The 56,802-nt window shown below is 50.0% G+C and carries 60 protein-coding genes, 7 tRNA genes and 1 rRNA gene (1 of these 68 only partly in view); 64 read left to right on the forward strand and 4 right to left on the reverse strand.

The window, feature by feature from the left end; genetic code table 11:
- Positions 1-161: 161 nt before the first annotated feature.
- The 44 genes from EFBL_RS11485 to EFBL_RS11705 all read left to right on the forward strand — a co-directional run bounded on the left by EFBL_RS11485 (position 162) and on the right by EFBL_RS11705 (position 42,925).
- On the forward strand, positions 162-641 hold the full coding sequence (locus EFBL_RS11485; protein ID WP_231705779.1) for a chemotaxis protein CheD: 480 nt from the start codon (positions 162-164) through the stop codon (positions 639-641).
- The gene (locus EFBL_RS11490; RefSeq protein WP_096182272.1) at positions 638-1,033 is read left to right on the forward strand and encodes a hypothetical protein; all 396 of its coding nucleotides are present in this window, start codon (positions 638-640) and stop codon (positions 1,031-1,033) included. The genes EFBL_RS11485 and EFBL_RS11490 overlap by 4 nt, the downstream gene beginning before the upstream one ends.
- A 15-nt stretch (positions 1,034-1,048) precedes the next feature.
- A complete protein-coding gene (locus EFBL_RS11495; RefSeq protein ID WP_096182273.1) occupies positions 1,049-1,753 on the forward strand; it encodes a FliA/WhiG family RNA polymerase sigma factor in 705 nt (234 codons plus the stop codon).
- 22 nt (positions 1,754-1,775) lie between these two features.
- Positions 1,776-3,194, forward strand: coding sequence for a flagellar assembly protein A (locus EFBL_RS11500; protein ID WP_096182274.1), 1,419 nt, complete (start codon positions 1,776-1,778; stop codon positions 3,192-3,194).
- 49 nt (positions 3,195-3,243) lie between these two features.
- Positions 3,244-3,549: a hypothetical protein gene (locus tag EFBL_RS11505; RefSeq protein ID WP_096182275.1), complete on the forward strand. Its 306-nt coding sequence runs from the start codon at positions 3,244-3,246 to the stop codon at positions 3,547-3,549.
- Between the two features lie 107 nt (positions 3,550-3,656).
- On the forward strand, positions 3,657-4,115 hold the full coding sequence (locus EFBL_RS11510) for a DUF6115 domain-containing protein (RefSeq protein WP_096182276.1): 459 nt from the start codon (positions 3,657-3,659) through the stop codon (positions 4,113-4,115).
- A 357-nt stretch (positions 4,116-4,472) separates the two neighbouring features.
- The gene (gene rpsB, locus EFBL_RS11520) at positions 4,473-5,183 is read left to right on the forward strand and encodes a 30S ribosomal protein S2 (RefSeq protein ID WP_096182278.1); all 711 of its coding nucleotides are present in this window, start codon (positions 4,473-4,475) and stop codon (positions 5,181-5,183) included.
- A gap of 100 nt (positions 5,184-5,283) precedes the next feature.
- Complete coding sequence (gene tsf / locus EFBL_RS11525; protein ID WP_096182279.1) at positions 5,284-5,934, forward strand: translation elongation factor Ts; 651 nt, start codon at positions 5,284-5,286, stop codon at positions 5,932-5,934.
- Positions 5,935-6,081: 147 nt separating this feature from the next.
- On the forward strand, positions 6,082-6,810 hold the full coding sequence (gene pyrH, locus EFBL_RS11530) for a UMP kinase (RefSeq protein ID WP_096182280.1): 729 nt from the start codon (positions 6,082-6,084) through the stop codon (positions 6,808-6,810).
- Positions 6,807-7,364 (forward strand): ribosome recycling factor, encoded by a 558-nt coding sequence (frr, locus tag EFBL_RS11535; protein ID WP_096182281.1) that lies wholly within the window; start codon positions 6,807-6,809, stop codon positions 7,362-7,364. The genes pyrH and frr overlap by 4 nt, the downstream gene beginning before the upstream one ends.
- A gap of 75 nt (positions 7,365-7,439) precedes the next feature.
- On the forward strand, positions 7,440-8,201 hold the full coding sequence (gene uppS / locus EFBL_RS11540; RefSeq protein ID WP_096182282.1) for an undecaprenyl pyrophosphate synthase: 762 nt from the start codon (positions 7,440-7,442) through the stop codon (positions 8,199-8,201).
- A complete protein-coding gene (locus EFBL_RS11545; RefSeq protein ID WP_096182283.1) occupies positions 8,202-8,999 on the forward strand; it encodes a phosphatidate cytidylyltransferase in 798 nt (265 codons plus the stop codon).
- An 8-nt stretch (positions 9,000-9,007) separates the two neighbouring features.
- Positions 9,008-10,162, forward strand: a complete 1,155-nt coding sequence (locus EFBL_RS11550; RefSeq protein WP_096182284.1) for a 1-deoxy-D-xylulose-5-phosphate reductoisomerase — start codon at positions 9,008-9,010, stop codon at positions 10,160-10,162.
- A gap of 35 nt (positions 10,163-10,197) precedes the next feature.
- Positions 10,198-11,907 carry a proline--tRNA ligase gene (locus tag EFBL_RS11555; RefSeq protein ID WP_096182285.1) on the forward strand — a complete coding sequence of 570 codons (1,710 nt, stop codon included), beginning with the start codon at positions 10,198-10,200 and terminating at the stop codon, positions 11,905-11,907.
- An 85-nt stretch (positions 11,908-11,992) separates the two neighbouring features.
- A complete protein-coding gene (locus tag EFBL_RS11560) occupies positions 11,993-12,616 on the forward strand; it encodes a glycosyltransferase family 2 protein (RefSeq protein WP_096182336.1) in 624 nt (207 codons plus the stop codon).
- A 14-nt stretch (positions 12,617-12,630) separates the two neighbouring features.
- The gene (locus tag EFBL_RS11565; RefSeq protein ID WP_096182286.1) at positions 12,631-16,953 is read left to right on the forward strand and encodes a PolC-type DNA polymerase III; all 4,323 of its coding nucleotides are present in this window, start codon (positions 12,631-12,633) and stop codon (positions 16,951-16,953) included.
- A 136-nt stretch (positions 16,954-17,089) separates the two neighbouring features.
- Positions 17,090-17,560 carry a ribosome maturation factor RimP gene (gene rimP / locus EFBL_RS11570; protein ID WP_096182287.1) on the forward strand — a complete coding sequence of 157 codons (471 nt, stop codon included), beginning with the start codon at positions 17,090-17,092 and terminating at the stop codon, positions 17,558-17,560.
- A gap of 21 nt (positions 17,561-17,581) precedes the next feature.
- The gene (nusA, locus tag EFBL_RS11575; RefSeq protein WP_096182288.1) at positions 17,582-18,664 is read left to right on the forward strand and encodes a transcription termination factor NusA; all 1,083 of its coding nucleotides are present in this window, start codon (positions 17,582-17,584) and stop codon (positions 18,662-18,664) included.
- Between the two features lie 14 nt (positions 18,665-18,678).
- Positions 18,679-18,957: an RNase P modulator RnpM gene (gene rnpM / locus EFBL_RS11580; RefSeq protein ID WP_096182289.1), complete on the forward strand. Its 279-nt coding sequence runs from the start codon at positions 18,679-18,681 to the stop codon at positions 18,955-18,957.
- Complete coding sequence (locus EFBL_RS11585) at positions 18,950-19,276, forward strand: L7Ae/L30e/S12e/Gadd45 family ribosomal protein (RefSeq protein ID WP_096182290.1); 327 nt, start codon at positions 18,950-18,952, stop codon at positions 19,274-19,276. Before rnpM ends, EFBL_RS11585 begins: the two co-directional genes overlap by 8 nt.
- Before the next feature lie 28 nt (positions 19,277-19,304).
- On the forward strand, positions 19,305-21,752 hold the full coding sequence (infB, locus tag EFBL_RS11590) for a translation initiation factor IF-2 (RefSeq protein WP_231705782.1): 2,448 nt from the start codon (positions 19,305-19,307) through the stop codon (positions 21,750-21,752).
- A gap of 96 nt (positions 21,753-21,848) precedes the next feature.
- Positions 21,849-22,202: a 30S ribosome-binding factor RbfA gene (gene rbfA, locus EFBL_RS11595; protein ID WP_096182292.1), complete on the forward strand. Its 354-nt coding sequence runs from the start codon at positions 21,849-21,851 to the stop codon at positions 22,200-22,202.
- Positions 22,203-22,204: 2 nt separating this feature from the next.
- Positions 22,205-23,179, forward strand: a complete 975-nt coding sequence (locus tag EFBL_RS11600; protein ID WP_096182293.1) for a DHH family phosphoesterase — start codon at positions 22,205-22,207, stop codon at positions 23,177-23,179.
- A 32-nt stretch (positions 23,180-23,211) separates the two neighbouring features.
- Entirely contained in the window at positions 23,212-24,108 is an 897-nt protein-coding gene (truB, locus tag EFBL_RS11605) for a tRNA pseudouridine(55) synthase TruB (RefSeq protein ID WP_165912627.1), read from the forward strand.
- Positions 24,105-25,043, forward strand: a complete 939-nt coding sequence (gene ribF, locus EFBL_RS11610) for a riboflavin biosynthesis protein RibF (protein WP_096182294.1) — start codon at positions 24,105-24,107, stop codon at positions 25,041-25,043. The genes truB and ribF overlap by 4 nt, the downstream gene beginning before the upstream one ends.
- A 204-nt stretch (positions 25,044-25,247) precedes the next feature.
- On the forward strand, positions 25,248-25,478 hold the full coding sequence (locus EFBL_RS11615; protein WP_096182295.1) for a hypothetical protein: 231 nt from the start codon (positions 25,248-25,250) through the stop codon (positions 25,476-25,478).
- 2 nt (positions 25,479-25,480) lie between these two features.
- Positions 25,481-25,702, forward strand: coding sequence for a hypothetical protein (locus EFBL_RS11620; RefSeq protein ID WP_096182296.1), 222 nt, complete (start codon positions 25,481-25,483; stop codon positions 25,700-25,702).
- 76 nt (positions 25,703-25,778) lie between these two features.
- Positions 25,779-26,048: a 30S ribosomal protein S15 gene (gene rpsO / locus EFBL_RS11625; RefSeq protein ID WP_096182297.1), complete on the forward strand. Its 270-nt coding sequence runs from the start codon at positions 25,779-25,781 to the stop codon at positions 26,046-26,048.
- Between the two features lie 142 nt (positions 26,049-26,190).
- Positions 26,191-28,410 carry a polyribonucleotide nucleotidyltransferase gene (gene pnp, locus EFBL_RS11630; protein WP_096182298.1) on the forward strand — a complete coding sequence of 740 codons (2,220 nt, stop codon included), beginning with the start codon at positions 26,191-26,193 and terminating at the stop codon, positions 28,408-28,410.
- A gap of 82 nt (positions 28,411-28,492) precedes the next feature.
- Positions 28,493-29,425 (forward strand): polysaccharide deacetylase family protein, encoded by a 933-nt coding sequence (locus EFBL_RS11635; RefSeq protein WP_096182299.1) that lies wholly within the window; start codon positions 28,493-28,495, stop codon positions 29,423-29,425.
- Between the two features lie 61 nt (positions 29,426-29,486).
- Positions 29,487-30,734: a M16 family metallopeptidase gene (locus EFBL_RS11640; RefSeq protein WP_231705780.1), complete on the forward strand. Its 1,248-nt coding sequence runs from the start codon at positions 29,487-29,489 to the stop codon at positions 30,732-30,734.
- Positions 30,735-30,758: 24 nt separating this feature from the next.
- The gene (gene dut, locus EFBL_RS11645) at positions 30,759-31,220 is read left to right on the forward strand and encodes a dUTP diphosphatase (protein ID WP_096182300.1); all 462 of its coding nucleotides are present in this window, start codon (positions 30,759-30,761) and stop codon (positions 31,218-31,220) included.
- 130 nt (positions 31,221-31,350) lie between these two features.
- The gene (locus EFBL_RS11650; protein WP_096182301.1) at positions 31,351-31,599 is read left to right on the forward strand and encodes a YlmC/YmxH family sporulation protein; all 249 of its coding nucleotides are present in this window, start codon (positions 31,351-31,353) and stop codon (positions 31,597-31,599) included.
- 160 nt (positions 31,600-31,759) lie between these two features.
- Positions 31,760-32,638, forward strand: a complete 879-nt coding sequence (dpsA, locus tag EFBL_RS11655) for a dipicolinate synthase subunit DpsA (RefSeq protein WP_096182302.1) — start codon at positions 31,760-31,762, stop codon at positions 32,636-32,638.
- A 15-nt stretch (positions 32,639-32,653) separates the two neighbouring features.
- Complete coding sequence (locus EFBL_RS11660) at positions 32,654-33,247, forward strand: dipicolinate synthase subunit B (protein ID WP_096182303.1); 594 nt, start codon at positions 32,654-32,656, stop codon at positions 33,245-33,247.
- Between the two features lie 74 nt (positions 33,248-33,321).
- A complete protein-coding gene (locus EFBL_RS11665) occupies positions 33,322-34,359 on the forward strand; it encodes an aspartate-semialdehyde dehydrogenase (RefSeq protein WP_096182304.1) in 1,038 nt (345 codons plus the stop codon).
- Between the two features lie 13 nt (positions 34,360-34,372).
- Positions 34,373-35,587 carry an aspartate kinase gene (dapG, locus tag EFBL_RS11670; protein WP_096182305.1) on the forward strand — a complete coding sequence of 405 codons (1,215 nt, stop codon included), beginning with the start codon at positions 34,373-34,375 and terminating at the stop codon, positions 35,585-35,587.
- 35 nt (positions 35,588-35,622) lie between these two features.
- Positions 35,623-36,504 (forward strand): 4-hydroxy-tetrahydrodipicolinate synthase, encoded by an 882-nt coding sequence (gene dapA, locus EFBL_RS11675; RefSeq protein WP_096182306.1) that lies wholly within the window; start codon positions 35,623-35,625, stop codon positions 36,502-36,504.
- Between the two features lie 185 nt (positions 36,505-36,689).
- Positions 36,690-38,357 carry a ribonuclease J gene (locus EFBL_RS11680; RefSeq protein ID WP_096182307.1) on the forward strand — a complete coding sequence of 556 codons (1,668 nt, stop codon included), beginning with the start codon at positions 36,690-36,692 and terminating at the stop codon, positions 38,355-38,357.
- A 132-nt stretch (positions 38,358-38,489) separates the two neighbouring features.
- Positions 38,490-39,266 (forward strand): ClpP family protease, encoded by a 777-nt coding sequence (locus tag EFBL_RS11685; protein ID WP_131927731.1) that lies wholly within the window; start codon positions 38,490-38,492, stop codon positions 39,264-39,266.
- On the forward strand, positions 39,266-39,502 hold the full coding sequence (locus tag EFBL_RS11690) for a YlzJ-like family protein (RefSeq protein ID WP_096182309.1): 237 nt from the start codon (positions 39,266-39,268) through the stop codon (positions 39,500-39,502). Before EFBL_RS11685 ends, EFBL_RS11690 begins: the two co-directional genes overlap by 1 nt.
- A 171-nt stretch (positions 39,503-39,673) precedes the next feature.
- Positions 39,674-42,046: an FtsK/SpoIIIE family DNA translocase gene (locus EFBL_RS11695; RefSeq protein ID WP_096182310.1), complete on the forward strand. Its 2,373-nt coding sequence runs from the start codon at positions 39,674-39,676 to the stop codon at positions 42,044-42,046.
- A 32-nt stretch (positions 42,047-42,078) separates the two neighbouring features.
- A complete protein-coding gene (locus EFBL_RS11700) occupies positions 42,079-42,678 on the forward strand; it encodes an MgtC/SapB family protein (RefSeq protein ID WP_096182311.1) in 600 nt (199 codons plus the stop codon).
- A gap of 49 nt (positions 42,679-42,727) precedes the next feature.
- Positions 42,728-42,925, forward strand: a complete 198-nt coding sequence (locus EFBL_RS11705; protein WP_096182312.1) for a hypothetical protein — start codon at positions 42,728-42,730, stop codon at positions 42,923-42,925.
- A 252-nt stretch (positions 42,926-43,177) separates the two neighbouring features.
- Here the strand turns inward: EFBL_RS11705 and EFBL_RS11710 are convergent, their stop codons facing one another.
- Positions 43,178-43,516 carry a hypothetical protein gene (locus EFBL_RS11710; RefSeq protein ID WP_096182313.1) on the reverse strand — a complete coding sequence of 113 codons (339 nt, stop codon included), beginning with the start codon at positions 43,514-43,516 and terminating at the stop codon, positions 43,178-43,180.
- A gap of 138 nt (positions 43,517-43,654) precedes the next feature.
- Here EFBL_RS11710 and EFBL_RS11715 point away from each other — a divergent pair, with 138 nt between their 5' ends.
- Both EFBL_RS11715 and nth read left to right on the forward strand, forming a co-directional pair.
- Positions 43,655-44,107 (forward strand): DUF441 domain-containing protein, encoded by a 453-nt coding sequence (locus EFBL_RS11715; protein WP_096182314.1) that lies wholly within the window; start codon positions 43,655-43,657, stop codon positions 44,105-44,107.
- Between the two features lie 66 nt (positions 44,108-44,173).
- The gene (gene nth / locus EFBL_RS11720) at positions 44,174-44,809 is read left to right on the forward strand and encodes an endonuclease III (protein WP_096182339.1); all 636 of its coding nucleotides are present in this window, start codon (positions 44,174-44,176) and stop codon (positions 44,807-44,809) included.
- On the opposite strand, the gene EFBL_RS11725 is transcribed toward nth, so the two are convergent.
- Positions 44,790-45,362 carry a TRM11 family methyltransferase gene (locus EFBL_RS11725; protein WP_096182315.1) on the reverse strand — a complete coding sequence of 191 codons (573 nt, stop codon included), beginning with the start codon at positions 45,360-45,362 and terminating at the stop codon, positions 44,790-44,792. The two genes, nth and EFBL_RS11725, sit on opposite strands and share 20 nt — an antisense overlap.
- 135 nt (positions 45,363-45,497) lie before the next feature.
- Between EFBL_RS11725 and EFBL_RS11730 the strand changes: the two genes are divergently transcribed.
- Together EFBL_RS11730 and EFBL_RS11735 are read left to right on the forward strand one after the other, a co-directional pair.
- Complete coding sequence (locus EFBL_RS11730; RefSeq protein ID WP_096182316.1) at positions 45,498-45,860, forward strand: Lin0512 family protein; 363 nt, start codon at positions 45,498-45,500, stop codon at positions 45,858-45,860.
- Positions 45,861-45,866: 6 nt separating this feature from the next.
- Complete coding sequence (locus EFBL_RS11735; protein ID WP_096182317.1) at positions 45,867-46,649, forward strand: SDR family NAD(P)-dependent oxidoreductase; 783 nt, start codon at positions 45,867-45,869, stop codon at positions 46,647-46,649.
- A gap of 52 nt (positions 46,650-46,701) precedes the next feature.
- On the opposite strand, the gene EFBL_RS11740 is transcribed toward EFBL_RS11735, so the two are convergent.
- Positions 46,702-47,088, reverse strand: a complete 387-nt coding sequence (locus EFBL_RS11740) for a hypothetical protein (protein ID WP_096182318.1) — start codon at positions 47,086-47,088, stop codon at positions 46,702-46,704.
- A 96-nt stretch (positions 47,089-47,184) separates the two neighbouring features.
- Between EFBL_RS11740 and EFBL_RS11745 the strand changes: the two genes are divergently transcribed.
- From EFBL_RS11745 to folE, 4 genes are all read left to right on the forward strand, one after another.
- Complete coding sequence (locus tag EFBL_RS11745; protein ID WP_096182319.1) at positions 47,185-47,382, forward strand: cold shock domain-containing protein; 198 nt, start codon at positions 47,185-47,187, stop codon at positions 47,380-47,382.
- A 148-nt stretch (positions 47,383-47,530) separates the two neighbouring features.
- Complete coding sequence (locus EFBL_RS11750; protein ID WP_096182320.1) at positions 47,531-48,109, forward strand: YkoP family protein; 579 nt, start codon at positions 47,531-47,533, stop codon at positions 48,107-48,109.
- Between the two features lie 115 nt (positions 48,110-48,224).
- Entirely contained in the window at positions 48,225-50,720 is a 2,496-nt protein-coding gene (locus tag EFBL_RS11755; protein WP_165912628.1) for a transglycosylase domain-containing protein, read from the forward strand.
- A gap of 130 nt (positions 50,721-50,850) precedes the next feature.
- On the forward strand, positions 50,851-51,420 hold the full coding sequence (gene folE, locus EFBL_RS11760) for a GTP cyclohydrolase I FolE (RefSeq protein ID WP_096182322.1): 570 nt from the start codon (positions 50,851-50,853) through the stop codon (positions 51,418-51,420).
- 42 nt (positions 51,421-51,462) lie between these two features.
- Here the strand turns inward: folE and EFBL_RS11765 are convergent, their stop codons facing one another.
- Positions 51,463-52,149 carry a metallophosphoesterase gene (locus EFBL_RS11765; protein ID WP_096182323.1) on the reverse strand — a complete coding sequence of 229 codons (687 nt, stop codon included), beginning with the start codon at positions 52,147-52,149 and terminating at the stop codon, positions 51,463-51,465.
- 67 nt (positions 52,150-52,216) lie between these two features.
- Between EFBL_RS11765 and EFBL_RS11770 the strand changes: the two genes are divergently transcribed.
- From EFBL_RS11770 to EFBL_RS11825, 12 genes are all read left to right on the forward strand, one after another.
- Entirely contained in the window at positions 52,217-52,681 is a 465-nt protein-coding gene (locus EFBL_RS11770; RefSeq protein WP_096182324.1) for a SprT family protein, read from the forward strand.
- A gap of 61 nt (positions 52,682-52,742) precedes the next feature.
- Positions 52,743-53,462: a hypothetical protein gene (locus tag EFBL_RS11775; protein ID WP_096182325.1), complete on the forward strand. Its 720-nt coding sequence runs from the start codon at positions 52,743-52,745 to the stop codon at positions 53,460-53,462.
- An 80-nt stretch (positions 53,463-53,542) separates the two neighbouring features.
- Positions 53,543-53,749 carry a hypothetical protein gene (locus EFBL_RS11780; protein WP_096182326.1) on the forward strand — a complete coding sequence of 69 codons (207 nt, stop codon included), beginning with the start codon at positions 53,543-53,545 and terminating at the stop codon, positions 53,747-53,749.
- On the forward strand, positions 53,721-55,622 hold the full coding sequence (locus tag EFBL_RS11785; RefSeq protein WP_096182327.1) for an ATP-dependent helicase: 1,902 nt from the start codon (positions 53,721-53,723) through the stop codon (positions 55,620-55,622). The genes EFBL_RS11780 and EFBL_RS11785 overlap by 29 nt, the downstream gene beginning before the upstream one ends.
- A gap of 197 nt (positions 55,623-55,819) precedes the next feature.
- Positions 55,820-55,894: transfer RNA gene (locus EFBL_RS11790), tRNA-Asn, on the forward strand.
- Positions 55,895-55,937: 43 nt separating this feature from the next.
- Positions 55,938-56,013: transfer RNA gene (locus tag EFBL_RS11795), tRNA-Thr, on the forward strand.
- 7 nt (positions 56,014-56,020) lie between these two features.
- Positions 56,021-56,105, forward strand: a tRNA-Tyr gene (locus EFBL_RS11800).
- Positions 56,106-56,205: 100 nt separating this feature from the next.
- Positions 56,206-56,281 (forward strand) — tRNA-Trp (locus tag EFBL_RS11805).
- Positions 56,282-56,359: 78 nt separating this feature from the next.
- Positions 56,360-56,435: transfer RNA gene (locus EFBL_RS11810), tRNA-His, on the forward strand.
- Between the two features lie 22 nt (positions 56,436-56,457).
- Positions 56,458-56,572 (forward strand): 5S ribosomal RNA (rrf, locus tag EFBL_RS11815).
- Between the two features lie 9 nt (positions 56,573-56,581).
- Positions 56,582-56,656, forward strand: a tRNA-Gln gene (locus EFBL_RS11820).
- A 134-nt stretch (positions 56,657-56,790) separates the two neighbouring features.
- A tRNA-Leu gene (locus EFBL_RS11825) sits at positions 56,791-56,802 on the forward strand; it runs 71 nt beyond the window's last position.

A 56,802-nucleotide genomic window follows, 5' to 3' on the forward strand; every position in this document is an offset into this window, starting at 1 on the left:
ATTAACGCTGTATTGATGCATATCGGAATGGAAAGCGATGTGGCGCTGGTTGTTGATACTGAGTTTTGGCAAGGTGACAAAAATGTGGACAGTCACTTTTTCTTCCTGCCGGATCCCGGTTCGGTGGAATTGATATTCAAAGCGTTGGGAGTTGAGTTCGCTTGAATATCATCAAGGTTGGAATGGCTGATCTGAATGTGGCCTCCGAACCGGACGTTCTCCGTACAGTTGGGTTGGGTTCCTGTGTCGGGGTCGCAATTATTGATATGTCATCAAAAGTGGCAGGTCTTGCCCATGTCATGCTTCCAACGGCAGGAAAACCGGATGTGGAGAATCCCGCAAAATTTGCAGATACCGCAATCCCGCTTTTGGTAATGAAAATGCAGCAAAAAGGGGCCAATGCAACCCGCATGATCGCCAAGATCGCCGGCGGGGCCCAGATGTTTACAACCCAGAATCAAAGTGACCTGATTCGGGTTGGTCCCCGCAATGTGGAAGCGGTTAAAGAGACATTACAGCAGTTGAAGATCCCTCTTAAAGCGGAAGACACCGGCGGGAACTCCGGAAGAACCATCGATTTTTCCTCTGTGGACGGAAGTCTGACGGTTCGAACCGTTACTCAGGGGGTTAAAGTCCTATGAAGAAAGCAAAACGGAACAAAAATACCAGATTCATGTGGGCAGCGGGAGGCATTGGGTTCCTTATTTCCTTTGCCTCCAGTTTTGCTGCAGGCAATCTTCTCATGACAAACCTGAAACGGGGCGTACTCGGGTTTGTTTTGATTATGGTCATTGCCTGGGCGATTCAATCTTTCCTCACGGCGACAGTGGAGACAAAAACGTCGAACCCAACGGAAGAAACAGGGGATCCACCCGTTTCGGGAAGCCGGTTTGACGTGTCAATTCCACCGGAAGCTATCGATACTCCTCCTTCCGCCGCCGATTTTCAACCTTGGATAATAGGTGAGCAAACGGAGATGCATGACGCTCAGGCACAAAACTTGGCACGAGCAGTCAGAGCAATGAGCGAATAACGGAGGTGGACGAAGATGAACGAGATGATTGAAAAACACTTGCCTCTCGTTCACCAAGTCGTTAACCGGGTAGCCAAAGGTTTGCCTGCCCATGTGTCACGTGAGGACCTGATCAGCATGGGTACGGTAGGTTTGATTGGGGCGATTGAGCGGTTCGAAGCCGATAAAGGGGTAAAATTCGAAACATTTGCCACCTGGAGAATCCGGGGCGCTGTTTTGGACGGGCTTCGAGAGATGGACTGGGTTCCCCGCCAGGTTCGCCAATGGAAAAAAGAGATTGAACGGGCATTTGAAACGGTCGAATATCAAAAAGTGGAATCTGCAACTGACGAGGAAATAGCCGGGTACTTAGGGATCAGTATGGACGAATATCATAAGCGCATCTCCCAGATATCGGCAGGTGCCGTCTTTTCCCTGGAGGAAGCGGTGCATGTATCGGGTGAGGAACACGGATTTTACGATTTTCTGCCCGACCCGGCAGCGGAGGACCCGGGCCAGATTCTGACGCGGGAAGAATTGCGAAGGGTGCTTGAGCAGACAATTGCCCGTCTGCCTGAGAAGGAAAAGCTGGTTGTCGCGTTGTATTATTATGAAGAGATGTCTGTCAAAGAAATTGCCGATATATTGGGGGTCACATCCGCCAGAGTTTCGCAGCTTCACGCAAAGGCAATCTGCAGAATGCGAGGCGCCCTGAGCCGGAGGAAACATGAGTTCAAATAGATAAAAAAAGGGGGGATTGACTATGGAAGACATGGATGAAAGAAGTTACTGGAGCAGGAATGCAAAAGTGCTACTTGAGGAAGGAGGCCTCTTTGGCTCTCTTCTCTTGGATTCCGCCCCCCCGGAAGGTTTGTGCCTGTCTCCCGAAGGGTTGCAGGAATTTATCAGGCAAAACGGAATTCAATTTGGCATTGACCCCGTGGTTTGCCAACAGATTGCAATCAGTCCCGGCTCTTATGTAAAGGAGCGCGTGCGGATTGCCAAAGGAAAACCGCCGGTGAACGGCAAAGACGCCCAGATCGAGATTTATATAGAGGTGGACGGAGAGCACAGACCCAAAATCCTTGAAAACGGCAGAGTCGATTATTTTGATATGGGTTCTGTGCAAACTGTTGTTAAAGGCCAATTGCTTGCCAGGCGTATTCCTCCCACCGACGGTCAGGACGGTTTGGGTGTTAACGGCCATCCACTCCCTGCAAAGAAGGGCAAAGACTATCGTCTGCCGCAAGGTCGCAACACGGTAATCGAAGAAGACGGCTGTGTCTTGAAAGCGGAGAAAGACGGACATGTGGTTTATATCCCGAAAGAGAACAAGATCCACGTCTTGGAAGAGTTTGTGGTGCAAAAAGATGTGGACTTTTCTGTGGGCAATATTGAATTCAGCGGTTCCGTTAGAGTTAATGGGAATGTGCAGCCAGGATTCAAAATCAAAGCGGAAGGCGACATCGAAGTGCAGGGCTATGTGGATGCCGCAATGATTGAAGCAGGCGGCAATGTAACAATCCGCGGCGGTGTTCAGGGACGACTCAAAGGGTTCGTAAAGGCGGGAGGGAACCTGAAGACCCCATTTATCCAAAACGCTGTGGTTGATGTAGGAGGCAATTGCCTGGTGGGGGAAAGCATCATGCACAGCAATGTCAGTGCCGGTTTAAAGATTGTCATGGAAGGCCGCAAGGCTGTCATCGTCGGCGGCATTGTCAGAGCCGGAGAAGAGGTTGTCACTCGTGTTCTGGGTTCTCCCATGGCAACGCCAACTGAGGTTGAAGTTGGTGTGCATCCCCACCTGCGTTCTGAACTTAACGCCATTCATGAATCACTGAAAGAACTGCACAAGAATGTGGATAAAACCCAGAAAGCGATTGCTCTTCTTGAAAATATGGCAGGAATGGGCGGTCACCTTCCTCCTGACAAGGCGGCACTCCTTCAGAAACTGAAGATGACCCACGAGCATTACAAAGTGGAAGAAGAGGAATTCATGCTTCGCCGTTCCGAAATCGAAATTCTGCTGCAAGAAGTCAAAGGCGCACGTGTAAATGTTTTCGACACGGTGTATTCCGGCGTAAAAATAACGATCTCCAATTACTCATATTTTGTGCGTGATTCCATTTCCCGGGCAGCGTTTGTTATCAAAGACGCTGAGATAAGGACAGTGCCGCTGTAACGTTGGATATTGAGATATCTATGAGCGATCAGAGTGAGGTGAAGGGCAAATGACCCACCGCAACATCGAACTCCAAGTCGCTTTGCCAAAAGTTTCAGAAGTTGCCAAAATCCATCAGCAGTTACAGCAGCAGCATTTGAACCAGCAGGGCCTATTTGAACAGGTGATGCAGCAAAAGGCAGAGCGTGATTTGCAAAGACCTGTCAGTCCCGACGAGAACCGGGCGGTTGCGAACCAGGAGGGCCAATCGGGTCCCAGGCAACGGAACCGTAACGAAAAGCGGCGAAAGAAAGAGCGTCAGCAGCAGGAAACCAAACATCCCTACAAAGGGAAAAATGTGGACTTCAGGGTGTAAAACTAAGCGAGTGATGGAATACATCAGCAGAGGATACCCCGCTAAGAGCGACCGCGTCCATGCGGTCAACGCGGGATAAAACATCCTGTTTTAAGAGGAGAAGTACAGTGGACCTAAAGATGTTTCTGTTTGTATCGCTTCTCGGTATTGCTGCCATTCTATATGCTGTCGTTAAAGGAAAACCGGATGCTGCAGGCATCTCCCGGGACAAGGAACTGGAGACCAGTCTGCAGGCATTCATGGATGAGTTGGAAAGAGAAAACGAGTATCTGATTCAAACGATCAAGCAATTGCAGACGGATCTCCAGAACGAGACAGCCGAAAACCGGGAACGGATTGCTGAATTGGAAGCAAGAGTGGACCAACTGGAACAAAAAAGCAAATCCCGAAAAACAACCAAAAAGACCGAAACAACACCCGCCATTGTATTTAATGAACATTACAGCCGTGTTGTAACCATGCTGCGGGAAGGCCGTTCGCCCGAACAAATTGCCAAGGACACCGGCATTGGAATGGGGGAAATTCAAATGATCACCAGCCTGATCAAGCAGGGGGATGCGGTATGATCCAAAATCGGAACTTTCTTATGGGGTTGGGTGTTGGGTTTATTGTGTCCGCACTTTTATTCGCTGCCTCTGATATGCTCAAATCTTTACAGCAGCCTTCCCCCGCTTCCGTTCAGAAGGGCCAAGAAACTGGCAATCCAGCAGGTATTGTGACGGTTGAAAGAAAGCCACAGTGAAGTGGCTCATTTTTTTGTCGTTTTTTCTTGCGCGATTTTTGCTCGCTATGTTATAGTATCACTTGGTGTTACTACACACGTTGCTAAGACCTATCGAATGGTGCGACGCACAAGGATGCGTTGATTTCGTGCGGGATGACGGCAGCGGAGGAAACTAACCATTTGAAAGGAGGTAGAGGATATGGCGATTATCTCCATGAAGCAGCTTCTGGAGGCGGGTGTTCATTTCGGCCATCAGACACGCCGTTGGAACCCCAAGATGTCTCGCTACATCTTCACCGAACGTAACGGTATTTACATCATTGACCTGCAAAAGACGGTCAAGAAAGTAGAGGAAGCGTACAATTTTGTTCGCGATCTCGCAGCAGAGGGCAAGACCATGCTGTTTGTGGGAACCAAGAAACAGGCTCAGGACTCCGTGAAAGAAGAAGCGGAACGTTCCGGCATGTTCTATGTGAACCAGCGTTGGTTGGGCGGTACGCTGACCAACTTCGGCACCATCCGCAAGCGGATTGAACGACTGCACGAATTGGAACGTATGCAAGAGGACGGAACGTTTGATGTTCTGCCAAAGAAAGAAGTTATTCAATTGAAGAAAGAAATGGAACGTCTCGAAAAGTTCCTCGGCGGAATCAAAGGCATGAAGAGCCTGCCGGGCGCACTCTTCATCATCGATCCGCGCAAGGAGCGAATTGCGGTTGCGGAGGCCCGCAAACTGGGTATCCCGATTGTCGGAATCGTTGACACAAACTGCGATCCCGACGAAATTGATTACGTGATCCCTGGCAACGATGATGCCATTCGTGCCGTTAAGCTCTTGACTGCCAAGATTGCGGATGCAATCATTGAAGGCACACAGGGCGGATCTGACAACGACGAACAAACTGCCTAAGATTTATGAGGGGTGCGGTAGGGTTGGACGACCCTGGCACCCCTTTTGTATGTCACTTGCTCACGAATGGGCATGATTTGTACATAAGGAGGGTTTTTCAATGAGTATTTCAGCAAATGATGTTAAAGTGCTTCGGGAAAGAACCGGCGCCGGCATGATGGATTGCAAGAAAGCGTTGACCGAAGCCAATGGAGACATGGAAAAAGCTGTTGAAATCCTGCGGGAAAGAGGACTGGCTGCGGCAGCAAAGAAAGCCGGCCGCATCGCAGCGGAAGGCATTGTCGAATCCTACATACACATGGGCGGAAAGATTGGTGTGTTGGTCGAAGTGAACTGTGAGACTGACTTTGTCGCAAAAACCGAAGAGTTTCGTTCCTTTGTAAGAGATGTGGCTATGCACATTGCGGCTGCCAAGCCTCTGTATGTACGCCGCGAAGAAGTTCCGGCAGAAGATGTGGAGAAAGAAAAATCCATTCTGCGTGCACAAACCCTGAACGAGGGCAAGCCGGAAAAAATTGTGGACAAGATCGTGGAAGGCCGGATCGACAAGTTCTTCAAAGATACTTGCCTGTTGGAACAGCCGTTTGTTAAGAATCCTGACCAAACCATCCAGGAACTGGTCAGCGAAAAGATTGCAAAGATTGGTGAAAATATTTCCATCCGGCGTTTTGCACGTTTTGAAATGGGTGAGGGTCTCGAGAAGAAGCAGGACAACTTTGTGGAAGAGGTACTCGCACAAGCGAAAATCTAACAAGAACCTGAATAGGGAACACAGAGGCGTGTTCCCTTTTTTCCAACCTGGCAACCCTGAAAACTTTTTTGTGATGGTGGGGTTCCGGTTTCTGGCAGGAGTAATTTTCTTTTTGTAGAATTTTTACATGGAAGTGGAGGATGGGAGATGCTTCAGCCCAAGTACAAACGAGTGGTGCTTAAGTTGAGTGGGGAAGCACTTGCAGGTCCGGCCGGATATGGAATTGACGCCGCGGTGATTCATTCGACCGCCTCCCAAATCAAAGAAATTGTGGAATTGGGAACAGAGGTTGGGATTATTGTAGGCGGTGGGAATATTTGGCGTGGAGTGGCCGGAAGCTCCCAGGGAATGGACCGGGCTACAGCCGATTATATGGGAATGCTGGCAACCGTGCTCAATGCACTGGCTTTGCAGGACGCTCTTGAGAACAAAGGGGTGCAAACCCGTGTCCAAACCTCAATTGAGATGCGGCAGGTAGCCGAACCCTACATAAGGAGACGGGCGATTCGCCATCTGGAGAAGAAGCGGGTAGTCATCTTTGCAGCTGGCACCGGGAACCCGTTCTTCTCGACAGATACGACGGCTGCCTTGAGAGCCGCCGAAATTGAGGCAGAAGTGATCCTGATGGCCAAGAACAAAGTGGACGGAGTGTATGACGCAGACCCGCGAACCAATCCGGATGCCGTGAAATACCAGGAATTGTCCTACCTGGAAGTTCTCAATAAAGGGCTTGGCGTCATGGATTCAACCGCGATTTCCCTTTGCATGGACAACGACATGAAGATTATTGTGTTCAATATTTCGGAAGAAGGAAATATCAAACGGGTCATTATGGGTGAAGATATCGGAACCGTAGTACGGAGGGAACAGAAATGATTCAAGATTTGATGAAAAGTATGGATGAAAGAATGGACAAAGCCATTGCAAACTTGCGGAAAGAGTTTGCTACAATTCGTGCGGGACGCGCGAATCCCGCACTCCTCGACAAGGTACAAGTTGAATATTACGGCTCCACCATGCCGATCAACCAGTTGGGAAGCGTCAATGCCCCGGAACCGAGACTTCTCGTCATTACTCCTTGGGATAAAGGAGCATTGTCAGCAATTGAAAAAGCGATTATCAAGGCAGATCTGGGACTGACCCCGACCAACGACGGTTCCGTAATTCGCATTGCCATCCCTGCGCTGACCGAACAACGCCGTCAGGAATTAGCCAAGATGGCGAAGAAAATGGCGGAAGAATCCCGCGTGGCTGTTCGAAACATTCGCAGGGATATTAACGATGAAATTAAAAAAATGGAAAAATCGGGTGACCTCTCTGAGGATGACAGCCGCCGCACCCAGGAGAAAGTGCAGCATGCAACCGATCGTTACATTGGCGAAATTGACAAATTGCTTGCTGCCAAAGAACAGGAAATCATGGAAGTATAACCTGCCTGCGTCAGGACTTGGCGAAAGCCAAGTTTTCTTTTCATGTTGGCCTTTTTTATCCGGGGGACTGACGAGATGAACCTAAAGAACTTTTTTTTGCGTAAGGAACCTGCAGGAATCGATGATTTGACCGCGGACGGCATTCCCTATCATGTGGCGGTTATCATGGACGGCAACGGCCGTTGGGCAAAGAAACGGGGATTGCCGCGGATAGCGGGACACAGGGCGGGGATGGAAAGTGTCAAAAACATCACCCGTGCGGCGAATGAAATTGGCATCCGCATTCTGACGCTGTACGCGTTTTCAACAGAGAACTGGAAACGTCCGGAGCAGGAAGTTGACTTTTTAATGCGCTTGCCGCAAGAATTTCTTCTGCTGGAACTTGAAACATTAAAGGAAAACAATATTAGAATTCAAATATTGGGCGATACAAAGGCGCTGCCCGATCACACAAGGTCTGCCGTGGAAGAAGCTGTTGAGAAGACGGCAGACAATACAGGCATGTTGCTGAACATTGCCCTGAACTACGGGAGCCGTAGCGAGATCCTTGAGGCGATCAAATCCATTGCAGAGGATGTGCGTTCCGGAGTTCTGGCGATTGAGGATATCGATGAGGAGGAGTTAAACTCCAGGTTGTTGACTGAAGGTATACCGGATCCGGATCTTTTGATCCGAACCAGCGGAGAACTGAGACTCAGCAATTTTTTGCTTTGGCAATGTGCCTATACGGAACTTTGGTTTACGGATGTGTTATGGCCCGATTTCAAGAAGGAACACTTCTACGAGGCTATTCGCGCATATAAAAAACGTGGTCGACGTTTTGGAGGACTGAAATAAGTGAACCGCAATCTGTACCAGAGAGTTCTGACCGGCATTATTGGCGGTGCTGCATTTTTGGCTATCGTCTTCCTTGGAGGCATATGGTTTGCTGGCTTGATCACCCTGTTGGGTCTCATTGGGTTCGCCGAGCTGCTCCGGATGAAGGGGTACAATTTTTTTGAAATTCCATCCCTGGCCGGTTTTGCCTTGACTGCAACATGGCTGGTTTACGGGATGGATTGGCTGCTGGCACGTCCTTCCTTGTTGCTGTGGATCGTCTACGGATTTTTGATCATGACGGTACTTATGAAAAATCGTTACACCTTCCGTGATATGTCCCATATTCTTGTCGGCACCGTCTATCTTGGACTGTCGCTTCATTATGTTCTTCAACTCAGGGATCTTCCTGACGGACTGATCCTGTTTCTGTTCGTGCTGTTTTCCATATGGGCGACAGATATCGGGGCTTTCTTTGTCGGACGGACATTGAAAGGGCCTAAGATCTGGCCGTCCATTTCCCCGAATAAAACGGTTTCCGGCTCCGTCGGAGGTGCGCTGGCGGCAGTGCTGGTCGGCATCCTCTTTTGTTGGATTGGCGGGGAACAACATCAGATTCTGCAGTGGGGGATTCTTGCGTTAACTGTTTCAGTTGCCGGTCAAATCGGCGATTTTGTCGAATCGGGAATCAAGCGTTCGCTTGACGTAAAGGATTCTGGCGCCATACTGCCAGGTCACGGCGGGGTGTTGGACCGGTTTGACAGCTTGCTGTTTGCCGCCCCAATTGCTTATCATTTAGTTGTATGGTTTCGATTTTGAGGTGACACATGACAAAAAAGAAGCTGGCAATCCTGGGTTCCACCGGTTCCATCGGGATCCAAACTTTGGATGTGGTCGCAAGTCTCCCGGAACAATTTGAAGTGATCGCCCTGGCCGCAGGTTCGAATCTGCCCGTGCTGTTTGAGCAGATTGACAGGTTTCAACCGGCAATCGTGTCTGTTGCGACACCGGAACTGGCTGTTCAGGTAAAAGAAAGATACGGCACCCGCTTGCAGGTGGAAGCGGGACATACTGGTCTGCAGACGGTGGCAACCGTTTCTGAAGCGGATCTAGTGGTTACCGCAGTGGTGGGCACTGTGGGGCTGCGTCCGACACTGGCCGCCGTATCGGCGGGGAAGGACATTGCTCTGGCCAACAAAGAAACCCTTGTTGCTGCAGGACATTTGGTAACGGAGCTGGCAGCCGGTCGGGGGACGCGGATCCTGCCGGTTGACAGTGAGCACTCGGCTATTTTTCAATGTATGCATGGCGGGAAAGCATCGGAAGTAAGACGCATTCTTCTTACCGCTTCAGGCGGATCCTTTCGGGACAAGACCCGTGAGGAAATGGCCCGGGCGACCCGGGAAGATGCGCTGGCCCATCCAAATTGGTCCATGGGTGCGAAGATTACCGTTGATTCCGCAACGTTGATGAATAAAGGTCTGGAAGTCATTGAGGCTCACTGGTTGTTTGGTATTCCTTACGATCGGATTGAGGTATTGATTCATCCGCAAAGTATCATCCATTCTCTGGTGGAGTTTCAAGATCGTTCGGTTCTTGCCCAATTGGGGACACCCGATATGCGGGTGCCGATCCAATATGCCCTGTCTTATCCTGACAGACTGGAGGCAAATTGGCCGTCCCTTGACCTGCTGAAGGTGGGCACTCTGACGTTTCTGGAACCGGATCTGGTTCGCTTTCCGGTGCTGGGTCTTGCCTATGAAGCAGGCAGGACGGGGGGGAGCATGCCGGCAGTGTTGAATGCAGCCAACGAAGCTGCGGTGGAATTGTTCCTGCAAGGGAAAATTGGTTTTCTGGATATCGAAAGAATTCTGATGTCGGTGATGGAGCAGCACACCCCAGTCTCGAAGCCGGATTTGGAAGAAATTCTTCACCTTGATGAATGGGCACGCTTGGCGGCTTACAGGTTGGCTGTTCAATAACGAAACGATTATGAAGATGTACAGGAGGATTGGACATGCGACAAAGTACATATTTGTTGCCCACGCTCCGTGAGGCACCGGCGGAAGCGGAAACCATCAGCCACCGGCTGATGTTGCGCGCCGGCTTCATCCGTCAATTGGCTGCAGGAATCTATACATATTTGCCTTTGGGATGGCGGGTATTGCGGAAAGTGGAATCAATTGTCAGAGAAGAAATGGATCGTGCCGGTGCCCAGGAGATTTTGATGCCCGCGATGCAGCCTGCCGAATTGTGGCAGGAATCCGGTCGATACCAGGTATACGGTCCTGAATTGATCCGGCTTCATGACCGGCATGAACGGGAGTTTGCGTTGGGGCCCACCCATGAAGAAGTTGTTACCACTCTTGTCAGAAATGAAATCCGTTCCTACCGGAAATTGCCCATTAATTTGTACCAGATCCAAACCAAGTTTCGCGATGAGCGCCGTCCAAGATTTGGACTGCTGCGTGGACGGGAATTCCTGATGAAAGATGCCTATTCGTTTGATCTGGACTGGGAAGGGTTGGACAAGTCTTATTGGGCGATGTATGACGCCTATACCCGTATCTTTACCCGGTGCGGCCTCAATTTTCGCGCGGTGGAAGCTGATGCGGGCGCCATTGGGGGCGAGGGCGGAACTCACGAATTCATGGCTCTGGCAGACATCGGGGAAGATACAATTGCAACGTGCACCCAGTGTGAATACGCTGCCAACCTGGAAAAAGCGGAAGCGGGTCCGGGCGTTTCGGAGTACCGGGAAGTGGCTGTTGGTGAACATGAGAAGTTTCATACGCCAAACATCCGTACCATTGAACAGCTCACGGAATCTCTGGGGGTAAGTGCGGATCGGTTTATCAAGACGCTGATTTATCTGGCGGACGGTCAACCCGTAGCGGTTCTCGTCAGGGGCGACCATGATGCCAACGAGGTTAAGGTAAAAAATTACCTGGGCGCCACCAATGTGGAATTGGCAGACCCGGAAACCACAAGGCAAGTGACAGGTGCGCCTGTAGGTTTTGCCGGACCTGTCGGATTGAAGATTCCGGTTCTGGTTGACAGGGAAGTTGCCTCCATGCAAGCAGGAATTGCAGGTGCCAATGAACAGGATTACCATTTGCGCAACGTTCGGCCCGGCCGTGATTTCCCGGTTGAGAAAACGGGGGATTTCCGCAACGTGTTGGAAGGCGACAGATGTCCCCGCTGCAGCGGCACGTTGAAATTCTACCGCGGAATTGAAGTTGGCCATGTGTTTAAACTGGGAACCAAGTATTCGGAAAAACTCGGGGCCAAGTATTTGGACGCCAATGGCAAGGAGCAGGTCATGATCATGGGATGCTACGGGATCGGCGTGTCCCGTGTCCTGTCTGCCATTGTGGAACAAAGCCACGATGACAACGGCATGATCTGGCCGGTAGCGGTTGCTCCTTTCCATGTGCATTTGATCCCCGTGTCCGTCAAAGACGAAGCGCAGATCAAGGTGGCTGAAGAGTTGTACGACCGCCTGCGGCAAACTGGCGTGGAAGTGCTTATGGATGACAGGGATGAGCGCCCCGGCGTCAAGTTCAAAGATTCCGATCTGACCGGAATTCCGATTCGGCTGACCGTCGGAAAAGGAGCTGGCGAGGGCCGTGTCGAATATAAAGAGCGGGCACAAAGCGAATCGATGGATCTTTCCATCGAGGAAGCAATGGATCGCATCGTGAAACTGGTGAAGGAAAGCAAGTAAAGGGTTGCTTTTGGGAGAGATTCTGCCCCGAATTCTGCATTTGGTTTTTGGGGTCCCGGGAATATTCCAGAATGGAGGAGTCAACGTGAACACGTTGATTGTTCCCGCTTACAACGAAGCCGCCAACATTCCCCAGGTATTGCGAATTGTTGCGGAAATGCCCGATTTTCAGGAAATTATTGTGGTGGATGACGGTTCTTCCGATTCAACGGCAGAAGTGGCATCGAAGTTTGGGGTCAAAGTGATCCGGTTGGAAGAGAATCAGGGGAAAGGGGGGGCCATTGCTGCCGGGGTTAAGGCAAGCGGGACCCCTTTTCTCACCTTGTTGGATGCGGATCTGGTCGGTTTGCAGCCCCGTCATGTAAGGCTGCTGGCACAACCCGTATTGGATGGAGAAGCGGCCATGTCCATGGGGTTGTTCGCTTCCGGTCGTCTGCGAACCGATTGGGCTCAAAGGATTGCTCCGTCCATTACCGGGCAGCGAGTGCTGCGCCGTGAATTGCTGGAGAGTATGCCGGATTTGCAAACGACCCGGTTTGGTGTGGACCTGGCATTGACAAGGCACGTCCGCCGGTTGAGGTTGCCGGTAGCGGAAGTGATTCTGCACGATTTGACGCAAAAAATGAAAGAAGAGAAATTGGGCTGGATGCGTGGCACCGCTGCGCGGATGAAGATGTACTGGGAGATTTTTCGAGTCATGGGAAAATAGGAGGTTTACCTTTTGTGAGCTTAGTTGAAACTACCGGGAAACGTCTTTCCGCATTCAGTGAAATGATAGGATGGAAGGACCCCGCTTTGTTGGACTTCACAGAGCGGGTGTTCATCGAGAAAGTGATCGTGTCGCGGTCAAAGCGGCAAATTGTAATATGTTTTGCAGTGCCGGACCGTCTTCCGTCACATGTCTATCAACAGGTGGCGGATGGTCTTGCGACCAGACTGCCGATTCAGGCATCCGTCAAAACCCGGTTTCGCTACCCGAGCGAACCGGAGGACATTCGGGAATGGATCGACCAATACTGGAATCTTTGCCTGGAGAGGGTTTTCGGCAGCGACCCTGTGTCTGCCAGCGCGCTCAAGCAGGCGGAGCGAACAGTTGCCGGAAATCAGATCATCCTGGCTCTAATGAACCAGCTTTCGGTCGATCACATGCACAAAAAAGGGGTTTCCTCGGCGATTGAAAGATGGTTTCGCGAGGAAGTCGGCCTGTCGGTGCAAGTCCGCTTTCAATTGGACGAACTGGCCCGGGAGAAAGTGGAATCCATCCGTCAGAAAACGATGGAAGAAGAGCAGACGCTGGTTGAACAAATGCGCCAGGCGATAGCCGAAGAAACGAAGGAAAAAGAGGAACAGGCCGCCCCCGATGCACAAGTGCCGCAGAAACTGGCCATCGGCAAGGAGATTGACGATCCCCTTACCGAGATCCGCCTGATCGGCGATGAAATGAGGAAAGTGGCGGTCAAAGGACGGGTCTTCGGATTGGAAACGAGGGAATTGGCAAGCGGACGAACTCTTTTTCAATTTAACCTGACGGACAACACGGATTCCATAATGTGCAAGATCTTTGCCAAAGAGGGCAAATCGCTGGACGCGCTGAAACTGCTGACGGACAACAAATGGGTGCATGTGCGGGGATCTGTGCAGTTTGACACTTTTGCAAAAGAATTGGTGTTGATCGCCCAGGATCTGTTTGAGATCGATCCCCCGAAGCGTGTTGACACGGCGCCGGAAAAAAGAGTGGAGCTTCATCTTCATACCCAGATGAGTTCCCTGGACGGGGTAACACCTGTGAAGGACCTGGTGTCACAGGCTGCCAAATGGGGACACTCTGCCGTTGCCATCACGGACCACGGTGTCGTTCAATCTTTCCCTGAGGCATATAGTGCCGCCAAAAAGGCGGGCATCAAGTGCATCCTGGGTCTGGAAGCCTACGTTGTGGATGACGGGGTGCCCATTATCTACAAGCTGACGGATGAAAACAATTACCGGATTGACGACAACACGCCTTATGTGGTGTTTGACACGGAAACCACCGGGTTGAATGCCGCCGAAAACACGTTGATCGAGATAGCCGCCGTCAAGATGAAAGGGTCGGAGATTATTGACCAGTGGACCACGTTGATTGACCCGGAAACGGAGATTTCCGACAAGATTACCGAACTGACAGGCATCACAAATGAGATGGTGAAGGGACAACCGAAACTCGCGGAAGCCCTGGCGAAATTCCGCGAATTCGTGGAAGACGCTGTACTGGTGGCGCATAACGCCGAATTTGATCTTGGTTTTATTTCCGTTTGCGCATCCCGCGTTGGAATGTCGGAATGGACCAATCCCGTTCTGGACACGCTTCCCCTTGCACGCAAACTGTATCCGTCCGAGAAAAATTATCGGCTCAAAACGTTAACGCAAAAATTTGGCGTGGAACTGGTTAACCACCACCGCGCCCTGGACGATACGATAGCCACGGCAAAGGTCTTCCAGCATATGCTGAAGGATATGAGGGAGCGGGGAATTGAACGGCTGTCCCAATTAAACGAAAACGACGGAAACATTGATTATACGAAGATCCGGCCCTTTCATGCCACCCTATTGGTGAAGAACAAGACCGGATTGAAGAATCTGTACAAAATCGTTTCGGAATCCCACGTCAAGTATTTTTACCGCCATCCCCGTGTGCCACGCAGTTTGCTGGTGAAATACCGGGAAGGGCTGCTGGTGGGGACGGCCTGCCAGAACGGGGAACTGTTCCAGGCGATTCTTCGCGGCAAGAATCAACAGGAGCTGACCGAGATAGCCGATTTTTACGATTATCTGGAAATCCAGCCGCTGGGCCATTACAAGCCGCTCTTGAAGAACGAGTCTATCTCGTCTTTGGAATCGGTGAAAGATTACCACAACCAAATCATTGAGATAGGGAAGCAGTTGGACAAACCTGTAGTTGCCACCGGCGACGTGCACTTCCTGAATCCGGAAGACGAAATCTACCGTGATATTTTCCTTCAATCGGTGGGGGACTCGCAGGCTGGTGACCAACCGCCGCTTTACTTCATGACTACCGACGAGATGCTGGCCGCTTTTTCCCATATGGGAGAGGATACAGCCAAACAGATTGTGGTGGACAACCCGCAGTGGATTGCCAACCAGATTGAAGACGTCAGTCCCATTCCCGACAAGCTGTATACCCCGATCATTGAAGGGGCGGACGACGAGTTGCGCGCCATGTGTTATGAAACGGCACACCGCTTGTATGGGGATCCGCTTCCGGAGATTGTGGAGAAACGGTTGGAGAAAGAACTGACCTCCATAATAACTCACGGGTTTGCCGTAATTTATCTGATTTCATCAAGACTTGTGAAGAAATCGTTAGCAGACGGCTACCTGGTCGGTTCCCGGGGATCGGTGGGCTCGTCGCTGGTTGCCACTTTCTCTGATATTACGGAAGTCAATCCGTTGCCGCCGCATTATCTTTGTCCTTCATGCAAATACAGCGAGTTTATAGCGGATGGATCGGTGGGTTCCGGTTTTGACTTGCCGGACAAGGAATGTCCGCAATGCGGCAGCAAACTCAACAAGGACGGTCAAGACATTCCGTTTGAGACGTTCCTTGGTTTTAAAGGGGACAAGGTTCCGGATATCGACTTGAACTTCTCGGGGGAATACCAGCCTCGCGCCCATAAATACACACAGGAACTGTTCGGCGAGGATTACGTGTACAGAGCGGGAACGATTGCTACTGTTGCCGAGAAAACAGCCTTCGGTTATGTGAAGAAGTATGCCGAGGAGAAAGGCAAAACACTGCGAAGTGCGGAAGTGGCGCGCCTTGTCAACGGCTGTACGGGGATCAAGCGAACCACCGGGCAGCATCCGGGAGGCATCATCGTAGTGCCTGACTACATGGATATTTACGATTGCTGTCCCATTCAGTATCCGGCTGATGACAGCAGTTCCGAATGGCGGACGACTCATTTTGATTTCCATTCGATTCATGATAATCTGTTGAAACTCGACATCCTGGGGCATGACGATCCGACCGTCATCCGGATGCTGCAGGACTTAACGGGGTTGGACCCGAAAAAGATTCCCGTCGATGACCCGAAGGTCATGTCATTGTTCAGCGGCACGGAAGCCCTGGGGGTAACACCGGAACAGATTCGTTCCAAAACGGGGACCTACGGCATTCCGGAATTTGGCACCAAATTTGTTCGGCAGATGCTGGAAGACACGAAACCAAGCACTTTTGCCGAACTGGTTCAGATCTCGGGATTGTCGCACGGTACCGACGTTTGGTTGAACAACGCCCAGGAATTGATTCGCAAAGGGATCTGTAAACTGTCGGATGTAATCGGATGCCGGGATGACATTATGGTTTATTTGATCTATCAGGGATTGGACCCGGGACGTGCGTTCAAGATTATGGAATCGGTCCGGAAAGGGAAAGGAGTAACGCCGGAAGACGAAGAATATATGAAGTCGTTCGGAGTGCCGGATTGGTATATTTGGTCCTGCAAGCAGATCAAGTATATGTTCCCGAAAGCCCATGCTTCCGCTTATGTCCTGATGGCTGTCCGGATCGCCTGGTTCAAGGTGCATCGTCCGCTGGAATTTTACGCCACTTACTTTACGGTTCGGGCGGATGATTTCGACCTTGAGTTAATGTGCCAGGGCTATCAGGCAATCTGGAAGAAAATCGAGGAAATCGAAGGAAAAGGCATCAACGCGACTCCTAAGGAGAAAGCACTGCTGACGGTGTTGGAAATGGCACTTGAAATGACCGCCAGGGGTTATAAGTTCTATCCGCTTGATTTGTACAAATCGGATGCAACCAGGTTCCTGGTGATGGAAGATGGATTGCTGCCTCCATTTGGTGCTTTGGCAGGTGTGGGAGAATCTGCTGCCAAAGGAATTGTGGCAGCAAGGGAACAAGGGCCTCTTCTGTCTGTGGAAGATTTGCAGCAACGTTCACGGGCGTCCAAAACGGTGATTGAACTGCTGCAGGGATTCGGGTGTTTGAAGGACTTGCCGGAAACGAATCAACTGAGTCTGTTTTAGCCAAAAGTTGCAGCCTTTGCAGCTCCGTGTTATAATTGGATGGGTAAATTAGGAGATATTTTCGATCTTCGAGAGTGGGGAAACCCACTCTTTCGATATTATATAAGGGTTAAAGCCATTACCCAGGAGGGGTTACATGTCCAAGGAGAAAGTTGTAGACATCGTTGAACAGCTTGCCGCACCCATTGTTCAGCAGGAAGGACTCGAACTGGTTGACGTGGAGTACGCAAAAGAAGGGGCGAATTGGTTTCTTCGTGTCTTCATTGACAAGCCCGGCGGAGTTGATATTGAAGACTGCGGGAGGGTGAGCGAGGTGCTGTCTGCAAAGCTGGACGAAGTGGATCCGATTCCGACCAGCTACTTCCTCGAAGTTTCCTCTCCAGGTGCGGAACGGCCTTTAAAGAAGCCGGCTGATTATGAAAAAGCGATTGGCAAAAAGGTACATATCACGACCTATGAGCCGTTTGAAGGGAAGAAGGAATTTGTCGGCGAGCTGGTTCATTACGACGGTGAATTGCTCATCGTAAATGAATTGCATAAAACGGTCCGCAAGAAATATGAAATACCTTTTAACAAAATAGCGCAGGCTCGATTGTCTGTGTTTTAAAAAAGGAGGAGAAGCGGTTCTATGAATGTCGATTTTATCGAAGCACTGGAACAGCTTGAAAGAGAAAAAGGGATCAAGAAAGAAGTGCTCATTGAAGCCATCGAAGCTGCCTTAATCTCCGGGTACAAGCGAAACTTTAATTCGGCAGCCAATGTACGGGTGGATATTGACAGACTGAGAGGAGATGTGCGGGTGTTTGCCCGCAAGCAAGTTGTGGAAGATCCCGAAGACCCGAGGCTGGAAATCTCCCTTGATGCGGCCGAACAAATTGATCCCGGTCTGCAGATCGGAGACATTGTGGAAATTGAAGTGACACCGCGCGATTTTGGAAGGATTGCGGCACAGACCGCAAAGCAAGTTGTGACCCAGCGTATTCGGGAAGCCGAACGAGGCTTGATTTATTCCGAGTTTATCGACCGGGAAGACGACATTGTCAATGGCGTCGTGCAGCGCCAAGACGGAAAGAACTACTATGTAGACCTTGGCAAGATCGAAGCGGTGCTGCCCTTTACCGAAGTGATACCCGGAGAAAAGTTCAAGCATAACGATAGAGTGAAGACCTATATCACAAAGGTTGAGAAAACGACAAAAGGGCCTCAGGTAATGATCTCCCGTACCCATCCGGGACTTTTGAAAAGGCTGTTCGAACTGGAAGTGCCCGAAATTTACGACGGTGTGGTTGAAATCAAGTCTGTGTCCAGAGAAGCAGGTCAGCGATCCAAAATTGCCGTGCATACCAAGAATCCGGACGTGGACCCTGTCGGGGCTTGTGTAGGTCCGCGCGGATCCCGGGTGCAAACCATCGTCAATGAATTGAGAGGCGAGAAAATAGACATTGTGCGATGGAGTGAAGACTTGACTGAATTTGTGGCAAACGCTTTGTCACCCGCCAAAGTGATAAATGTGGAAGTGGATGAAGACGAGAAGGTGGCCCGCGTTATTGTGCCTGATTACCAACTGTCGTTGGCTATCGGCAAAGAGGGGCAGAACGCCCGGTTAGCCGCAAAACTTACCGGATGCAAGATCGACATCAAGAGCGAAACCCAGTCTGTCCAAACGTCTGGGGCTGAAGACCTTGATGTGGAGCATGAGGTTGAACAATAAAGGACGGGATTTGCATGGTACAGAAGAAAATCCCATTGCGCAAATGTGTCGGCTGCCAGGAGATGAAGCCGAAACGGGAATTGATCCGCGTGGTGCACAGTCCGGATGACCGGGTGTTTCTTGACCCTACCGGCAAGAAAGCCGGCAGAGGCGCTTATATCTGCAAAAACGCCGAATGTTTTAAGGCGGCAAGAAAGAAAAAAGCGCTGGATCGTTCATTAAAAACTTCCGTTTCGGATGACGTATACCGTCAACTTGAAAATGATTTGGCAACGGTGAATTCGGATGGATGACCGGCTGCTGAATTTGTTGGGTTTGGCAATGAGAGCGGGAGGAGTTGTAACGGGAGACGATTCTTGCATGGCCAAGATTCGCGGAGGCAAGGCTTGGCTGACCGTGGTTGCCCAAGATGCGGGCCCTAACACCAAAAAAAAGTACCGTGACAAATGCCGCAGTTATAATGTGCCGATCGTGGAAGGTTTCTCGAAAGAGGAACTCGGCAAGGCATTGGGCAAAATCGAGCGGGCTGTTGTTGTAATCGTGAACAAAGGATTTGCAGAACGGATTTTGCAGTTGTCAAGGGAACAAATCGGGGGTGAAGCATGTGAGTAAGTTACGCGTGTATGAATACGCCAAACAAATGAATATGACCAGCAAAGAGATTATTACCATCCTGAATCGATTAAACATACAAGTCAACAATCACATGAGCGTGATGGATCCAGACATGATTACTGCTGTGGAAGGTTTTATGGCCGATTTGAAAAGCCGTGCGCAGTCCAAACACGAGGAACGGGAACAGGACCGCTCTTCCCAGCAGCAGGGCCGACCGCAAAATGGTCGGAACAAAGAGCAGGGCAACCGTCCGCAAGGCCAGGGCCAAGGGCAGCGTCCGCAAGGCCAGGGCCAAGGGCAGCGTCCGCAAGGCCAGGGCCAGGGGCAGCGTCCGCAAGGCCAGGGCCAGGGGCAGCGTCCGCAAGGCCAGGGCCAGGGGCAGCGTTCGCAAGGCCAGGGCCAGGGACATCGTTCGCAAGGCCAAGGGCAGGGGCAGCGTTCGCAAGGCCAAGGGCAGGGGCAGCGTTCGCAAGGCCAGGGCCAGGGGCAGCGTCCCCATGTGGCTCATGCCCAAAAAGCCAGTGCAATCGTTGAGGAGGTCCTTGACGATACACGTTTCTATAACAGGGATGAACGTATCGCCAAGAAGCCGAAACAAAGCCCTCAAGGAAATAAAGATAACCGTAAACAGATTGGGCCTCAAGCCAATCGTCATCACAAGCCGGGCAAAGGGAACCAGCCCAGACAGGCGCAACCACAAGCTCCAAAACAGCCGGAAGGCCCCAAAACAATTGAAATTGAAGGTCCGATGACGGTCGGTGAATTGTCAAAACTGATCAAACGGGAACCGTCCGAAGTGATCAAGAAACTTCTGTTCCTGGGGATCATGGCGACAATCAATCAGGAAATCGATACAGATGCCATTGAGCTTGTCGCAAACGATTTCGGAATTGAAGTCGTCATCAAAGAACCTGTCGATGAAGAAGCCCTTGATATGCTGATTGAGGAAGCGGATCCCTCTAAGCTTGAAGAGCGTCCTCCAATTGTGACAATCATGGGACACGTGGATCATGGTAAAACCACATTGCTTGACGCTATTCGCGAAACCAATGTTACGGCGCAGGAAGCAGGCGGCATCACCCAGCATATCGGTGCCTATCAAGTGGAGATCAACGGTAAGAAAATCACCTTCCTTGACACACCCGGACACGCTGCATTTACGACAATGCGTGCCCGCGGCGCTCAGGTTACAGATATTACGATTCTGGTGGTAGCTGCTGATGACGGTGTTATGCCACAAACTGTGGAAGCGATCAACCATGCAAAAGCGGCTAATGTTCCGATCATTGTTGCTGTTAACAAAATGGACAAACCGGATGCCAACCCGGATAGGGTTCGCCAGGAATTGACCGAACATGGCCTGGTAGCCGAGGAATGGGGCGGCGACACAATCTTTGTGCCAATTTCCGCCAAGAAGAAAGAAGGCCTTGAGCACTTGCTGGAGATGATTCTGCTTGTGGCTGAGATGGCTGAGTTAAAAGCGGATCCTTCAGCCCGTCCGCGTGGAACGGTGATTGAAGCGGAGCTGGACAAAGGCCGTGGACCGGTGGCTACCGTTCTGGTTCAGAACGGTACCTTGAAAGTCGGGGACGTTGTTGTTGCCGGCAAGACCTTCGGCAAGGTACGGGCGATGGTCAATGACCGCGGACGCCGGGTGAAAGAAGCAGGCCCCTCCGGACCGGTTGAAATTCTGGGACTGAATGACGTACCAAGCGCCGGTGACCTGTTCGTGGTTTATGATGACGAACGCAAAGCCAGAGCATTGGCAGAGAAACGGATCGCCAAAGAACGCCAGGAGCAGCTTGGCGCCCAAAGTCGAGTTACCCTTGAGGATCTGTATAAGCAGATTCAGGAGGGTGAAGTTAAAGAACTGAACGTGATTATCAAGGCGGACGTGCAGGGTTCCGTTGAAGCGCTGACCGGTTCACTGGAAAAAATCGATGTGGCCGGAGTACGTGTTCGCGTCATTCATAAGGGTGTCGGTGCGGTTACGGAATCTGACATCTTGCTGGCAACCGCATCAAACGCCATCGTCATCGGATTTAACGTCCGACCGGAGCCAAACGCGGCTCGTATGGCAGAGTCCGAGAAAGTGGACATCCGGTTGTACAGGGTCATCTACGAAGCAATTGAAGAACTGGAATCCGCCATGAAAGGGATGCTCGACCCTGAATTCAAGGAAGTCATCCAAGGCCGGGTGGAGGTTCGCCAAACGTTTAAAGTCTCCAAGGTTGGCACCATTGCAGGCTGCTACGTAACAGACGGCAAGATTACCCGGAATTCCCAAGTTCGCGTGCTTCGGGACGGCATCGTAATCTTTGAAGGGAAACTTGATTCCCTGAAACGGTTCAAAGATGATGTGCGCGAAGTTGCCAGCGGGTACGAATGCGGTTTGACCGTTGAAAACTTCAACGATATCAAGGAAGGCGACGTCATCGAAGCGTTTGTGATGGAAGCCGTAAAAGTGCAGTAAATTTTGTATAGAATACCCGGTTTCGTCGATTTGTTGACATGCCGGGTTCTTCCATTCCATGTGCAAAGTCCCGGCACATTACAAGGAGGGTTATGCATGGGCAAAATCAGGGTCAGTCGCGTGGGCGAACAGCTGAAGAAAGAAATTTCCAATATCATTCAAAATGAGTTGAAAGATCCCCGAATCGGCTTTCTTACAGTTACAGATGTGGAAGTGTCCGGGGATCTCCAGATTGCCAAAGTCTATGTATCTGTCTTGGGCTCTCAGGATCAAAAGGCAGAATCGCTGAATGCCTTGCGGAAGGCAACCGGATTTATCCGCAGTGAGGTGGGCCGCAGGATTCGATTGCGTTTAACGCCGGAACTGATATTTGAATTGGATACCTCGCTAGAGTACAGCAGCAAGATCCAGCAAGTTTTGCGCGACATAAACTCCGAAAGGAAGGAGTAGCAATGGACAGACGGCAAATGTTGCAGGAAGCATCCGATTTTATCCTGCAAAACGATGACTTCTTGCTGATTACACATGTACAGCCGGACGGAGATGCGCTGGGTTCCACTCTGGGATTTGCCCATTTGTTGCAAGCCCTGGGAAAACGGTATGCAATTGCAGTTGAGGAACCGATACCCGCCAAATTTCGTTTTTTGCCAATGTCCGACCGTATTCAACTGGCATCTCAGATTTCCCGGAGATTCTCCAAGATTGTGGCGCTGGACTGTGGAGATATCAAGCGATTCGGACGTTGTGCCGAGTTCCTCGAACCGCAGGCTGACATTCTGAATATTGACCATCATAAGACCAACGATTGTTTTGGTAGGGCCAATCTGGTTGATTTGGAGGCTGCTGCCACATCCCAGATCGTATTCAATCTGGCATCTTTCATGGGAACTGAGATCGGCAGGGATATGTCGGTATGTTTATATACAGGCATTTTGACCGATACAGGCGGATTCCGGTACGGCAATACAACTGTGGAAGTGCACACTATTGCGGCTGAACTGTTAAGAAATGGAGTATCTCCCTATGATGTGGCCGACCGTGTGCTGGAAACCTTGACCTGGTCCCAACTGCAACTGATAAGGGAGGGCCTGAAGTCCTTGCAGAAAGACGAATTGGGCAAAGTCGCCTGGATGGTTGTGGAGAGGGATTTGTTGGACCGGCTGGGCGCCGGTGATGAAGACGCAGAAGGGCTGGTCAGCTATGCCCGTAATGTGCAAGGGGTGGAAGTGGGGATTCTTTTCCGTGAAAAAGCGGACGGTACTGTAAAAGCAAGTCTTCGTTCAAAATATCATGTGGATGTTGGCGAAATCGCACTATCTCTGGGGGGCGGAGGACATGCCCGCGCTGCAGGATGCACCTTGGCCGGACCGGTAGACAAAGCGGTAGCGGAGGTCCTTTTGAAAGTGAGAGAGTCGTTACCATCATGAATGGAATCCTCGTAATACATAAGCCCAGAGGGATGACCTCGCAACAGGTGGTCGGCAGAATCAAAAGAATACTGGGTGTCAGGAAAGTGGGACATACCGGTACCCTTGACCCCGATGTTGACGGTGTCCTTCCGATTTGTATCGGGCATGCCACCAGAGTTGCGGAGTATATGCTTGACCAGAACAAGACCTATATCGGGGAAGTGACATTCGGCTTCTCCACTGACACTCAGGATGCATCAGGGGAAGTGTTGGAAAAGGTCGAACAGGTCAACTTGACGGAAGAACAGATTGTCAAGGGGATCGCCCGTTTTGTCGGTGAAATTGAACAGGTGCCTCCCGCTTTCTCCGCTGTAAAAATTGGCGGGAAACGGGCTTACGACCTTGCCAGAAAAGGGGAGTCTGTGTCCTTGCCTCCCCGGAAAGTAACCATATATTCGCTGCAGGTGCTTGAAATGAACCTGCAACGGAAATTGCCAAGCGTTCGATTTCTGGTCGAATGTTCGAAGGGAACCTATGTCCGGACACTTTGTCATGACTTGGGACAGGCACTTGGAGTTCCGGCCCATATGTCAGCACTTACCCGGACAAAATCAGGCCCCTTTTCGCTGGAAATGGCTCATACTTTGGAGGAAATCGAACAGGCGCAAACGGAAGCAACGGTAGAGAACTTATTGTTGCCGCTATCTGCCGCAGTGGAGTACCTTCCGGTGCAAGCAATTAGCGATAAACTGGAGAGACGAGTGATCAACGGAATGGAAATGCATTTTCCGGCGAAAGACTTGCCTTTGGTGACGGGAAGCCTGTTGCGGATCCAAACCCGTGAAGGAAAACTTCTGGCGATATATCGGGTTGTGGAAACGGACGGACAAACCATTCGTACCAAGCCGGAGAAAGTGTTTAAGCAGCAGGGGAGGCTGGAACTGTGAAGACAGTTCGGATTGCCGGATTACCGGGGAACCAAACATATGAGCCTAGTGTGATGGCGCTGGGGAATTTTGACGGAGTGCACAAAGGGCACAGGCAGATTGTCGAGGAAGCCAGAACAATTGCCAACCATAAGGGCGTTAAACTGGCTGTGATGACCTTTGACCCGCATCCCCGTCAAGTTTTGGGGGTAGGCTCCAACTATGACCAACAGCTGACTCCCCTGCCGATAAAGCTCAAATTGTTGAAAGAATTGAACGTTGACATTTGTTATGTGATCCATTTTGACAAGCGGTTTGCTGCCGTTTCATCCGGCGGGTTTGTGGAAGATTATCTCTGGAGGTTGAATGCGGCGGCGGTGGTGGTAGGATTTGACTACCGGTTTGGCGCTGGAGGACGGGCAGATGCATCGGTGTTAAAGGGGTTGGTTGAACAGGCAGGCAAAACTGTGCACATTGTTCCGGCAGTCAATCTTTACGGGGAAAAAATTTCGTCTTCTTTCATCCGGGAAAAACTCCTCTTGGGAGAGGTGAAGCTGGCTGCCGAACTGCTTGGCAAACCCTATGAGATCGTCGGGGAGATTGTTCGTGGCGAGGGGCGTGGCAAACATCTGGGATTCCCAACGGCCAACATTGCTCCTTCGCACAAATTTGTGCTTCCGCGAACGGGTGTCTATTTGATCAAAGGTTACCTGTCAGGATCGGAAAACATATACAACGGCTTGATGAATGTTGGATATAAGCCCACTTTTCATGACACGGAAAATCAGGTCACACTGGAAGCGCATCTGTTTGACTTTTCCGGCGACATTTATCACCGCCAGATCAGTGTTGAATTCATAGACTTTCTCCGCGCCGAGAAAAAATTCAATTCCGCCCGGGAGCTTATCGACCAAATTGGGGCCGATATAGCCGAGGCGAAGCGACGACTCAGGTAGTTTTCCGGACCCCGCGCAGCGTGACCCGGTGCTTGCAACGTGGCACGAATAATACGATATATCATAGGACAAAGAATCGGGGCATAGACTGAAGCAACCAAGTGCTGTCTGTTTACTCCCGTCAGGATCTGTGCTATACTACAACGTGGTATTGAACGGAAGCCAATCTTGACAGCACAATCTGGCTGTGAGGGGGCATGTGCCGTGAAATACCCTTCCGTTGACTCGCGTGACGCCCGTCTTTTTCAGTTGTGCCGGGAAGTTGCCCGCATCTGCAAAAGTGAAGAATTTCAGCGATTGAACCGGGAAATGGTCAAGTTGTACCGCAAAAGCGGCATAACCGACCCGTACCTTGCAGCTTTTCAAGACGCTCTGTTCTCGCTTTTTGTGGAAGCGGACAGTGAATTTGAAGGTTCTGTCGAACCTTTTAATTGACGATGAAGGTTATTGTCACTGTTCATGCCAGACAAAGGCTGCATGAGGAGCGACAACGCGGGATTCGGGTGGAAGACATTATCCGGGCCGCCAACCAGATCCCCGGCAGCGTCCCGATTGCAACGCGCTTTCGAGGATTCATGTCACTGTCAGGACGAACGTTTGACATTGTGGCAAAGGACATTGCCCAAGGCAGACTGGTCATTACAGTCATCGGGAAATGAACCTTAGCGCGGATTTCGAGTACCTCGACGAATTCTGGGCTGGGGGGATACCATAAAGCAAAGGAGGTGACGCAGCATGTCGTTGTCGGCAGAACAAAAACAAGCCCTGATTGACGAGTTCAAAGTCCATGCAAGCGATACAGGGTCTCCTGAAGTGCAAATTGCGATTTTGACAAACAAAATCAACTACCTCAACGATCACTTGCGCGTCCACAAGAAGGATCACCACTCCCGTCGTGGGCTTCTCAAGATGGTCGGGCATCGCCGTAACTTGTTGAACTATCTCCGCAAGAAGGACGTCAACCGTTACCGTGCGGTTGTAGAAAAGTTGGGCTTGCGCAAATAACCAGGAAGCGGGAACTCCTCCCGCTTCTTGTTTTTTGTTGCAAAAAGAAGGAAATACTGACCATATGCCGAAATCTACTATGTTTATGTACATAATCTGTTTGTTGTTGGTACAGTTGTTCGAAGGGAGGCTTATTGCCTAAATGCAACAAGGAATTCCACATCGAGTTTTTGAAACCGAACTTGCAGGAAGAAAGTTAAGCATTGAGACGGGCAAGTTCGCGAAACAGGCCAATGCGGCTGTTATGGTCCGGTATGGAGATACAGCGGTTCTGGCTACTGTCACCGCTTCCAAAGAGCCGAAGGACCTTGATTTCTTTCCGCTGACGGTTAACTATGAAGAGCGGCTCTATTCTGTTGGCAAGATACCGGGGGGCTTTATCAAGCGGGAAGGCCGACCAAGCGAGAAGGCGATTCTGGCCAGCCGTTTGATCGATCGCCCGATTCGTCCGTTGTTTCCCGAAGGATTTCGCAATGACGTTCAAATTGTGGATATCGTAATGTCTGTGGATCAGGACTGCGTTCCGGAAATTGCCGGGATGATTGGAACCTCCGTGGCATTGTCGATATCGGACGTACCTTTTGAGGGTCCCATCGCGGGGGTCATTGTCGGACGGGTGGATGGACAGTTTGTGATCAATCCGACAGTTGAACAGGCTGAAAGAAGCGATATGCACCTTACGGTTGCCGGTACAAAGGATGCCATCGTGATGGTGGAAGCCGGAGCGAATGAAGTGCCGGAGGATGTAATGTTGGAAGCGATTATGTTCGGACACGAAGAAATCAAACGATTGGTCGCTTTTCAGGAGGAAATTCAACAGGCTGTTGGCCTGCCAAAGATGGAAGTAGTGCTTCACAGTGTGGATGAAACCATCGATCGTCAAGTGCGGGAGTATGCGACAGAGAAGTTGAAACTGGCCATCCGGACTCCGGAAAAACATGCAAGGGAAGAAGCAATTACTGCGGTCAAGGAAGAAGTCTTGGCCTATATGCAGGAACAGAATCCGGAGTTGACAAACGAACAAATTGCTGACATTAAGGAAGTACTGTACAACATTGTGAAAGAGGAAGTTCGCAGAGCCATAATATTTGAGGGAGTTCGTCCCGATGGAAGAGCGCTGGATGAAGTCCGCCCGATTACCAGCGAAGTCTCCGTACTGCCCCGAACACACGGTTCAGGTTTGTTTACCCGGGGGCAAACCCAGGCTTTGTCCATCTGTACTCTGGGCGCTCTGGGCGATGTTCAGATTCTCGACGGTTTGGATCTGGAAGAGTCGAAACGATTCATGCATCACTACAATTTCCCGCCGTTTTCCGTAGGGGAAGCCCGGCCGCTGCGCCCTCCGGGACGGCGCGAAATCGGGCATGGAGCGTTGGGGGAAAGGGCACTTGAAGTCGTCATTCCAACCGAAGAGGAGTTTCCTTACACGATTCGTCTGGTATCGGAAGTGCTGGAATCCAATGGTTCGACCTCGCAGGCAAGCATCTGCGCTTCTTGTCTTGCCATGATGGACGCGGGGGTGCCGATCAAAGCTCCTGTGGCGGGTGTGGCAATGGGCCTTGTGGCGGAAGGCGACCAATATGCCGTATTGACTGACATTCAAGGAATGGAAGATCATCTGGGAGATATGGACTTTAAGGTGGCTGGAACCGCCAATGGGGTCACCGCTCTGCAGATGGACATCAAGATTAAAGGGCTTACTCGTGATATTCTGAAACAGGCTCTGGAACAGGCCCACAGAGGACGCATGCACATTTTGGGCAAGATGTTGGAAGCGATTGACAAGCCCCGTGCAGAACTGTCCAAATATGCTCCTCGCATTATCACCATGCGAATCAACCCTGACAAGATCCGTGAAGTCATTGGACCAGGCGGCCGCGTGATCAACAAGATCATTGAAGAGACCGGGGTCAAAATCGACATCGAACAAGACGGACGCATCTTCATAGCCACCAGCGACCTGGAAGCCGGTGAGAAAGCCCGTTCCATTATTGAAGGAATCGTGGCGGAAGTAGAAGTGGGCAGGATTTATAACGGGCGTGTAACCCGAGTTGAGAAATACGGAGCGTTTGTGGAGGTTCTCCCCGGCAAAGAAGGGCTCGTTCACATTTCTCATTTGGCAGAAGAACGGGTGGAGAAAACAGAAGATGTTGTAAAAGTCGGGGATGAAATCCTGGTTAAGGTTACAGAAATCGATCCGCAAGGAAGAGTCAATCTGTCGCGCAAAGCTGCCCTTCGTGAACTGCGCGGTGAACCTGCGGAAGATCCGACATCCGCGCCCCGCAGAGAGCGGGATAACCGACCGAACCGTGGAGATCGCGGAGATCGTCCTCCCCGTCGACGAAACGAAAATCAAGTATAAATTGGAAAAGAGTCAGTCGACTGGCTCTTTTCTTTTTTTTTTGTACAAAATAAAACCGAATTCTTACAAGGGGGGTAAGGCGATGCGTTGGTTGGCGAGTGTACTTTGCATTTTGCTGGCCGGGGGTGTAAGCGGATCATTGCTTACAGGACAGATGGAAAAAACAGATGTGCAAATCGGAAGAAAACTTACCCGCGAAGACCTGCAAAAAGAAGCGGCCAAACACTTCAAGCGGCCGGTGGACGCAGTCGTCAGCAAAGCGGGGAAACCCAATGTGATACCGGAACTGAACGGGATTGAACTGGATATTGAAACCACCTGGGCAAGATTCATGGAACACGGCGAAGAGGTGCCCGTTCGCTATGTGTACAAGCAAATCGAACCGAAGGTGAAGATGACTGATTACCCCAACCTGCCTGTGTATCAGGGGAATCCGGAAAAGAATCAGATGGCGTTGATGATTAACGTGGCATGGGGAACTGAGCATTTGGACGGAATTCTTCAAGTTCTGAAAGCCAATAAGGTAAAGGCAACATTTTTTCTGGACGGTTCCTGGCTTGCCAAAAACCAAGAGGTGGCCAAGAGGATTGTCGCTGAAGGTCATGAGATCGGAAATCACGCGTATTCACACCCGAATATGGCGGCATTGTCTCCTGACCAGCAAAAGCAACAAATCGTCAAGACCCAGGAATTGATTCGCACGGAATTGGCGGTAGACAGCAAGTGGTTTGCGCCGCCGTCGGGCTCCTACAATGAGATGACTGTCCGGCTGGCCAGGGAACAAGGAATGGGAACCGTTCTTTGGACATTGGACACGGTGGACTGGCACAAGCCTCCGAAGGAATCGATCATCAATCGTATTCTGCCCAAAGCTCGAAATGGCGCCATGGTTTTGATGCACCCCACAGAACCTACGTTGGACGCACTGCGTATCATGATACCAGAACTGAAGAAAAAACAGTTTAAATTGGTTACGGTGAGCGAATTGCTGTCGCCAATAAGGGAGGTTGAATAATTGCATTGTAGGAACCTGTTGCGTTTGCTATAGTGTATGAGAGGTATTGGTTAAGAGGAGGATGGCATTGTTCTATCAGGGGAGACTTTCAAACGGAATGCGGCTTGTAATTGAGGAGATTCCGTCGGTACGTTCCGTATCGCTTGGCGTTTGGATCAACACCGGATCTCGCGACGAAAGCGAGCGAACCAACGGCATGTCCCATTTTATCGAACATATGATGTTTAAAGGCACCGACAAACTGTCTGCCCGGCAGATTGCGGAGTTGTTTGACGGGATCGGCGGACAGGTCAACGCCTTTACTTCCAAAGAATACACCTGTTATTACGCAAAAGTATTGGACGAACATTTCAATCTTGCATTGGAAACATTGGCTGACATGCTCATCAATTCAAAGCTGTCGTCTGATGAATTGGCTAAAGAGCGGAAAGTTATTATCGAAGAAATTAAAATGTATGAGGATACTCCGGATGATCAGGTTCATGACTTGCTGGCATCCACCATTTTTCCAAATCATACGCTGGGGTACACGATTCTGGGATCGGAATCCAACCTGCTGTCTTTTACTCGCGAAGATATGGTCGATTATCTCAAGCTGCATTATAGACCGGACAATATGGTATTGGCCATTGCCGGCAATGTGAAAGCAGACGATGCTCACAAGGCGGCCGAACACTTTTTTGCGGGACTTTCAGGAAGCCGTCCTGTTATCCAGCAGGTCCCGCCGGTGTTTCATGCCAACAAACAGATTCGGAAGAAATCAACGGAGCAGGCGCATATTTGTCTGGCTGGTTCAGGGTTTGCTTTTGATGATCCGTCAATCTACCCCCTTATCCTTCTGAACAACATTGTGGGCGGCAGTTCCAGTTCCCGTTTGTTCCAGGAAATCAGGGAGGAAAGGGGAATGGCCTACTCCGTGTACAGTTTTTATTCCTCTTACAGGGATGGCGGAACTTTTGGCGTATATACGGGGACTTCTCCCGAACAAGCCCAGGATGCCATCTGTTTGCTTGGTCAGATATTATCAGATTTGGCTGATAAGGGCGTTACGGCTGAAGAACTGAAAAAAGCGAAAGATCAAGTCAAAGGATCACTCATGTTGTCTCTTGAAAGCACAAGCTCCAGAATGAGCCGTTTGGGGAAAAACGAACTGCTGCTGGGCCGCCAGGTTACCATGGACGAGACAGTCCGCAGGATTAACGAAGTAACCCTGGAGCAAGTTCGTGAAGTGGCGGCAAAAGTATGCGGCGGGCCCATGGCTCTGGCAGCCATAGGCCCCTTTGAAGAACTGGAATATCCCATGAATTGATGAAATAGTGGCTGGTGACTGGAAATGAAGGAACGGTTGCAAGTAAGGATTAAGAAAATGTCTCCCCTGATAGGCGATACCATCCCGCTGCCTTTTTATGCCACACCTGGCTCAGCTGGCATGGATTTGTCCGCCTGTATCGAGGAGCCGATTGTCATTCCTCCCGGCGGGAGGGCAAGGGTGCCGACAGGAATTGCCATCCAGTTGCCTTCTTGCGATTATGTGGCACTTGTTTATCCGCGAAGTGGGCTGGCGACCAGACATGGCATTACTATGGCCAACTCGGTGGGTGTCATTGACAGTGATTACACCGGTGAAATCATCTGTGTTCTCCTAAATCAGTCCGACCAGGAGTATACAGTCAACCAAGGGGAACGAATTGGCCAATTGTTGATTACTCCCGTACTGCAAGCGAATTGGCAGGTTGTTGACGAATTGGAGAAAACAGAACGGGGATCCGGTGGCTTCGGATCTACAGGCAAATAACAGAAGAACAGCTGCCCGTGAGACAGACGTCTAAAGGGGCGGCTGTTTTGTTTTTTGGACTTTTTGATTTCCGTCAAGCATACAAACATAACGAATCATTCTAATTGGCAGATTGCCGGAGGAGTCGGTCATGAGATTGAGCGAACTGGTAGGTCGTATGCTGGTAGACGTTCATAACGGCGAAAAAATCGGGACATTGGGACATGCGGATTTGTGGATTGACACGGAAACGGGAAAAATCGGCTACCTGGTCCTGCCCGGGAACTCAGGCTTGTTTTCCTTTGGCAGGAAGAACGAAGAACAAACGGTTTCCTGGGATGCCGTTCAAAAGATTGGGACTGACATGATTTTGATAGACTCGAATGCAGTCAAAAGTTGACAGACAAGAAAGACATTAAAATGTAGCAGACTTCTGGGCTCATGCATACTATGGAGCACGTGCAGCGAACCGGCAAGCGGCAGGCTGCGCTTTGTGCCACAGATTTTCCTTGAAATTTGACATGTTTCGCGTACAATGATTTGAAAGGGGTAACTGACCGATGTTAACAGGTATTAAGATGGCGGTTCTGGGTGGGGATGCCCGCATGGTCGAGGTGATTTCCCATGCTCTTGACCTGGACGCCAGCGTGTACCTGATCGGGTTTGAAGATTTGGAAATCAATATGGCCGATGCGGTAAAGACCAACTTGACACCCGACATTCTGCGGGATTTGGATGCGTTAATCCTGCCGGTCACCGGAATGGGTGATGATTGGACAATCGTTTCCAAATATTCGGCAAGGCCCATCACGCTTTCGGATGACCATTTTGCAAACCTGTCCAAGAGATGCAAGATTTTTACCGGGATTGCCCGAACGGTCCTGAATGAGACATGCCGACGACACGGACTGAAATTGGTGAAATTGATGGAGCTTGATGAAGTTGCCATTCTGAATTCCATTCCTTCCGCGGAAGGAGCTATTCAGATGGCCATGGAGAACACCGATTTTACCATACACGGGTCTGAAATTGCTGTTTTGGGATTCGGGCGGTGCGGGATTACATTGGCGCGGATGTGTGCTGGAATTGGGGCCAAAGTGAAAGTCGGTGCTCGAAAAGAATCAGACCTTGCCAGAATTGTGGAGATGGGATTTCAAGCATTTCCCTTGTCCCAAATCAGTTATGAATTACAACAAACCGATATCGTTTTCAACACCGTACCTGCCCAAATCCTCACCTCGGAAGTTTTGTCTCGCATGAAGAAATCCTGTGTAATCATTGATATTGCATCCAGTCCGGGCGGCACCGATTTTCGGTTTGCGGAAAAAAGAGGCATCAAAGCGCTGCTTGCCCCCAGTTTGCCAGGAATCGTTGCACCCAAGACAGCCGGACAGATCATCGCGAAGACGATTTGCCGCCTTGTTTTGGATCACGCATAATCCTGGAGGTAAATCATGGAACTTAAGGGCAAGACAATCGGATTTGCAATTACGGGTTCCCATTGCACCTACGACGAAATCCGGCCAGTTTTGAAAAAGCTTGTTGAGCTGGGCGTCACAGTAGTTCCGATTCTGTCTTATACCGTTCAATCCACCAACACCCGTTTCGCTGAGGCGGACGCTTGGGTGGAGGAAATCGAACAGCTGACCCGACAGAAACCAATCACAACGATTGTGGAAGCGGAACCACTTGGCCCGAGCAAGAAACTGGACGCTTTACTGATTGCTCCCTGTACGGGCAACACCATCTCCAGACTGGCGAACGCGATGACCGATTCTCCGGTTCTGATGGCGGCCAAAGCCACGATGCGTAATGACCGGCCGGTGGTGCTGGCCATTTCTACGAACGACGGCCTTGGACTAAATATGTCAAACATTGCAAAATTAATGTCCGCCAAGAATATTTTTATGGTACCATTTGGTCAAGATGACCCTTACAAAAAAATGAACTCCCTTGTGGCCAGGATGGATCTGGTTTATGATACGCTGGAAGCCGCGTTGGAGAAGAAACAATTGCAACCGGTTCTGATCGAGCGATACAAATATTAAACATGAGGTCGAGGTGACAGCCCATACAGTTTCCGGGCGCCACGGCTGCATGTGGGTTTAAGGAGTTGCTGCAAATGGAGAGGAAAAAGCTTTACAATGTCGCAGTTGTCGGCGTTACAGGTGCGGTTGGACAAAAGATGTTGGAGACTCTCGAAAAGCGTGACTTTCCGGTTGGGGAGTTGCGGCCTCTGGCGTCTGCAAGATCGGTTGGCCATCAAGTAACCTTCAAAGGAAAAACTTACACAGTACAAGAAGCTGTCCCGGAAGCATTTGCGGGAATCGACTTTGCTCTCTTTTCCGCTGGCGGTTCCGTTTCCGAGAAGCTGGCGCCTGCCGCAGTGGAACGGGGCGCAGTGGTTATAGACAACACAAGTGCTTTCCGTATGCTTCCGGAAGTTCCTCTCGTGGTGCCGGAAGTAAACGCCCATATGATTTCCCAGCATAGCGGGATCATTGCAAACCCGAACTGCTCCACAATTCAGATGGTGGTTGCATTAAAGCCAATTCATGACGCTTATGGCATTGAGAGGATCATTGTTTCCACCTACCAGGCCGTGTCTGGCTCAGGTCAGGCGGCGATTGATGAATTGAGTGAGCAAACCCGTGCCATATTGGATGGACAACCGGCTGAGCCAAAGGTGCTTCCGGTAAAATCTCTCAAAAAACATTATCAAATTGCGTTCAACGCCATTCCGCAAATTGACGTGTTTGAAGAGAACGGCTTTACCCGCGAAGAGATGAAAATGGTAAACGAAACCCGCAAAATCTTCGGGGACGATTCAATTCAGATTACATCGACTTGCGTGCGGATCCCTGTCTTTTACGGGCATTCCGAGTCGGTATACGTGGAAACCCGGAAACCGTTCGACCTTACCGAGGTTCGTTCACTGCTTGAGTCTGCATCCGGTGTGAAAGTGATAGACAACCCGGCAGAACAGACATATCCCATGGCAATTGATGCGGCCGGTCAGTACGATACTTATGTGGGTAGGATTCGGAGAGACCTGTTCCATCCGCGGGGATTGAACATGTGGATTGTTTCCGACAACGTTCTGAAAGGCGCTGCATTGAACGCGGTCCAAATTGCGGAACACATGGTGAAATCCAAATAGAAGAGGTGTGCCAATGCGCATCATCGTTCAGAAATTTGGCGGGACTTCGGTAGCAACCCAAGATAAACGGCTGCTCGCCATTGAACATATAAAAGATGCCGTAAAAGATGGTTATCATGTAGTCGTTGTTGTTTCGGCGATGGGGCGAAAAGGGGATCCTTACGCGACTGACACTCTGCTGGGATTGCTTGACTCTGCGGAACATTGCGCAAAACGTGAGAAAGATTTATTAATGTCCTGTGGTGAAATTATTTCAGCCGTAGTTTTTTCCTCCCTGTTGACAGAAAAGGGCTATGACAATTGTGTATTAACCGGTGCCCAGGCAGGAATTCTAACAAACGACGACCATTCCAACGCTCAAATCATAACTGTTACTCCAGATCGAATTCTCAAGGAACTGGAAGAGGGAAAAGTGGTTATCGTTGCGGGATTTCAAGGAGCAGCAGGGAATGGGGACATTACGACCCTGGGCCGCGGCGGAAGCGATACAACAGCAACCGCATTGGGGGTAGCCCTTAATGCGGAAGTGGTTGACATCTTCACGGACGTGGATGGAATCATGACTGCCGATCCCCGTATTGTTGACGATGCAAAAAAATTGCGAACCGTAACCTATGCGGAAATCTGCAACCTGGCCTATTCCGGAGCCAAAGTGATTCACCCTCGTTCTGTGGAAATCGCAATGCAAAAAAACATTCCCGTAAGAGTAAGATCCACCATGTCAAAAGATCCGGGTACCCTGATCATCAGCCAGGCAGAAAATGACAGGATGGAACCCCGTTCCTTCAAGGATCAGGTTTTGACAGGCATTACGCAAACTGCAAATATTACCCAATTGAAAGTGGATTGTGCTCCAACGGGAGGCAATCAGTTAAAAGTGTTCAAGGCGATGGCGGACAACCAGATTTCGGTTGATTTTATTTCCGTTACACCTACGGGTGTTGCCTTTACGGTCAGCAATGAGGATGTAGAGAAGGCAGTTGGGGTTCTGCTGGATTTAGGGTTCCAACCGGAAGTCCTTTCAAACTGTGCGAAAGTATCGGCCGTAGGTGCAGGAATTGCAGGTGTACCTGGGGTCATGGCAACCATTTTGGAAGCATTGACTGCCGAAGGCATTGAAGTTCTGCAATCGGCGGATTCTCATACCACAATCTGGTGTTTGGTCCGGGAGGAAGACATGGTCAAAGCAGTCCGGGCCCTGCACAGAAAGTTCAAACTTCATGCTTGAGTTGACTACAGCATTTGATTTAGGTGGTGGATCCTTTGCATTTTGGGAGAATTGTCACCGCGATGGTGACGCCATTTGACGACAATTTGAGAATTGATTACGGACGGCTGGAGAAAGTGGTTGAACATTTGTTGCGGACCGGTACCGAATCGATTGTGGTATCCGGTACAACAGGGGAATCGCCAACGCTGTCCCATGAGGAAAAACTTGCCCTGTTCAAAAAAGTGGTGGAACTGGCAGACGGCAGGGCGAAGGTAATAGCCGGAACAGGTTCCAATAATACCGCCGCTTCCGTCAACTTTTCCAAAGAAGCGGAACAATGCGGGGTTGACGGGTTGCTGGTAGTGGCTCCTTATTACAATCGGCCTTCCCAGGAAGGATTATACCGGCATTTTAAAGCAATTGCGGAAGCCACTCCATTGCCGAACATGATCTACAATGTTCCCACACGTACTTCCAGCAATATCAATGTGCAAACACAATTGCAGCTGGCAGAGATCCCGAACATAGTCGCCACAAAAGAGGCGTCGGAGGACTTTGGGCAAGTTCTGAACCTCTTGGCAAACGCTCCTGCCAACTTGACGGTTTATGCGGGGAACGACAGAACCTTGTTGCCATTTTTGGCATTGGGGGGATATGGGGTTGTTTCCGTAGCTTCTCATGTGGTGGGACTGCAAATAAAAGAACTGATTGATTCCTTTGTCGAAGGGCAATTGGCAAAAGCCACCCTGCTGCACAACAAGCTGCTTCCGATCTTCGAAGGATTGTTCCAGATGCCAAGCCCGGCGCCGGTGAAAGCAGCGTTGTCCCTGATTGGAGTTCCTGCCGGTGGTGTGCGCTTGCCGTTGGTGGAGGCTGATGAGAAAACGGTTCAATCGTTGCGTACTCTGCTCAGCGATTGGCACGATTCCCTCTAAATACCATTCTGCCGGAGCCTGTAAAGGCTCTTTTTTTCTTGTACATACTATTAGCGACGGCAACCTTGTGTCGGCATGTTCGGTTCATGTATAATGATGGCAAGTGACTGGTGCGGGTTAATTGAACACGAACTGGGGCAAGTAATTCGAATTGTACGAAGCAGTATTTTTATGGAGGTGTAGTTTTGAGCAAGACACAAAACAAATTGTCGATCATTCCGTTGGGCGGAGTCGGTGAGATCGGCAAGAATATGACTGTTTACACCTACGGGAACGACATCATTGTAATTGACGCCGGATTAAAGTTTCCCGAGGAAGAAATGCTGGGAATTGACATTGTTATTCCCGACATCACGTATCTGATTGAGAACAAATCCAAGGTACGTGGAGTTTTTTTGACGCACGGGCATGAGGATCATATCGGTGGACTGCCGTATCTGTTAAAGAGCCTGAATGTTCCCGTCTTCGGAACCAGATTGACATTGGGGCTGGTTGAAGGAAAGCTGCGGGAACACGGGTTGCTGGAAACGGCCAAATTAAATCCGATAACCAACCAGAGCGTCATCAAATCCGGTGAATTTACCGTCAGCGTATTTCAGAACAACCATAGTATTCCGGACACGGTCGGTTTCGCTATAGACACCCCCGAAGGTGTCGTTGTTCATACCGGTGACTTCAAGTTTGACTTTACGCCTGTTGACGGTCAGAAGGCCGACTTTTTCAAATTGGCCCAATTGGGAGAAAAAGGTGTCCTGGCCTTGCTTTCTGACAGCACCAATGCAGAACGCCCCGGTTATACCATGTCAGAGCGGGTAGTGGGACAAACGATTAACGATTGTTTTGCCACAGCTGAAGGAAGAGTAATTATTGCCACGTTCTCTTCAAACCTGCACAGAATTCAACAGATCATTGCTGCAGCAGAGAAGTATGGCCGTAATCTGGCAATTGTCGGTCGAAGTATGGTTAATAATATCACCGTGGCCCATGAACTTGGGTATATTCGCATTAATCCGGGAACCTTGGTGGAGTTGGACGAAATTAATAAACTGCCGGCAAATAGAATTGCCATTCTGTCCACCGGCAGCCAGGGAGAACCGATGTCTGCGTTAACACGCATGGCACGGGCTACCCATCGCAAGGTGGAAGTGATGCCGGGGGATACCGTCATCATTGCTTCTTCGCCAATTCCCGGCAACGAAAAGTATATATCTCGTACAATTGACCAGTTGTTCCGAATCGGAGCCAACGTGATTTACCAGTCCGTTTCCGGCGTTCACGTTTCCGGGCATGCCAGCCAGGAAGAATTGAAGCTGATGTTGAGTTTGGTTCGACCCAAGTACTTTGTACCAGTTCATGGAGAATACCGCATGTTGAAACGGCATTCCGAATTGGCTATCGCTACCGGCGTAGACCCGGAGAACATCTTTATCGTTGATATTGGTGATTCCATTGAGTTTCAGGGCGGCAAAGGACGCCTTGGGCCCAAATACACGGCTGGAAACGTGCTGATAGACGGTTTGGGTGTCGGGGATGTGGGCAACATTGTGTTGCGGGATCGCAAACTCCTTTCCCAGGATGGAATCCTGGTTGTGGTTGTCACATTGTCCAAACAGGACGGGACGATTCTCTCAGGGCCTGATATTATTTCTCGTGGCTTTGTGTATGTCAGGGAATCGGAAGAACTTCTGGAAGAGGCCAACAAGATTGTTATGCAGACACTTGCCAAATTGGTCTCCGAAAATGTCAATGAATGGTCCTCTTTAAAAAATGGGGTAAGGGACGCATTGGGGCGTTATTTGTATGAACAAACCCGCAGACGGCCGATGATTCTCCCGATCATAATGGAAGTTTAAACCACCGAAAGAAGTCTGATGGAAACATCAGGCTTTTTTGCATTTATTCGGGTGAGGTGAATCATACTACTTGCGAAACGTATAAAGGAGTGACAGGCGCAAATGCATAATGAAAATTGGATGTTTCCCCAGATGGACGCTCCGGTTGCCCCTTCGGCACCCGGCCTGAATCCTGGTTCCATTCCGGAGGCTCAGCCGAATCCACAGGCGCCAAAGGAAGCCAAATCCAACCCCGTTCTTGAAAATATCGAAAGTTTAGGTCAGACCCGTGTAGCCCAAAGTGATGAAAGCAATATTTTTTGCGTTTCCATCATCGGTCAAGTGGAAGGCCATCTGGTGCTGCCTCCGCAAAACAAAACCACCAAATATGAACACATCATTCCTCAACTGGTGGCAGCGGAACAAAATGACAAGATTGAAGGGGTCTTGATCATCCTGAACACGGTCGGCGGCGATGTGGAAGCCGGTCTTGCCATTGCCGAGATGATCGCTTCTATGTCCAAGCCTACTGTATCATTGGTACTTGGCGGGGGGCATTCGATTGGTGTTCCGATTGCTGTTGCTTCCCGACACTCTTTTATCAGTGAGACGGCCACCATGACCATTCACCCGATCCGTTTGACAGGCTTGGTGATAGGGGTGCCTCAATCTTTTGAATACCTTGAAAAAATGCAGGAACGGGTCATCCGTTTTGTAACAAAAAACTCCAAGATCAGTGAGGCCAAGTTCCGTGAACTGATGCTGACGACCGGTGAACTGGCAAGGGATATTGGCACGACGGTGGTTGGCAAGGATGCGGTTGAATACGGCCTGATTGATGAACTTGGCGGTTTGGGAGAGGCGCTTAGGAAATTGAACCAACTGATTGAGGAACACCGTCAACGGATCACGATGGGAGCTGTGCAGTGATGACCATGCTGTATTGGGCCGCGATACCACTGGAATCAGTGTTTGAAGGATTTGATTCAATGACTTGCAACTGGATCGAAACCGAATATCAAGGAATCCGGATGTTTGTGGAACCCTGCGGACAGGGATTCGGCAGGGTGGTTCGTTTATTGTCGGCCAATCCATACGATTATTTAAATCCGCATCTGGCACCTGGCTCCATTGTTCCGTTAACCGCAACAGGAACTTCTTTGTAATGAATCGGTTAAATTGGCGCTTTGATGCAGGAAAAATCCGTTTCTTGAAGAAACAATTACTATAAAACGGAAAGGCACCCTATGGGTGCTCTTTCTTTGCACAGTAGGATTACTGAATTCTCTTGCATTGGTAATGCAAAGCATGCAGTTTCCGAAAATGGAGCGGGAAATATGGGGAAAAAGAAAAAGAATGCGGTTTCACAAACAAAACAGGTTATCAAGTATGAGATTATCGGCCTTCTGCTGCTGGCTGTTGCCGGTCTCTCTTTGGCCCTTATGGGGCCTGTTGGCAGGACGATAGCGCGGTTGTTTATGTATCTTGCAGGGAATTCGTATTGGTTGGTCGGAATCTATTTGATTGGCGCCGCTTTGTACATTATGGTCAAACGACAACCTTTGCGTCTGACGATGCGGCATAAGGGTATATTGTTGTTGATCATGGTGTTGCTTGCATTGAGTCACTGGGATCTTTACACCAGGATAGTGCCTCCCTCCGGTAAGGAACCGGAACTTTGGCGGGTGACAGTGAACCGGATCGAAACTCTATATTCAGCCAAAATCTCCGGAGCGGTTACCTCCCCGCCGACTGCAGGCGGCGGGGTGATCGGATACGTTCTGTTTTCTCTGATGCACAAGCTGTTTGACACGGCAGGTACCCTCTTTGTCCTGGTTATATCTGGTGCCATATCTTTGCTTATGATTTTCGGACGATCAATGGTGGCCGTATTGGGCAAGGTCCTACAGTATGGTGCAGGACGCTTTGGCAAGATGAAAGAGAATGTCAAAGAAACTTGGGATCTGCTGAAGACCTCCCCGGATTCCAGTAATAGAGACGCAAAGAAAAACAAGAGCCGGTATAGGCCTGCCCCTCCAGAAGCGGCTGATGCTGCGGCTGCCGTTGAGATGGGCCAGGACGCCGAAACATCGCTCAAGATCATGGATTTTGCGGACCAGCTAATGGAAGAGAACAAGCATCCGTTTCCGGACAAACCTGCCGGTAAAGAGAAGAACCCGGCTCAAATCACCATTCGATACAAAGACCGGGGGGCCGTAAAGCCATTGAAAGAGGCAATCCCCGATTATGAATCGACAGACCCTCTGGTATTGCAGACCATGACTCAGGATGATACATATGAGCTGCCGTCTTTGTCATTGTTGGAAGCGCCTTACGGCCCAAGATCCGGAGGGGATCGCAAGGATTTGGAAAGCAACGCGTTGAAGCTGCAGGAAACCCTTGCCAGCTTCGGAGTACAGGTCAAGGTAACGGAAGCCCACAGGGGACCCACCGTTACCCGATATGAAATCCAGCCGGCTGTTGGTGTAAAGGTTTCAAGAATTGTGAATCTGGCAGATGATCTTGCGTTGGCTCTGGCTGCCAGGGATATCCGAATTGAGGCTCCTATTCCCGGGAAGGCCGCGGTTGGAATTGAAGTTCCCAATCGGGAAGTGGCCATTGTCACATTAAGGGAAGTGATTGAATCAACCGAGTTTCAAACGGCTCCCTCCAAGTTATCAATTGCTCTTGGGAGGGACATATCCGGCGCGCCAATTGTCGGCAATTTGGCCAAAATGCCGCATCTGCTGGTTGCAGGAGCCACAGGTTCAGGCAAATCGGTGTGTATCAACGGCATCATTACTTCTATTCTATATAAAGCCAAGCCAAGTGAGGTCAAGTTCATCATGATCGATCCCAAGATGGTGGAATTAAACGTATACAACGGGATCCCTCACCTGCTGGCGCCGGTTGTGACAGATCCCAGACGGGCTGCCTATGCCTTGAAAAAAGTGGTGCAGGAGATGGAACAACGCTATGAGCTCTTTGCCAAAGAGGGCACCCGCAACATGGAGGGATATAACGCGGTACTGACAGAAAGAGGCCAGCAGCCGCTGCCCTTTATTGTTGTAATTATTGATGAGTTGGCCGATTTGATGATGGTGGCGCCCGGAGACGTGGAAGATGCCATTTGCCGACTGGCCCAGATGGCTCGCGCGGCCGGGATTCATCTGATTCTTGCCACCCAGCGCCCATCTGTGGATGTCATTACAGGGGTAATCAAAGCAAATATCCCGTCACGGATTGCTTTTGCCGTATCTTCGCAAATGGACTCCCGAACGATCCTTGACATGGGCGGAGCGGAGAGGCTGCTCGGGAGGGGCGATATGCTCTATTTGCCGGTCGGGGAATCCAAACCAATTCGGATACAAGGTGCGTTTCTGTCCGATACGGAAGTGGAACGGCTTGTATCTTACGCCAAAGAACAGCAGGCTGCCGCTTATCATTTGGACTTGTCCGCAACCAAGGAGGAGTCTTCTTCAGAGGAAGGAGATCTGGATTCCTTATTCTGGGAAGCGGTAAAGTTGGTTGTGGAATCGGAACAGGCCTCTGTATCCATGGTTCAACGACGCTTGAAGGTCGGCTATTCGAGGGCTGCTCGTCTGATTGACCAGATGGAGGACAGGGGAATCGTGGGACCATTTGAAGGTTCCAAACCGCGCGAGGTGCTCCTGACCAAGGAACAATGGGCGGCCATGCAGGAGCAATAAGAACTACACGGCAAGGGCAGGTTGGGTGCACTATGTCTTGGTTGTTTACCGACTCTCTGTTTGATATTTTGGTTCGACTCTTTCTGGCTTTCTTGTCGGGAGCCATTATGGGACTGGAACGGGAACGTCATTTTAAAGACATGAACAGGCAAAGGGGAGCCGGGTTCCGTACCTATACCTTGACCTGTTTCGGTTCTTGCCTGTTTGGGTTAGCCTCCATTTATGGGTTCCCCGCTTTGGGATCGATGTTCCAGGACACTGGTCGAATTGCGGCGCAAGTCGTTGCCGGGGTCGGTTTCCTGGGAGCGGGGGCCATCATTAAAAACGGTTCGCAAGTGAAAGGGCTGACCACCGCTGCCGGTATGTGGACCGCCAGTGCCATCGGGCTGATGTTGTCGGCGGGTATGTATGTACCGGCAGTTATAGCTGCAATTCTCGCTTATGTCATATTGGACTTTCATCATCTGTTTCCACGAATCTTTTCGAACTGGAAGGGAACGGTGCCGAGACAAGAGGGACAGGATGATATTGGCACCCGCATAAGCCGCAGGACGAGGAACCCGGGTCTGTCACCGGGAAGAGTCAAGCGAAAAAAAATACGGAGAAAGACTTCCCTATGGCCGGACGAATAACACCTCGCACTCAGCTTCATACTAGCAAAAAAAGAAGCGGGGATCGGATGTGCGGTCAGACAGTTCACGAGTCATCAATATCTACGAAGTTCCGGAGACCATCGCACGGCATGTGCTAGAAGTCCTGAAGAACGACTTGAAGGAATACGAGTCTTTGGACGGCGATTTCGGTGTGGGAACAGAAGCAGCGTTGAAAGCTTTTGTTGCGGAGCTTGATAAGCATTTCTCGGTCGATAGGAAATTGTAATGTCCTATCGACATAAGTGCAACTATGTCATTCACCAAGGAAAGCACTTGGCGAATGCCAAGTTTTCTTTATGACAAAGGAGGATTCCAATGCATCCTGCATGGGTAGCGTGGGGGAATTGGATTTGGTATGGGACGATCTTGTTGTCGATAGGATTGATTTACTATCTGGCAACTTATAGGCGGCGCAGAAACAAAAGATAGGCCCGGAGGCCAGGGAACGGGAAAGACCCGCATAACGGGTCTTTCTTGTTTATTCTTGCGCAATTGAGATTACATAGGCATGGGAGTAATAGATGTCCAAGCGGCGAATCATTCGATAAAGGGCATAATTGATCGGGGCATGACCGTACTCTTTAAGCGTCTTGGCCACTGAGTAAACCGTGAAGGGTTCTTCCAGACATTCTTGTACTTCCGGATCATCAGTCAAACAGTCAATCCAATCATCGCTGTAAGCATTGCCCAGGCGTTCCTTGTATGCCCGGCGGTATATGTCTTTGACTGTAAAAGGCATATTGAGAGCCTTCAGGTAAAAACCAAGTTGGACAAAAGCCTTGGCAACTTCTCTTTCACTTTCGGAACCTGACATCATAATCAGCACCTCATTTTCAATCTATTTGTCAGTTCCCGACCTTTAACCCGCCATTATCGAAAGAGACTCTATGTTTCAGGATATGCCGATTGCGGTGTTGATATACCTGAGTATCCAAGAAGAAAGGAAATTATAGCCATGGATCAGACAAACGTAATTTTATTGGTTTTGCTTACTTTGGGAATTATCGGCAACAATACCACGGTATCCATAGCTGTCAGTGCATTGCTGCTGCTACGCCTGCTCCATCTGGAGCGGGTATTCCCTACAGTTGAGAACTATGGACTGCAAGCAGGCATCGTGATTTTGACCATCGGTGTACTTTCGCCCCTTGCTTCCGGCAAAATCGGTACCGATGCCATTGTAACGGCAATTAAGAATCCTGTATCGGTCATTGGGATTTTGGCTGGAATCCTTGTAGCTTACTTGGGAGGAAAAGGCATCCCGGTACTGACAGAACAACCTTTGATTGTAACAGGCATTTTGATCGGTACAATTATAGGAGTGTCTTTGTTTAAGGGGGTACCGGTTGGTCCATTGATTGCTGCAGGAGGGGTTGGATTGATTTTGCAGTTCTTTCAGGGAAAATGAGCCGTTTTGAGCAAGATATTGCAGACAGACATTGAAAAAAAACGAATTTTGCGTCACACTACTGGTATGAGAAAACATGATATCCCTGTGTTGCTGCATCATCTTGAAGATATGTATCCTGACGCAAACTGTGAGCTTGTGTACAGAAATCCATTTGAGTTGCTGGTTGCGGTTATCTTGTCCGCCCAATGTACGGATAAGCTTGTCAATGAAGTGACTCCCGACCTGTTTGCAAAATATCCGGGTCCGCGGGACTTTCTCCACCTCTCGCAGGAAAAGTTGGAGAACGAGATTCGGAGGATCGGCTTGTTTCGTTCAAAAGCGAAACACATACTGGAAACATGCAGGATTCTTGTTGAAAAATACGGAGGAGAGGTGCCGAAAGATTACGATGCCCTGGTGGCACTGCCCGGAGTTGGCAGAAAAACGGCAAATGTGGTGATGAGCGTCGCATTTGGCGTTCCGGCCATCGCGGTTGATACGCATGTGGATCGACTTTCCCACAGGTTAGGACTGACGAAAGCAAAGAATGTTCTTGAAACAGAAAAAGACCTGATGAACAAGCTTCCAAAAGAGAAATGGACTTTCGCCCATCATGCATTGATTTTGCACGGCAGGAGGGTTTGTTTGGCCCGCAGTCCAAAATGTCATATATGTCCTTTACAGGAAGTTTGCACATATTTCAAGAAGAACGAGAAGTGATGAACGGTCCGGGAAAAACCGGTTTCGATGTACGTTGGCATGTAAATCTTTTCCCTGTGTCCGCAGGCTTCTGAAAAACGGCCAAATATTGATGAGGGTCCAGTTGGAAAGGAAGTTCCCGACTCGAGTTGCAGTCGATGATGGTAGACAGTTTAAAAGAATTGGATAAGAAGCGATGAACCAACTGGAAGCCGTTTGGAACAATTCTTCCGTATTTGACGCCATCTTTGGTCAAAAACACGCAGTATCCCCCAGGGGACAACACTCGCAACGCTTGTCCGAGGAACTCTTTCAAACCGGATGAGTCCATGGACAACAGGGCAGTTGCATCCAGACACAACAGATTGGCCAGATTGTCCGGAAGTGAACCCAGGTATTCCTGCAGATTTGTCCTTCGTGTTTGCGGTTCTGCACACCGAAGCAGTTCCTGGCCGATTCGCTGTGTTAGATCCGAATCGATAAATCCGCTCAGCACCATATCAAACGGGCGTGAATACTGTTCGATCACAAAGCGGGCAATAGTCTCGTTCCAATCATTTGCCGTCATCAGCATCCCGATTCAACTCCTTGGCAATTCGTGACCTGGCTGTACGGTTCTTTGTTGTAAGAAAATTTTAGTGAAAAAATGGCAGACTGTCAAGAACGTTTGTTCGCGTTTGTTATCTTCGTTCGTTTATGAGGTGATAGTATGAAGGTCGTATTTGTGGAAATTGGCATGGGGGTTGATCTGCACGGACAAGATGTTACCGAGGCTTGTGTAAGAGCCTGCCGCAATGCAATCCAGCACAACTCCATGCCTGGATTGAGGTCATTTCTGCCTGGGCAGGACATCAACAATATGGTGGTTTCTGTCAGACTCGGCGTGCCGGCAGATGCGGACAAGGTGGATATTGCAAAGGTAAAATCAGTCTTTCCTTATGGACAAGTCAGGGTGGAAGTTGTGCCTGGCGGACTCTTGTGTTCGAGCGGGGTTGTCCTGCCGGATAAAGGAGACCGGAACGATTTGGTGTATATAGTGAACGCGGCAGTTGAAGTCGGCTATGAAGGGTGATCCCGGATGAATCTGAAGGAGAGGGTTGTGTTGATCACCGGAGCGTCCAGTGGAATCGGCTGGGAAACCGCGTTGGCGTTTGCGGCGCGTGGAGCAAGACTGGCCATAGCGGCCCGCTCCGAATCCAAACTTGAAGAGTTAGCCGGCAGAATTTCCAAGGAAGGCGGGGAGTGCCTTGCGGTTCCGGTGGACGTTACCGATTCCGAGTCTGTAAAGAGTATGACAAGGAAAGTGCTTGAGCACTACGGGCGTGTCGATGTACTTGTCAACAACGCGGGATTTGGCGTATTTGCCCCTGTTTTGGAAGCGGATATGAGCGACATGAAAGAAATGATGGAGGTCAATTATTTTGGTCTGGTCAGATGCATCCAAGCGGTGGTACCGCACATGCTTCGGCAAAAAATGGGCCATGTGGTGAATGTGGCCTCCATGGCGGGGTTTGTGGCAGCGCCAACTCACGGCGGATATTCGGCGACAAAGTTTGCGGTCATCGGGCTGTCGGAAGCACTTCGGGAAGAAATTCGCGATCATGGAATAAAAGTAACGACCGTCAATCCAGGCCCAATAGACACTCCTTTCTTTGAGAAAGCGGATCTGAACAGCATACCGAAAATAGCTCAACGTTTCATGCGCAAACCGGATGAAGTGGCAAGGGCTATTGTCAGGGCGGTAGAAGAGGAGATACCGGAAATCATGGTGCCGGGCAGCATGGCTCCGCTTTTGAAGTTCAAAGCGTTGATGCCCACTCTGTTTGCAAGAGGAACGGGCCGTTTTTACCGCAAAAAATAAAAATATACAAAGAATGAAACCGGAGTCTTCTATTTGAAAGACTCCTTGATTTTTAAGGGGTAAAGTGGGAAACTGCAGAATCTTGCTCAAACACTTTCCGCAGGAAAGAGTATTGGCGAGGGCTTGTCTGGTACAGGTCCTTCAATATTTCTTTCATAGCTTTGGGCGCATCGCCATATTTGCTTGTCATTTCCGCAGTAATATTCTTCAGTTCAAACTGGTGCCCGTTGAATTCAACCCCCAATTCCAGTTCTTTGTAAGGGAACTTCCGGATGGCTCTCAATAAGAAATTGTAATCCACATCCGAACAAAATAATGTGTGGTTGTGTTCTTTATCGACAAACAGAACCCCTCTGGGATGAAAATAGAAATCGTTTGGTTCTTCGACAAACACAGTGTAAATCAATTGCAGCGGAACCGATTGCTTGTTTTTTTTCATATCCAGTCTCCCGGGTTTCAGAATTTGACTTCGTTTCCGACAGTTGGTAGAATATCGGGTAGTGCCTATTTTTAATGTACCTGTAGGAGGTTTCCCATGCAAGGAAAAGTAAAATGGTTCAATGCGGAAAAAGGTTACGGTTTTATCGAGCGCGAAGACGGAGGCGACGTATTCGTCCATTTTTCTGCAATCCAGGCTGACGGATTCAAGACCCTTGAAGAAGGACAACTCGTCTCCTTTGACATTGTGGAAGGTAACCGTGGTCCGCAAGCTGCAAACGTTGTTAAACTGTAAACCAACAATGATCGCTCACTCTTCCTTTGTGTGGGTAAGTGAACGATTTCCCAGGCTCCGAATTTTACCGGTTCGGAGCTTCTTTTGTTTGGGATGAGCCGGACCTCCCCGGTGATACTAAGAGAAGTTCACCGAAAGGAGGTACAGGATGAACAGACTGCTCCTGTCCGCATGGAAAACGGGAGACGTACTATACCGCAAATGCCGCAAGTTCGATTTTGACGATTCTAAAGGGGACAATATTTTTCGGATAATAGTTAACAATTACCACGGACCCGATCTGCAGGTCAGGGGAACATGGTTGCGAAACGGTGACCGGATAGGTGAACTTCATTTATACAATTATCGATTGCAAAAGATTCTGGCGAATGCAACCTTTGAAACTCAGTTGGGCCTTGTGGCGCTTCGGGAGGTGCGAAAGTCCTTCCCGTCACTTATCGATTTTATGAATTTGAGTCCGAAGGGTCAATCGATTCAGGCGCTGGTAGGAATTACTGTCCTTCACAAGGGAGCGGCCTCTCTGGGATTTGATGTATTTGATCTTGATGAATCATGGTATAAGCATTTTAAGGCCTTTTACATGAGATGGATGATGAGGGTGTGCCATCCTTACGGAAGCGAAAGATTTAACAGTAGGGGAGAGTCGCTGATTCCCAAAAGGGTTGTCATGATGCGGGACTCATTTTTGTCGAAGTACGGACATAAAGCCATCTGCGTAACGAATTAAGTAGAAGAGTCGTCTTAAATAGAGGGAGCAATCCCTCTTTTTTGCATATCCGACATTTTACGACTCGAAGATTTGCATGGAATGGAGTAGAATGGCGGAGAGAGGTGAAACCTTCATGGGGAAAAAGATAATTCGCAGCATTATTCTCGCAATGATTGTGTCAGGGACCATAGTGCTCGGCGTAGGATGTGCGGTTGTTCTGCCTCCGCTTGATCCGTCAAAGCTGGAGGTGCCCGACAGTGCGACGCAAATATACAGTGTTGGAAACACGAAACAACCTGCAATTGTAATCAAGCTCGACAAAGGGGAAGGCGTTCCTTACAAAGATCTGAAGCCCTATGTCAAGCAAGCGATTATCGCAACGGAGGACCGGCACTTCTATGACCATAACGGGATCAGTTACAGGGGAATTGCCAGGGCTCTCTACAGAGACATTCTTGCAGGGGGCAAAGTGGAGGGCGGCAGCACGATCACTCAGCAGTTGGCCAAGAACGCCCTGCTGAACGCTGTCAATGACCGGACGATCACCCGCAAAATCAAGGAAATCGCTCTTGCCGCACAGATTGAACGGCAATATACAAAAGACGACATTCTCGAAATGTACATGAACAAGGTGAATTTCCACCCGTCAGTCATTGGGATTGAAGCGGCATCCAAGATTTATTTCGGGAAGTCAGCCAAAGATTTGGAGTTGCACGAAGCCGCTTTCCTGGCAGGTTTGCCGCAGGCTCCTTCTTACTACTACAACAATTTGGAGAAGGCCAAAGAGCGCCAGAAGATTGTGTTGCAGAACATGGTCAAGGAAGAATACATCTCGCAGGCACAAGCGGATGAGGCGGTCAATAAGCCCTTGGACATCAAGAAAGCAGATCTAACCAGTTTCAAGTATCCCCACTATGTGGAATATGTGTTGGAAGAAGCGGAAAGCAAGCATGGCATTCCAAGGGAACAGTTATTGCGCGGGGGGCTGCAGATTTACACTTATCTGGATGTGAAAGCCCAAGCCGCAGCAGAGTCACAATTTAACGACCCGAAGAATTTCCCTGCCGATGCGGCAGACAAGACCAAGGTCCAGGGGGCGATGGTGATTGTCGACCCCAAAACCGGCGGCATCAAAGCGCTGGTCGGAGGACGGGATACGAATTCGTTCATGAACCTGAACCGCGCTTTCCAGATCAAGCGCCAACCGGGTTCATCCATTAAACCTTTGATGTCCTATGGACCTGCCATTGACTTGGACAGTAGGAAATTTGGACCTAATACCATGATCAATGACAAGAAGGGGTCAACTTATGGAGATCCGCCCTATGCCTTTACGCCCAACGACTGGGACGGTCACACCCTATATCCGCGGGAAAAAGTCACGATGCTTGAAGCGCTTCGCCAGTCCTGGAACATTCCGGCGGTTGATGTATTAAACCAGATCGGTGTATCCACGGGCAAGAAGTTTGCCGAGAAAGCGGGGTTGACCTTTGACAAGGGAGACAACAACCTGGCCCTGGCTTTGGGGGCCATGACCACGGGTGTCTCCCCTCTCCAAATGGCGGACGCCTACCAGGCATTCAGCAACAAAGGGGTTCGAATTGAAGCGCATGCGATTCAGAAAATCGTGACCGCTTCCGGCACGATCCTGGCCCAGGAGAAACCGGCCCGTGTCCAGGTGATGAAAGAGTCTACGGCAAATACCATGACTTCGCTTCTGAAAGTTGTGGTCGACAGAGGAACCGGAACGGGCGCCCAAATGAATCGTCCCGTTGCAGGCAAGACGGGGACTACCGAGTACAAGAAAGAAATTCCAGGCTCCAACCGGGATACCTGGTTTGTCGGGTATACACCGGAGTGGGTGGCGGCTGTCTGGATGGGATTTGACAATACCGATGACAAACATTACCTGCAGGATCGACCGGGAGCCTATGTCAGCGCATATCCGGCAAAAATGTTCAGCAAAGTGATGACGCCTGCACTGCAGGGTGTTCCCGTAACGGGGTTCCCGGTAGGCGCAGCTGTTGAAGAGAAGAAAGAAGAGAAGCAGACGATCCAATTGACTGGGGAATGGACGGGCAAAACCGTTATGCTGAGATGGACTCCGCTGAAAGAAGAGGCTGTCTATGCGGTATTCAGGGTTGAGAACGTCGAGAAACCGGAAGGCGGTTTGCCGTTGATCCTGACCAAAGAAACCACATTTGTGGATACTGACGCAGAACCGGGCAAAACCTATTATTACGCCATCAGTGCGGTGGACCCCGCCAATAACAGCAAACAATTGGGGGAATCGAACAAACTGCAGGTTAAAACGGGAGACGACAAACAGAAGCCGGGTGACAGGGAAAAACCGGGTGACAAAAACAAACCGCAGGATCCGTCAAAACCTCCTGAACCAGGAACAGGTGGTTCAGGAACCGGCGGCGGACAAGGCGCGGGAGGCGGCACCGGAGGTACTCCGGGCACAACGCCCAACACTCCCGGCGGATCTCAGAACGGTGGAAGCGGAACTTCAGGGGGGGCAGGGGGAACTGGAAACGGAGGATCTGCAGGTGGAACTTCAGCAGGTACCGGGGACCAGGGAGGAACCGTACCTGGAGGTATCCCTGTGCCCGTTCCCAGTCAGTAACTCCTTGTCTGACATATCTAAGATCCCCGAACCATCGGGGATCTTCTCCTGTTTCGACACTTTAGAATGATTATGATATAGTTGAGAGAGCAGCCAGTTAATGTCGCATTTCCAGTTGGAGGTATGATTCATGTCATTTGATCGCGAAAAGTTGGAAGAGGCCGTTCGCATGATCCTCGTTGCGATAGGGGAAGACCCCGACCGGGAGGGCTTGCTCGACACTCCCAAACGGGTGGCCCGCATGTATGAAGAAGTTTTTTCCGGTTTGCACAAAAACCCCGAAGATGAACTGAGCGCTATCTTCAATGAACTGCATGAGGAAGTGGTGCTGGTTCGTGATATTCCTTTCTATTCCATGTGTGAACATCATCTGGTCCCGTTTTTTGGGAAGGCCCATGTAGCTTACCTTCCAAAGAACGGACGTGTCACCGGATTAAGCAAGTTGGCCCGGCTGGTGGAAACCGTTGCCAGACGCCCCCAGCTTCAGGAAAGAATCACATCAACGGTAGCCGATACCCTGATCAACCAATTGGATGCGCATGGCGTTATTGTCATGATAGAGGCGGAACACATGTGCATGTCGATGCGGGGGGTAAACAAGCCCGGCAGCCGGACGATAACAACCGCTGTCAGAGGGATTTACCAAAAGGATAAGGATGCCCGGGAAGAAGTGTTTTCTTTGATCCGTCAATGCCAATGAGAAAAAGGACGTCATCTTGGCGTCCTTTTCACAAGCTTTCCTTCACCGGAGCAATAGCGGTCTGAAATTCAGATAATCGCAGGCAACCAACTGAAATCGAATGCCGAAACGTTCATTCAACAATGCGTTGCGGTGGCCCTCCCCGTGCAGGTGGCCGTAGATGCAGACAGAAACATCGTACTGCTTCATAATTTCAATAAACCCTGACTCCTGATGTTTTTCGTTCGTAGGCGGATAGTGCAGCATGACCCAACGTTCCTTTGTCTGCGGGTCGGCATTTTTTAGTGACAGTTCCAACCGTGAAACTTCCCTTTCATAAACTTGCCTGTCATGCTCACTGAAGTTGTATCCTCCGGGACAGTCCCATCCTCTGGTTCCACAAATTGCGATGTCCCCGATCCGAATGGAGTCATTCTGGATGGCGTACATGTCCGGCGGCAGCAAACGGCGGACCTTGGAAATCGTAGACCACCAATAATCGTGGTTCCCTCGAATCATGATTTTCTTGCCGGGCAGGGCTCCCAAAAATTCCAGATCCGGTTTTGCTTCTTCCAGTTGCATGGCCCATGAGATATCGCCAGGAATCAGCACCCAGTCATCCCGGGTGACCGTCTGTGTCCATTCTTCTTTTATCTTGGCGGGGTGATCTATCCATTTGCTGCCGAATATATCCATCGGTTTGTTTGCTGCAAATGACAGATGCGGATCCCCAAGAGCAAAAATACGCAATGTTACTCATCCTTTCCAATCCAGATTGTACCATGAAATTTCTTTAGGCAAAAAGCAGGAGATGGCTATGACGGAACATGAACTGCAGGAATTGGTGGAATCGATTTCGATTGCATATTTTGGCAGACCGTTTTTGCATCAAGCACGGTTTAACCCCCGTTTGCGTACAACGGGCGGACGGTACATGCTGCAATCCCATGATATTGAAATCAATCCGCTTCCGCTTCAGGTACACGGAACGGAAGAGGTAGTCGGAATCATCAAACACGAACTGTGTCACTATCATCTGCACCTTGAAGGCAAAGGGTACCGGCATGCAGATGCGGATTTTAAAAATCTTCTCCTGAAAGTAGGCGGCAACAGGTATTGCAAGCATACCGGCGTACGCAACACTGTCAAAACACGCTACTTATACGAATGTCTGGCATGTGGAATGAAATATGAACGCAAGCGTAGCATCAATACCCGGAAATATTGTTGCGGAACCTGTCGCGGCCGTTTGAAATTGATTGCCGACAAGCGCCTTCCTTAGGAGGGATTTGCCCTTTTTTTGTCGAAAGGGTCTAGGAAGTTTCGGTGCAAGGGGGGATACTGTGCTGCAACAAACTTTATGGTCTTTCCGTTACAGTTTGGAAGGTGCCTTGAAACGAATTCTTTACCTGAGCCACTCTCCGCTTGCCGTGGAAGATTTGGAGGCAGTTTTGGCAAAGGGGGATTTGTTTCATGAGCAGAAATCCAGAGAATCGCTGCGGGTTCGCATCAACAAGGCGCTTAACGCTCCGCATGGAGCATTCTCATTTGTGGAATCAGGGTGGACATTGCGTCAGACCGAATGTGATGCTTTGCACGACGAGATTTTTGCTTTGGTTTCCCAAAACCGCCGTCCAATAAAGCAAGGCGAGATTCTACGCATTCTGCAGCAGCGTACCCAAAGAAGCAAAGGGGAATTGATGTCAAGAGTTGACCTGGAAAGTGACTGGAGATTTGCAAGGCTGGAAGAAGGCGATTGGGTTTTGACCGAATGGAATCTGGAATCGCTTCATGAGCCGGTTGACATTAGCAAGGAGGAGATTGTAGTGACTCAACAATCCGATTTGATCAAATTGATTACGACCGAAATGGAAGAATATGTTTCCCAGCTGCAGCAACGAACTGTGGAGATCCCTCAGGAAGTGGTCGAGAAGTTTAACCGTGAAGACTTGAAAGCAATCGAACTGCTGATGGAAGAGAAGAAACAAATCGCCGGCTTTTTGGACGATCTGCAGCAGCTGTTGGACAAATGGTGCCAGCGAAAAGAACTTATTAATGCATAACCGTCATGCAAATACCCGGAGACCGTCTGCACGATCGTTTTAACCGTTTGCGCAAAATCTTGCACGACTGGGAAGTTCGGATGGAACAGTTGCCTCTGTTTGTGTTGGATTGTTTTGAACGGGGCGATCTGGCCGGAATCAAAGCACTGATTGAGGAACGACGAATCCTGCAGGAGAGGATTCGTCTATTGAAAAAATTTATTGAGAAATGGGAGAATCCCGATTTCTATTCTGTATTGGGGGTAACAAAACCAGAAGATGACAAGGCGAGAAATATTCTTTCATGAGCTGGCCACTGCAGGGATTCAACTGAATGCATCGCAACGGAAAGCGGTCACGCATACAGGCGGGCCGCTTGTCGTTTTTGCCGGTCCGGGTAGCGGAAAAACCACTGTCCTTACCTGCCGGGCAGCCTACCTGATGCAAGTGGAGAAAGTACGGCCGAAAGAACTGTTGATCGTGACCTTTACCAAAGCGGCAGCCGAAGAAATGAAAATGCGGTTGGCGGGCTTGCCCGGTGTCGGGACATTGCGGGCGCAGTCTTGTGATTCAGGCACATTTCATTCCATTTTCCTGCGCATTCTGCTGCGGGTATATGGGAATGTACCCAAATTGCTGGAGGATTGGGAGCAACGTCAGATCATCCGTGATCTTCTGCGTCTTGAGGGACAAGAGGGGAATGAAGAAGAAACCGTCGATGTGCTCGCCAAGATCGGGATTTGCAAGAACAACTTGATTCTTCCTGACCAAATTCAGGCGAAGAAGCGGGCAAACGTGGATTTCAAGCGGCGCTACAAGCTCTATGAAACATGGAAACAACAAAACAACCGGTGGGATTACGATGATATATTGCTCGAATGTCATCGCCTATTGTCGGTGAATGCGGACGTTCGCCGGGAGTGGGCAAACAAATACCGGCACATCCTGGTGGATGAATTTCAGGACACCAATTATGTCCAGTATGAAATTTTGAAGATTTTGTCAGCGAATGCAGAACTGTGCATAGTGGGGGACGACGATCAATCGATTTACCGTTTCAGGGGCTCCCGGGTAGATTATTTGCTGTCCTTTCACAAGCAGTTTCCCTCTGCAAAGAAAGTGGTGCTGAGCACCAACTATAGATCAACTGAGCCAATTGTACATATTGCTTCATCGCTTATTGATTGCAACAAAAAGAGGGAGCAAAAGCGGTTGTCGGGCACCGGAAGGCAAGGAGAACCGCCTGTCCTGGAAGAAACAGCAGATGAGAGGGAGGAGGCCGTGTCGGTTCTTAAGTACATGGAAGACCTGTTACAAACAGGAGAGAAACCCGACGATATTGCTGTTTTGTACAGAACCCGCCTTCAAACTCAGGCTTTACTCGATGAAATGGTCAAACAGGAAGTGCCTTTCTGTCTGAAGGATTCGGAGGGACATTTTTATCTTCAATGGCAGGTCCGCGATATCCTGGCCTATTTCAAATTGGCGCTGAATCCCCATGATCTCGATTCACTGGTGCAGATCCTCAATCGGCCCAAGAGGTATATCCAGCCTGAGGTTTGGATGTCTCATTTGAATCTGCCGGATCCCCAGAATCAACCTCCTTTGCAAAGGATCTTGCAGATGCCTGCTTTGGAATCCTGGAAGCGAAATAAGTTGGAAGAACTCGCCTGGGATCTGAAAAAGATAGCCGGAATGAGTCCCCGGGAAGCGTTGCGGTTCATCCGGAAACAAATCGGATACGACCGATATTTGCGTGAGCATGCGGAATCAACCGGACAAAATCCGGAAAACGTGTTTGAATCCCTGGAAACACTTGAACAATCTGTCTTGACTCATGCGACTTTAATAGACTTTTTGGATCATGTCAGGAAAGTGAACGAAGCAGTAAAACAGGCAAAAGGGTCAGGGAGCGGGATCCAGCTGATGACCTTTCACAAAGCAAAAGGATTGGAATTCAAGACAGTCATCGTGATTGGCCTGGTGAACGGTATTGTTCCACACAAGAAATCGCTGCAGGATAAGAATCAGGAAGAGGCCCTGGAAGAAGAACGCCGTTTGTTCTATGTGGCGATCACCCGCGCGAAGGAAAGGTTGCGTCTTTTCTCGCCGAAAAAGTACAAAGGGGAAAAAAGAGCGCGCAGTCCTTTTCTTGACGAAATCAGCGTAACCAAGAGATAGAAAGAAGTAAAGAGGCTCTTTGTGTAATTTTGTCAGATAGTTACAAGAAAATCATGTTGAGAACATTCGTGGTCCGTGGTAGTATAAATCTCGTCGTTCAAGACGACAGCAATCAGCCAGTTGCAGGCGGATTTGACTTAAGTTGGATCTTGACGGCAGAGTGCGCTTCGTGTTATTCTACACGATGTCTCAACTGTTCCTCGATAGCTCAGCGGTAGAGCATCCGGCTGTTAACCGGAGGGTCGTAGGTTCGAACCCTACTCGAGGAGCCAATAGCATACCCTGTCAAAGTGCAGGTCTTTGACGGGTATCCATGCCAGCGTAGCTCAGCAGGTAGAGCAACTGACTTGTAATCAGTAGGTCGCGGGTTCGATTCCTGTCGCTGGCTCCATTTTTTTGGAGGGATACCAAAGTGGCCAAATGGGGCGGACTGTAAATCCGTTGGCATCGCCTTCGAAGGTTCGAATCCTTCTCCCTCCACCATTCAGCGCAAAACGGAAATTGTTGGCATCTTTTTACCGGGGTCCCCAGAAAGTACCCGGAATATGCTACAACGCTTTGCGTCACTTCGTGGGGTTCACATAGGGGCATAGTTCAGTTGGTAGAACGGCGGTCTCCAAAACCGCATGTCGTGGGTTCGAATCCTGCTGCCCCTGCCAAGTCAACAACAATATGATACTCTGTTATTTACGCTTGCGTACATGCGAGCAACACGGAGTAGAACATCCTGTTCTATGGTGGGTGTGGCGAAGTGGCTAACGCACCGGATTGTGGCTCCGGCATTCGTGGGTTCGATTCCCATCACTCACCCCATATATTATTATATGTTAGCAAACCTAGTGACAATGGCGGAGAGGATACACCCGTTCCCATCCCGAACACGGAAGTTAAGCTCTCCAGCGCCGATGGTACTTGGGCAGGAGCCCCGGGAGAGTAGGTCGTCGCTAGGCTATTGTTTTTGGGGAGTCGCCAAGCGGTAAGGCAACGGACTTTGACTCCGTCATGCGAAGGTTCGATCCCTTCCTCCCCAGCCAGTTAAGCCCTGTTTTTTCGGTGCCCCCGCAACATGGCACGACTAGGGCTCTAGCCCTTAGCGTGACCTTGCGCGCGAAGTCGCGGTTCCTATGATCCGGCTTCAACGCTTTGCTTCACTTTGTGTGGGTGTTTTGCGGATGTGGCG

The sequence above is a fragment of the Effusibacillus lacus genome, from assembly GCF_002335525.1.
GTDB lineage: Bacteria > Bacillota > Bacilli > Tumebacillales > Effusibacillaceae > Effusibacillus > Effusibacillus lacus.

Excerpts from the sequence above, each read along its gene's own strand:
- uppS (WP_096182282.1), top strand. The coding sequence starts at position 7,440 with ATGAACCTAAAGAACTTTTTTTTGCGTAAGGAACCTGCAGGAATCGAT.
- EFBL_RS11700 (WP_096182311.1), top strand. The coding sequence starts at position 42,079 with ATGTCTTGGTTGTTTACCGACTCTCTGTTTGATATTTTGGTTCGACTC.
- EFBL_RS11730 (WP_096182316.1), top strand. The coding sequence starts at position 45,498 with ATGAAGGTCGTATTTGTGGAAATTGGCATGGGGGTTGATCTGCACGGA.
- EFBL_RS11735 (WP_096182317.1), top strand. The coding sequence starts at position 45,867 with ATGAATCTGAAGGAGAGGGTTGTGTTGATCACCGGAGCGTCCAGTGGA.
- EFBL_RS11770 (WP_096182324.1), top strand. The coding sequence starts at position 52,217 with ATGACGGAACATGAACTGCAGGAATTGGTGGAATCGATTTCGATTGCA.
- EFBL_RS11635 (WP_096182299.1), top strand. The coding sequence starts at position 28,493 with ATGCGTTGGTTGGCGAGTGTACTTTGCATTTTGCTGGCCGGGGGTGTA.
- frr (WP_096182281.1), top strand. The coding sequence starts at position 6,807 with ATGATTCAAGATTTGATGAAAAGTATGGATGAAAGAATGGACAAAGCC.
- nth (WP_096182339.1), top strand. The coding sequence starts at position 44,174 with ATGAGAAAACATGATATCCCTGTGTTGCTGCATCATCTTGAAGATATG.
- EFBL_RS11555 (WP_096182285.1), top strand. The coding sequence starts at position 10,198 with ATGCGACAAAGTACATATTTGTTGCCCACGCTCCGTGAGGCACCGGCG.
- dapG (WP_096182305.1), top strand. The coding sequence starts at position 34,373 with ATGCGCATCATCGTTCAGAAATTTGGCGGGACTTCGGTAGCAACCCAA.
- rnpM (WP_096182289.1), top strand. The coding sequence starts at position 18,679 with ATGGTACAGAAGAAAATCCCATTGCGCAAATGTGTCGGCTGCCAGGAG.
- EFBL_RS11600 (WP_096182293.1), top strand. The coding sequence starts at position 22,205 with ATGGACAGACGGCAAATGTTGCAGGAAGCATCCGATTTTATCCTGCAA.
- pnp (WP_096182298.1), top strand. The coding sequence starts at position 26,191 with ATGCAACAAGGAATTCCACATCGAGTTTTTGAAACCGAACTTGCAGGA.
- EFBL_RS11710 (WP_096182313.1), bottom strand. The coding sequence starts at position 43,516 with ATGATGTCAGGTTCCGAAAGTGAAAGAGAAGTTGCCAAGGCTTTTGTC.
- pyrH (WP_096182280.1), top strand. The coding sequence starts at position 6,082 with ATGCTTCAGCCCAAGTACAAACGAGTGGTGCTTAAGTTGAGTGGGGAA.
- EFBL_RS11725 (WP_096182315.1), bottom strand. The coding sequence starts at position 45,362 with ATGCTGATGACGGCAAATGATTGGAACGAGACTATTGCCCGCTTTGTG.
- EFBL_RS11665 (WP_096182304.1), top strand. The coding sequence starts at position 33,322 with ATGGAGAGGAAAAAGCTTTACAATGTCGCAGTTGTCGGCGTTACAGGT.
- EFBL_RS11500 (WP_096182274.1), top strand. The coding sequence starts at position 1,776 with ATGGAAGACATGGATGAAAGAAGTTACTGGAGCAGGAATGCAAAAGTG.
- EFBL_RS11495 (WP_096182273.1), top strand. The coding sequence starts at position 1,049 with ATGAACGAGATGATTGAAAAACACTTGCCTCTCGTTCACCAAGTCGTT.
- EFBL_RS11685 (WP_131927731.1), top strand. The coding sequence starts at position 38,490 with ATGGACGCTCCGGTTGCCCCTTCGGCACCCGGCCTGAATCCTGGTTCC.
- rpsB (WP_096182278.1), top strand. The coding sequence starts at position 4,473 with ATGGCGATTATCTCCATGAAGCAGCTTCTGGAGGCGGGTGTTCATTTC.
- EFBL_RS11755 (WP_165912628.1), top strand. The coding sequence starts at position 48,225 with ATGGGGAAAAAGATAATTCGCAGCATTATTCTCGCAATGATTGTGTCA.
- EFBL_RS11650 (WP_096182301.1), top strand. The coding sequence starts at position 31,351 with ATGAGATTGAGCGAACTGGTAGGTCGTATGCTGGTAGACGTTCATAAC.
- nusA (WP_096182288.1), top strand. The coding sequence starts at position 17,582 with ATGAATGTCGATTTTATCGAAGCACTGGAACAGCTTGAAAGAGAAAAA.
- EFBL_RS11660 (WP_096182303.1), top strand. The coding sequence starts at position 32,654 with ATGGAACTTAAGGGCAAGACAATCGGATTTGCAATTACGGGTTCCCAT.
- EFBL_RS11490 (WP_096182272.1), top strand. The coding sequence starts at position 638 with ATGAAGAAAGCAAAACGGAACAAAAATACCAGATTCATGTGGGCAGCG.
- EFBL_RS11745 (WP_096182319.1), top strand. The coding sequence starts at position 47,185 with ATGCAAGGAAAAGTAAAATGGTTCAATGCGGAAAAAGGTTACGGTTTT.
- EFBL_RS11620 (WP_096182296.1), top strand. The coding sequence starts at position 25,481 with ATGAAGGTTATTGTCACTGTTCATGCCAGACAAAGGCTGCATGAGGAG.
- rpsO (WP_096182297.1), top strand. The coding sequence starts at position 25,779 with ATGTCGTTGTCGGCAGAACAAAAACAAGCCCTGATTGACGAGTTCAAA.
- rimP (WP_096182287.1), top strand. The coding sequence starts at position 17,090 with ATGTCCAAGGAGAAAGTTGTAGACATCGTTGAACAGCTTGCCGCACCC.
- infB (WP_231705782.1), top strand. The coding sequence starts at position 19,305 with ATGAATATGACCAGCAAAGAGATTATTACCATCCTGAATCGATTAAAC.
- EFBL_RS11740 (WP_096182318.1), bottom strand. The coding sequence starts at position 47,088 with ATGAAAAAAAACAAGCAATCGGTTCCGCTGCAATTGATTTACACTGTG.
- dpsA (WP_096182302.1), top strand. The coding sequence starts at position 31,760 with ATGTTAACAGGTATTAAGATGGCGGTTCTGGGTGGGGATGCCCGCATG.
- EFBL_RS11695 (WP_096182310.1), top strand. The coding sequence starts at position 39,674 with ATGGGGAAAAAGAAAAAGAATGCGGTTTCACAAACAAAACAGGTTATC.
- EFBL_RS11640 (WP_231705780.1), top strand. The coding sequence starts at position 29,487 with ATGGCATTGTTCTATCAGGGGAGACTTTCAAACGGAATGCGGCTTGTA.
- tsf (WP_096182279.1), top strand. The coding sequence starts at position 5,284 with ATGAGTATTTCAGCAAATGATGTTAAAGTGCTTCGGGAAAGAACCGGC.
- truB (WP_165912627.1), top strand. The coding sequence starts at position 23,212 with ATGACCTCGCAACAGGTGGTCGGCAGAATCAAAAGAATACTGGGTGTC.
- EFBL_RS11780 (WP_096182326.1), top strand. The coding sequence starts at position 53,543 with ATGGAACAGTTGCCTCTGTTTGTGTTGGATTGTTTTGAACGGGGCGAT.
- EFBL_RS11550 (WP_096182284.1), top strand. The coding sequence starts at position 9,008 with ATGACAAAAAAGAAGCTGGCAATCCTGGGTTCCACCGGTTCCATCGGG.
- EFBL_RS11690 (WP_096182309.1), top strand. The coding sequence starts at position 39,266 with ATGACCATGCTGTATTGGGCCGCGATACCACTGGAATCAGTGTTTGAA.
- dut (WP_096182300.1), top strand. The coding sequence starts at position 30,759 with ATGAAGGAACGGTTGCAAGTAAGGATTAAGAAAATGTCTCCCCTGATA.
- rbfA (WP_096182292.1), top strand. The coding sequence starts at position 21,849 with ATGGGCAAAATCAGGGTCAGTCGCGTGGGCGAACAGCTGAAGAAAGAA.
- EFBL_RS11785 (WP_096182327.1), top strand. The coding sequence starts at position 53,721 with ATGACAAGGCGAGAAATATTCTTTCATGAGCTGGCCACTGCAGGGATT.
- EFBL_RS11750 (WP_096182320.1), top strand. The coding sequence starts at position 47,531 with ATGAACAGACTGCTCCTGTCCGCATGGAAAACGGGAGACGTACTATAC.
- EFBL_RS11715 (WP_096182314.1), top strand. The coding sequence starts at position 43,655 with ATGGATCAGACAAACGTAATTTTATTGGTTTTGCTTACTTTGGGAATT.
- EFBL_RS11585 (WP_096182290.1), top strand. The coding sequence starts at position 18,950 with ATGGATGACCGGCTGCTGAATTTGTTGGGTTTGGCAATGAGAGCGGGA.
- folE (WP_096182322.1), top strand. The coding sequence starts at position 50,851 with ATGTCATTTGATCGCGAAAAGTTGGAAGAGGCCGTTCGCATGATCCTC.
- EFBL_RS11505 (WP_096182275.1), top strand. The coding sequence starts at position 3,244 with ATGACCCACCGCAACATCGAACTCCAAGTCGCTTTGCCAAAAGTTTCA.